At 74.0% G+C, this 56,586-nt stretch carries 53 protein-coding genes and 3 riboswitches (2 of these 56 cut by a window edge); of the genes, 21 read left to right on the forward strand and 32 right to left on the reverse strand.

Annotated features, from left to right (window positions below; translation table 11 throughout):
- On the reverse strand, positions 1–656 hold the 5' portion of the coding sequence (locus tag RY076_RS17595) for an ArsR/SmtB family transcription factor (protein WP_323100363.1). 334 nt of this gene lie to the left of the window's left edge; the window shows 656 of its 990 coding nt (coding positions 1–656); the start codon lies at positions 654–656; its stop codon lies beyond the left edge, outside the window.
- A gap of 68 nt (positions 657–724) precedes the next feature.
- On the opposite strand from RY076_RS17595, the gene RY076_RS17600 reads away from it, so the two are divergent.
- Complete coding sequence (locus RY076_RS17600; RefSeq protein ID WP_323100365.1) at positions 725–1,954, forward strand: MFS transporter; 1,230 nt, start codon at positions 725–727, stop codon at positions 1,952–1,954.
- Here the strand turns inward: RY076_RS17600 and RY076_RS17605 are convergent.
- On the reverse strand, positions 1,905–2,351 hold the full coding sequence (locus RY076_RS17605; protein WP_323100366.1) for a MarR family winged helix-turn-helix transcriptional regulator: 447 nt from the start codon (positions 2,349–2,351) through the stop codon (positions 1,905–1,907). The genes RY076_RS17600 and RY076_RS17605 overlap by 50 nt on opposite strands.
- A 23-nt stretch (positions 2,352–2,374) precedes the next feature.
- Here RY076_RS17605 and RY076_RS17610 point away from each other — a divergent pair, with 23 nt between their 5' ends.
- Positions 2,375–4,240: an MFS transporter gene (locus tag RY076_RS17610; RefSeq protein WP_323100367.1), complete on the forward strand. Its 1,866-nt coding sequence runs from the start codon at positions 2,375–2,377 to the stop codon at positions 4,238–4,240.
- 11 nt (positions 4,241–4,251) lie between these two features.
- Here RY076_RS17610 and RY076_RS17615 read toward each other — a convergent pair whose 3' ends face one another.
- From RY076_RS17615 to RY076_RS17625, 3 genes are all read right to left on the reverse strand, one after another.
- Entirely contained in the window at positions 4,252–7,218 is a 2,967-nt protein-coding gene (locus tag RY076_RS17615) for a helix-turn-helix transcriptional regulator (protein WP_323100368.1), read from the reverse strand.
- Positions 7,219–7,367: 149 nt separating this feature from the next.
- On the reverse strand, positions 7,368–7,529 hold the full coding sequence (locus RY076_RS17620; protein WP_323100370.1) for a hypothetical protein: 162 nt from the start codon (positions 7,527–7,529) through the stop codon (positions 7,368–7,370).
- Between the two features lie 154 nt (positions 7,530–7,683).
- The gene (locus RY076_RS17625; RefSeq protein ID WP_323100372.1) at positions 7,684–8,280 is read right to left on the reverse strand and encodes a LysE/ArgO family amino acid transporter; all 597 of its coding nucleotides are present in this window, start codon (positions 8,278–8,280) and stop codon (positions 7,684–7,686) included.
- Between the two features lie 69 nt (positions 8,281–8,349).
- Between RY076_RS17625 and RY076_RS17630 the strand changes: the two genes are divergently transcribed.
- The 4 genes from RY076_RS17630 (at position 8,350) to RY076_RS17645 (ending at position 12,980) form a co-directional block, all read left to right on the forward strand.
- Positions 8,350–9,249 (forward strand): LysR family transcriptional regulator ArgP, encoded by a 900-nt coding sequence (locus RY076_RS17630; protein WP_323100373.1) that lies wholly within the window; start codon positions 8,350–8,352, stop codon positions 9,247–9,249.
- Between the two features lie 169 nt (positions 9,250–9,418).
- The gene (locus tag RY076_RS17635; RefSeq protein ID WP_323100374.1) at positions 9,419–10,783 is read left to right on the forward strand and encodes a chloride channel protein; all 1,365 of its coding nucleotides are present in this window, start codon (positions 9,419–9,421) and stop codon (positions 10,781–10,783) included.
- 80 nt (positions 10,784–10,863) lie between these two features.
- Entirely contained in the window at positions 10,864–11,562 is a 699-nt protein-coding gene (locus tag RY076_RS17640) for a hypothetical protein (RefSeq protein WP_323100375.1), read from the forward strand.
- Between the two features lie 44 nt (positions 11,563–11,606).
- On the forward strand, positions 11,607–12,980 hold the full coding sequence (locus tag RY076_RS17645; protein WP_323100377.1) for a glutamate decarboxylase: 1,374 nt from the start codon (positions 11,607–11,609) through the stop codon (positions 12,978–12,980).
- Positions 12,981–12,986: 6 nt separating this feature from the next.
- Here the strand turns inward: RY076_RS17645 and RY076_RS17650 are convergent, their stop codons facing one another.
- Both RY076_RS17650 and RY076_RS17655 read right to left on the reverse strand, forming a co-directional pair.
- A complete protein-coding gene (locus tag RY076_RS17650; protein WP_323100378.1) occupies positions 12,987–13,370 on the reverse strand; it encodes a rhodanese-like domain-containing protein in 384 nt (127 codons plus the stop codon).
- On the reverse strand, positions 13,367–13,864 hold the full coding sequence (locus RY076_RS17655; protein ID WP_323100379.1) for a cysteine dioxygenase: 498 nt from the start codon (positions 13,862–13,864) through the stop codon (positions 13,367–13,369). Before RY076_RS17655 ends, RY076_RS17650 begins: the two co-directional genes overlap by 4 nt.
- Positions 13,865–14,121: 257 nt before the next feature.
- Between RY076_RS17655 and RY076_RS17660 the strand changes: the two genes are divergently transcribed.
- On the forward strand, positions 14,122–15,096 hold the full coding sequence (locus RY076_RS17660) for a DMT family transporter (RefSeq protein ID WP_323100380.1): 975 nt from the start codon (positions 14,122–14,124) through the stop codon (positions 15,094–15,096).
- A 175-nt stretch (positions 15,097–15,271) separates the two neighbouring features.
- Positions 15,272–16,807, forward strand: coding sequence for an HNH endonuclease signature motif containing protein (locus RY076_RS17665; RefSeq protein ID WP_323100382.1), 1,536 nt, complete (start codon positions 15,272–15,274; stop codon positions 16,805–16,807).
- Positions 16,808–17,125: 318 nt separating this feature from the next.
- Here the strand turns inward: RY076_RS17665 and RY076_RS17670 are convergent, their stop codons facing one another.
- A complete protein-coding gene (locus RY076_RS17670; protein ID WP_323100384.1) occupies positions 17,126–17,287 on the reverse strand; it encodes a hypothetical protein in 162 nt (53 codons plus the stop codon).
- 93 nt (positions 17,288–17,380) lie between these two features.
- Here RY076_RS17670 and RY076_RS17675 point away from each other — a divergent pair, with 93 nt between their 5' ends.
- Positions 17,381–18,337, forward strand: coding sequence for a GlxA family transcriptional regulator (locus RY076_RS17675; RefSeq protein ID WP_323100386.1), 957 nt, complete (start codon positions 17,381–17,383; stop codon positions 18,335–18,337).
- On the opposite strand, the gene RY076_RS17680 is transcribed toward RY076_RS17675, so the two are convergent.
- Entirely contained in the window at positions 18,334–18,918 is a 585-nt protein-coding gene (locus RY076_RS17680) for a maleylpyruvate isomerase N-terminal domain-containing protein (RefSeq protein ID WP_323100388.1), read from the reverse strand. The two genes, RY076_RS17675 and RY076_RS17680, sit on opposite strands and share 4 nt — an antisense overlap.
- A 178-nt stretch (positions 18,919–19,096) precedes the next feature.
- Between RY076_RS17680 and RY076_RS17685 the strand changes: the two genes are divergently transcribed.
- Positions 19,097–20,344, forward strand: coding sequence for a lipase family protein (locus tag RY076_RS17685; protein WP_323100390.1), 1,248 nt, complete (start codon positions 19,097–19,099; stop codon positions 20,342–20,344).
- 20 nt (positions 20,345–20,364) lie between these two features.
- Here RY076_RS17685 and RY076_RS17690 read toward each other — a convergent pair whose 3' ends face one another.
- The 6 genes from RY076_RS17690 to RY076_RS17715 are packed head-to-tail and all read right to left on the reverse strand — an operon-like array spanning position 20,365 to position 27,213.
- On the reverse strand, positions 20,365–21,768 hold the full coding sequence (locus RY076_RS17690; RefSeq protein WP_323100392.1) for a tryptophan-rich sensory protein: 1,404 nt from the start codon (positions 21,766–21,768) through the stop codon (positions 20,365–20,367).
- A 4-nt stretch (positions 21,769–21,772) separates the two neighbouring features.
- Positions 21,773–22,492 (reverse strand): CPBP family glutamic-type intramembrane protease, encoded by a 720-nt coding sequence (locus RY076_RS17695; RefSeq protein ID WP_323100394.1) that lies wholly within the window; start codon positions 22,490–22,492, stop codon positions 21,773–21,775.
- Positions 22,493–22,506: 14 nt separating this feature from the next.
- Positions 22,507–23,877 (reverse strand): cryptochrome/photolyase family protein, encoded by a 1,371-nt coding sequence (locus tag RY076_RS17700; RefSeq protein WP_323100395.1) that lies wholly within the window; start codon positions 23,875–23,877, stop codon positions 22,507–22,509.
- Between the two features lie 11 nt (positions 23,878–23,888).
- The gene (locus tag RY076_RS17705; RefSeq protein WP_323100397.1) at positions 23,889–25,169 is read right to left on the reverse strand and encodes a cyclopropane-fatty-acyl-phospholipid synthase family protein; all 1,281 of its coding nucleotides are present in this window, start codon (positions 25,167–25,169) and stop codon (positions 23,889–23,891) included.
- Entirely contained in the window at positions 25,166–25,921 is a 756-nt protein-coding gene (locus RY076_RS17710; protein ID WP_323100399.1) for a DUF1365 domain-containing protein, read from the reverse strand. Before RY076_RS17710 ends, RY076_RS17705 begins: the two co-directional genes overlap by 4 nt.
- Positions 25,918–27,213, reverse strand: coding sequence for an NAD(P)/FAD-dependent oxidoreductase (locus RY076_RS17715; RefSeq protein ID WP_323100401.1), 1,296 nt, complete (start codon positions 27,211–27,213; stop codon positions 25,918–25,920). The genes RY076_RS17710 and RY076_RS17715 overlap by 4 nt, the downstream gene beginning before the upstream one ends.
- A 161-nt stretch (positions 27,214–27,374) precedes the next feature.
- On the opposite strand from RY076_RS17715, the gene RY076_RS17720 reads away from it, so the two are divergent.
- From RY076_RS17720 to RY076_RS17735, 4 genes are read left to right on the forward strand one after another with little or no spacing between them, the layout of a single operon-like run.
- On the forward strand, positions 27,375–27,806 hold the full coding sequence (locus RY076_RS17720) for an SRPBCC family protein (protein WP_323100402.1): 432 nt from the start codon (positions 27,375–27,377) through the stop codon (positions 27,804–27,806).
- Between the two features lie 6 nt (positions 27,807–27,812).
- Positions 27,813–28,733: a MerR family transcriptional regulator gene (locus RY076_RS17725; RefSeq protein ID WP_323100404.1), complete on the forward strand. Its 921-nt coding sequence runs from the start codon at positions 27,813–27,815 to the stop codon at positions 28,731–28,733.
- Positions 28,733–29,479, forward strand: a complete 747-nt coding sequence (locus RY076_RS17730) for a cobalt-precorrin-6A reductase (RefSeq protein ID WP_323100405.1) — start codon at positions 28,733–28,735, stop codon at positions 29,477–29,479. Before RY076_RS17725 ends, RY076_RS17730 begins: the two co-directional genes overlap by 1 nt.
- Before the next feature lie 34 nt (positions 29,480–29,513).
- Positions 29,514–31,313: a SulP family inorganic anion transporter gene (locus RY076_RS17735; RefSeq protein WP_323100407.1), complete on the forward strand. Its 1,800-nt coding sequence runs from the start codon at positions 29,514–29,516 to the stop codon at positions 31,311–31,313.
- Here RY076_RS17735 and RY076_RS17740 read toward each other — a convergent pair.
- The 7 genes from RY076_RS17740 to RY076_RS17770 form a co-directional block, all read right to left on the reverse strand.
- Positions 31,280–32,245, reverse strand: a complete 966-nt coding sequence (locus RY076_RS17740) for a cobalamin biosynthesis protein (protein WP_323100408.1) — start codon at positions 32,243–32,245, stop codon at positions 31,280–31,282. The two genes, RY076_RS17735 and RY076_RS17740, sit on opposite strands and share 34 nt — an antisense overlap.
- Positions 32,242–33,261 (reverse strand): uroporphyrinogen-III C-methyltransferase, encoded by a 1,020-nt coding sequence (cobA, locus tag RY076_RS17745; RefSeq protein WP_323100410.1) that lies wholly within the window; start codon positions 33,259–33,261, stop codon positions 32,242–32,244. Before cobA ends, RY076_RS17740 begins: the two co-directional genes overlap by 4 nt.
- Complete coding sequence (cobC, locus tag RY076_RS17750) at positions 33,251–34,309, reverse strand: Rv2231c family pyridoxal phosphate-dependent protein CobC (RefSeq protein WP_323100411.1); 1,059 nt, start codon at positions 34,307–34,309, stop codon at positions 33,251–33,253. The genes cobA and cobC overlap by 11 nt, the downstream gene beginning before the upstream one ends.
- Positions 34,306–35,790: a cobyrinate a,c-diamide synthase gene (locus tag RY076_RS17755; protein ID WP_323100413.1), complete on the reverse strand. Its 1,485-nt coding sequence runs from the start codon at positions 35,788–35,790 to the stop codon at positions 34,306–34,308. The genes cobC and RY076_RS17755 overlap by 4 nt, the downstream gene beginning before the upstream one ends.
- Positions 35,787–36,398: a cob(I)yrinic acid a,c-diamide adenosyltransferase gene (cobO, locus tag RY076_RS17760; protein ID WP_413785793.1), complete on the reverse strand. Its 612-nt coding sequence runs from the start codon at positions 36,396–36,398 to the stop codon at positions 35,787–35,789. The genes RY076_RS17755 and cobO overlap by 4 nt, the downstream gene beginning before the upstream one ends.
- Complete coding sequence (locus tag RY076_RS17765) at positions 36,398–38,500, reverse strand: VWA domain-containing protein (RefSeq protein ID WP_323100415.1); 2,103 nt, start codon at positions 38,498–38,500, stop codon at positions 36,398–36,400. Before RY076_RS17765 ends, cobO begins: the two co-directional genes overlap by 1 nt.
- 77 nt (positions 38,501–38,577) lie before the next feature.
- Positions 38,578–38,641, reverse strand: a riboswitch (cobalamin riboswitch).
- 70 nt (positions 38,642–38,711) lie between these two features.
- Positions 38,712–39,482: a hypothetical protein gene (locus RY076_RS17770; RefSeq protein ID WP_323100416.1), complete on the reverse strand. Its 771-nt coding sequence runs from the start codon at positions 39,480–39,482 to the stop codon at positions 38,712–38,714.
- 178 nt (positions 39,483–39,660) lie between these two features.
- On the opposite strand from RY076_RS17770, the gene cbiE reads away from it, so the two are divergent.
- From cbiE to RY076_RS17795, 5 genes are all read left to right on the forward strand, one after another.
- Complete coding sequence (gene cbiE / locus RY076_RS17775; protein ID WP_323100417.1) at positions 39,661–40,899, forward strand: precorrin-6y C5,15-methyltransferase (decarboxylating) subunit CbiE; 1,239 nt, start codon at positions 39,661–39,663, stop codon at positions 40,897–40,899.
- Complete coding sequence (cobM, locus tag RY076_RS17780; RefSeq protein WP_323100418.1) at positions 40,896–41,651, forward strand: precorrin-4 C(11)-methyltransferase; 756 nt, start codon at positions 40,896–40,898, stop codon at positions 41,649–41,651. The genes cbiE and cobM overlap by 4 nt, the downstream gene beginning before the upstream one ends.
- Positions 41,652–41,690: 39 nt before the next feature.
- Positions 41,691–41,876, forward strand: a riboswitch (cobalamin riboswitch).
- Between the two features lie 29 nt (positions 41,877–41,905).
- Positions 41,906–42,103: a CbtB domain-containing protein gene (locus RY076_RS17785; protein WP_323100419.1), complete on the forward strand. Its 198-nt coding sequence runs from the start codon at positions 41,906–41,908 to the stop codon at positions 42,101–42,103.
- Positions 42,104–42,110: 7 nt separating this feature from the next.
- Positions 42,111–42,881: a CbtA family protein gene (locus RY076_RS17790; protein ID WP_323100421.1), complete on the forward strand. Its 771-nt coding sequence runs from the start codon at positions 42,111–42,113 to the stop codon at positions 42,879–42,881.
- Positions 42,878–43,291, forward strand: a complete 414-nt coding sequence (locus RY076_RS17795; RefSeq protein WP_323100423.1) for a hypothetical protein — start codon at positions 42,878–42,880, stop codon at positions 43,289–43,291. Before RY076_RS17790 ends, RY076_RS17795 begins: the two co-directional genes overlap by 4 nt.
- Before the next feature lie 17 nt (positions 43,292–43,308).
- On the opposite strand, the gene RY076_RS17800 is transcribed toward RY076_RS17795, so the two are convergent.
- Positions 43,309–43,920 (reverse strand): GNAT family N-acetyltransferase, encoded by a 612-nt coding sequence (locus RY076_RS17800; protein ID WP_323100424.1) that lies wholly within the window; start codon positions 43,918–43,920, stop codon positions 43,309–43,311.
- Positions 43,907–44,569 carry a DUF4241 domain-containing protein gene (locus RY076_RS17805; RefSeq protein ID WP_323100426.1) on the reverse strand — a complete coding sequence of 221 codons (663 nt, stop codon included), beginning with the start codon at positions 44,567–44,569 and terminating at the stop codon, positions 43,907–43,909. The genes RY076_RS17800 and RY076_RS17805 overlap by 14 nt, the downstream gene beginning before the upstream one ends.
- A gap of 86 nt (positions 44,570–44,655) precedes the next feature.
- Here RY076_RS17805 and RY076_RS17810 point away from each other — a divergent pair, with 86 nt between their 5' ends.
- The gene (locus RY076_RS17810; protein WP_076261227.1) at positions 44,656–45,216 is read left to right on the forward strand and encodes an NYN domain-containing protein; all 561 of its coding nucleotides are present in this window, start codon (positions 44,656–44,658) and stop codon (positions 45,214–45,216) included.
- Positions 45,217–45,241: 25 nt separating this feature from the next.
- Here the strand turns inward: RY076_RS17810 and RY076_RS17815 are convergent, their stop codons facing one another.
- Genes RY076_RS17815 through RY076_RS17830 form a run of 4 tightly spaced genes read right to left on the reverse strand, consistent with a single transcriptional unit; the run spans position 45,242 to position 48,953 of the window.
- Positions 45,242–46,780, reverse strand: coding sequence for a precorrin-2 C(20)-methyltransferase (locus RY076_RS17815; RefSeq protein ID WP_323100428.1), 1,539 nt, complete (start codon positions 46,778–46,780; stop codon positions 45,242–45,244).
- Positions 46,777–47,433, reverse strand: a complete 657-nt coding sequence (locus RY076_RS17820) for a precorrin-8X methylmutase (RefSeq protein WP_323100430.1) — start codon at positions 47,431–47,433, stop codon at positions 46,777–46,779. Before RY076_RS17820 ends, RY076_RS17815 begins: the two co-directional genes overlap by 4 nt.
- The gene (locus RY076_RS17825) at positions 47,430–48,581 is read right to left on the reverse strand and encodes a precorrin-3B synthase (RefSeq protein ID WP_323100431.1); all 1,152 of its coding nucleotides are present in this window, start codon (positions 48,579–48,581) and stop codon (positions 47,430–47,432) included. Before RY076_RS17825 ends, RY076_RS17820 begins: the two co-directional genes overlap by 4 nt.
- A gap of 39 nt (positions 48,582–48,620) precedes the next feature.
- Positions 48,621–48,953, reverse strand: a complete 333-nt coding sequence (locus tag RY076_RS17830) for a cupin domain-containing protein (protein ID WP_323100432.1) — start codon at positions 48,951–48,953, stop codon at positions 48,621–48,623.
- Between the two features lie 86 nt (positions 48,954–49,039).
- A riboswitch (cobalamin riboswitch) is annotated at positions 49,040–49,117 on the forward strand.
- A gap of 59 nt (positions 49,118–49,176) precedes the next feature.
- Between RY076_RS17830 and cobN the strand changes: the two genes are divergently transcribed.
- A complete protein-coding gene (gene cobN / locus RY076_RS17835) occupies positions 49,177–52,848 on the forward strand; it encodes a cobaltochelatase subunit CobN (protein WP_323100433.1) in 3,672 nt (1,223 codons plus the stop codon).
- A 45-nt stretch (positions 52,849–52,893) separates the two neighbouring features.
- Here the strand turns inward: cobN and RY076_RS17840 are convergent, their stop codons facing one another.
- The 4 genes from RY076_RS17840 to cobF form a co-directional block, all read right to left on the reverse strand.
- A complete protein-coding gene (locus RY076_RS17840; protein ID WP_323100434.1) occupies positions 52,894–54,777 on the reverse strand; it encodes a transthyretin-like family protein in 1,884 nt (627 codons plus the stop codon).
- 96 nt (positions 54,778–54,873) lie between these two features.
- Positions 54,874–55,311, reverse strand: coding sequence for a DUF2510 domain-containing protein (locus RY076_RS17845; protein WP_323100436.1), 438 nt, complete (start codon positions 55,309–55,311; stop codon positions 54,874–54,876).
- 95 nt (positions 55,312–55,406) lie between these two features.
- Positions 55,407–56,153, reverse strand: a complete 747-nt coding sequence (locus RY076_RS17850; protein ID WP_323100438.1) for a hypothetical protein — start codon at positions 56,151–56,153, stop codon at positions 55,407–55,409.
- A 23-nt stretch (positions 56,154–56,176) separates the two neighbouring features.
- Positions 56,177–56,586 carry the 3' portion of a precorrin-6A synthase (deacetylating) gene (gene cobF, locus RY076_RS17855; RefSeq protein WP_323100440.1) on the reverse strand. It continues 958 nt past the right edge of the window, so only the last 410 of its 1,368 coding nucleotides appear in the window; the start codon falls outside the window, past its right edge — the gene reads right to left on this strand; the stop codon is at positions 56,177–56,179.

Genomic DNA, 56,586 nt, shown 5'->3' on the forward strand with positions numbered 1-56,586 from the left:
CAGCGCGCCTTGTGGTTGACCGGGACGAAGAAGAGGTCGGCGTCGTCGGGCAGGACGCGCGAGGGCAGGTCGTAGTGGTTGATCCGCAGGTGCCCGTCGCCGATCCACTCGCGGTCGCGGCCGAGGTCGCGCACGACGGCGGCCCAGCCCTGGGTCGCGAGGCGCGAGGTCCGGGCGACGACGTCGGCACGCAGGATGCGCTCGCGGCGGGCCCAGTCGGTGGCGAGGACGTGCGTCCAGACCCACTCGAGCAGGTCTACGGCGTGGTCGGTGACGCCGTCGCGGAGCAGGACGTCGGGCAGCCGCCGCGTCGGCGAGCTCTCGGCGAGGCAGTCGCGCAGGTGTTGGTCGCCGAGCTCGCGCACGTCGTCGAGCTCGGCGGCGAAGGTGCGGGTGCCGGACGTCGGTGCGTGCGGCGGAAGGCAGAGCCAGTCGGAGATCCACTGCGGGCGCCAGCTGTGGTCGAGGACCGTCTGCCGAATCGGGTGATCGTCGAGCATGGCGCGAAAGGCCTCGCCGTGGGCCGTGGCCAGGGCCCGGCCCTGCGGGTCGGAGGGGCGGACGAGGTCGTTGAGGGCGCCGACCGTCTCGATGCGTGGCGAGACGACGAACCGGCTCCGCGCGAGCAGGTCGGCCGAGATCTGCCAGGTCCCCACGGTCCACCACCTTTCGACTCAGCCCGAAACATTAGCGTCGGGCCGCCGGTGTCGGGCACCGTGTGCCGGTGCAGACGTACCGACAGCTGTTCGCCGTGCGGGAGTTCCGCGTCCTCTTCCTCGTCCAGTGCCTCAACATCGGCTCGTACTCCGTCGCGTCGCTCGCGCTCGGGACCATCACCTACGCAGCCACCGGCTCGCCCGTCCTCACCGCGTTGTCGATGTTCGGCGCACCGCTCATGCGGATCGTCGGGCAGGCGCTCTTCGGCTCCGGGTCCGACCTCGTTCGCCCGCGCACCGCGCTCGTCCTCGTCACGGCGACGACGCTCGCCACCGACCTGCTCCAGGCGATCCCGGGCCTCCCGTGGGGCTGGCGCTTCGTGCTGCTGGCGGTCGGCCCGCTCATCACCTCGGCGCTCGGGGGCAGCATGATGGCGCTCGTCTCCGACATCCTGCCGCCCGACGGCTTCATCCTCGGCCGGGCGACGATGAACATCGCCGTCGGCGGCATGCAGATCGTCGGCTACGGCATCGCCGGCCTGCTCCTCATCCGCTTCACGACGACGCAGCTGTTCCTCGGGGCTGCGACGGCCCTGTTCGTCGCGGTGCTGCTGCTTCGCCTCGGGCTGTCCGACCACCCGCCGCGCCACGCCGGGGTCTCGGTCGTGAACCGCACCCGCGAGGTCAACCGGCGCCTCCTCGGCTCGCGGGTCGTCCGCCCGATCTACCTGACGCTCTGGGTGCCCAACGGTCTCATCGTCGGCTGCGAGGCGCTTTTCGTGCCGTTCGCGGGCGAGCGCGCCGGCTACCTCTTCGCCGTCACGGCCGCGGGCATGCTCATCGGCGACGTCGTCGTCGGCCGGTTCCTGTCGATCCCCGTGCGCGACAGGCTGATCGGGCCGCTGCGGCTGCTGCTCGCCGTGCCCTACCTCGCGTTCTTCGTCGTGCCGTCGCTGCCCCTCGCGGCCGCGCTCGCGTTCGTCGCGTCGGCCGGGTACTCGGCCAGCCTGCCGTTGCAGGAGCGCCTCGTCACGCACACCGACGCCGAGGCGCGCGGCCAGGTGTTCGGCCTGCAGGGCACCGGCCTCATGGTCGGCCAGGCCGTCGGCGCGCTGCTCGGTGGCGCAGTCGCCAGCGCCCTCGGCGTCGGGCCGGACGCCGCGGCCCGCGCCATGGGCGTCATGGCCGTGGCGTCGGTCGTCGTGTCGGTCGCGCTGACGCCCGGGCTGCGCCGGTCGAGCCCTGACCTCACTCCCGGGCGTCGGCCATCCGAAGGAGCAGCTCGCTCGCGCGCCTGAGCACCTCGCGGTCGGCGTCGTCGAGCGCGCCGAGGTGCGCCGAGATCCAGGCGTCGCGCCGACCCCGGGCCTCCACCGAGAGCTCGGCGCCCTCGTCGGTGGCGGCGATGAGGACGCGCCGGCCGTCGGCCGGGTCGCGGACCCGCTCGGCATAACCGCTCGAGGTGAGGCGGTTGACCGACTGGCTCATCGACGCCGGCGTGACGCGGTAGAAGTCGCTGAGCTCGGTGAGGGTGTTTGGCCCGTACTTCTCGACGCGCGCCAGCACCTCGAGCGCGCCGTCGCCGAGGTCGCCGGGCGGCCGCTCCGAGCGGGTCCGGGCGTAGAAGCGGCTCACCGCCCGTTTGACGGCGAGGACGAGCTCGGCATCCGACCCGGCACTTGATCTGCGCGTCACAAGTGCTTAGTGTACCTAAAGAAATGGTTAGGCTTACTAAAGATCTGTGGCGTCGCGGCGCCGAGCGCGACGCGTCGGGCTTCGACCGCCGGCTCGTCGCACCCATGGTGCTCGGGTCGGTCCTCAACCCCGTCAACAGCTCGATCATCGCCATCTCGCTCGTCCCGATCGGGCGCGACCTCGGCGCCGCGCCATCCCAGACGGCCTGGCTCATCTCCTCGCTCTACGTCGCCACCGCGATCGGGCAGCCCGTCGTGGGTCGGCTCGTCGACCGTTTCGGCCCCCGCGCGCCCTACCTCGTCGGCACGGCGATGGTCGGGGCGGCCGGCGTTCTCGGCATGCTGGCGCCGGGCCTCGGCTGGCTCGTCGTGGCCCGGGTCGTGCTCGGCCTCGGCACCTGCGCCGGCTACCCGGCCTCGATGCACCTGATCCGCCGCGAGGCCCAGCGCACCGGTCGCGACTCCCCGAACGGCATCCTCACGACGCTCGCCGTGGCCAACCAGACCGTGGCCGTCATCGGCCCGACCCTGGGTGGCCTGCTCATCGGCGTCGGGGGCTGGCGCGCGACGTTCGCCGTCAACCTCCCGCTGTCGGTGGCGTGCCTCGTGCTCGGCGCGACCCGCCTGCCGCGCGGCACCGGGGCGCTCAGCACGCCCCGACGCGAGTCGACGCTCCCGCGACCCGGTCGGCGCGACGTGCTCGGCCCGCTCGGCGTCGTGCGCGGCAACCGTCCCCTCGGGCTCACCTACGTGCGGATGCTGCTGACCGCCGTCGTCAGCTACTCCGTGCTCTACGGCTTCACCCAGTGGCTCGAGGAGGGCCGCGGCCTCGCGCCGTCGCAGGCCGGCCTGCTGCTCCTGCCGATGTTCGGCACGGCGATCATCGTGTCGACGCTGACCGGACGTCACGCCGCCGTGCGCGGCAAGCTCGTGGTCGGCGGGGTGCTCCAGGTGGTCGCCGCCGTGCTCATGCTGGCCCTCGGCGGGCACAGCGCCATCTGGCTGCTCGTCGTCCTCGTGCTGCTGCTCGGGGTGCCGCAGGGACTGCTCAACCTCGCCAACCAGAACGCCGTCTACCACCAGGCCGACCCCGACCGGCTCGGCGCGTCGGCCGGTCTGCTGCGCACCTTCATGTACCTCGGCGCCATCGCGGCCTCCGCCGCCACCGGGCATTTCCTCGGCGCGTCCGCCGACAGCGACGGGCTGCACGAGATCGCCGGGTTCGCCGCCGTGGCAGCCGCGCTCATGCTCGTCGTCACCCTCGCCGACCGGTCGCTGTCCGCGATCGGCCACCCCCGCAATGAAGGAGAACCTGTGCCGCTCAGCACCCTCGACGAGACCCCCGCCCTCGTCGTCATCGACCTCCAGAAGGGCATCCTCGCTAGCCCGGCCGCCCACGACCTCGACGACGTCGTGCGCCGCAGCGGCGACCTCGCCGCGGCCTTCCGCGCCCGCGGTCTGCCCGTCGTCCTCGTCAACGTGACCGGCGGTGCGCCGGGCCGCACCGACGCCCAGCAGGCGGGGGCGCCGCGTCCGGCCTTCAGTGCCGACTTCGCCGAGCTCGTCGCGGGGCTCGACGTGCAGCCCGAGGACGAGCTCGTGACGAAGCAGACGTGGGGAGCCTTCGCCGGCACCTCGCTCGAGTCCTACCTGCGCAGCCGCGGCGCCACCCAGGTGGTGCTCACGGGCGTCGCGACGAGCGCCGGGGTCGAGTCCACCGCGCGTTTCGCCCACGAGCTCGGCTTCAACGTCGTCCTGGTGTCCGACGCGATGAGCGACCGCAGTGCCGCCGCGCACGACCACTCCGTGTCGCACGTCTTCCCGCGCATCGGGGAGGTCACGACGACCGCCGAGCTGCTCGCCGCCCTGCCCGAGCCGGCCCGGCCCTGAGCCGCGCGCCCCTAGCCGACGAGCCCGCGGCGTCGGGCGATCGCGGCGGCCTCGGTGCGGCCGCTCGCCCCGAGCTTGGCCAGCAGGTTGGACACGTGCACGCTGACCGTCTTGGTGCTGATGAACAGCTGCTTGCCGATCTGCCCGTTGGTCAGGCCGCGGGCGAGCAGCTCGAGCACCTCCTGCTCGCGCGCCGTGAGGGCCACGGGTCCCGAGGCCCGTGAACCGGCGGCCGGGCGGACCGCGCGGTCCAGCTCGGCCAGGAGCGGGCGTGCCCCGAGGCGCGTCGCCACCTCGCGGGCTGCCGCCGCCTCGTCGCGGGCGGCGGCGTCGTCACCGACGGCGTGGAGCGCGGCAGCGAGCCGGGCCCGCGAACGGGCGGTCTCGTAGACGTGCCCGTAGCGCTCGAACGCGACGACGCTGGTGCGCCAGGCGGACACGAGGTCCTCGCCGGCCGGCGGGTCGTCGAGCTCGGTGGCCCGCCGCAGCCGCAGCGCCTCGGCCTCGGCCCGCGCGAGCCAGGCCCAGGTCTCGCGGCTCGTGCGCTCGAGGTCGCTCGTCTCCCACCGTTCGAACTTCGGCCGGCTGGCGCGCTCGACGGCCGGCTTGAGCCCGCCGATGCGCCTCGCCCGGACGAGCAGCCGCTCGGTGAGCGCGACCATGCGGTCGCGGACGGCGGGGTCGGCGGTCGGCGCCGCCGTGGCGGCCTGCCCGCCGACGAGCGCGGCGAGCCGCACCACGGCGTGGTACTCGCCCCAGGCCGCGTCGAGCCGGCCGATGGCGTCCTCCACGAGGTCGACGAGCTCGTCCCAGCGACCGGCGTCGCCGAGGAGGTCGATGCCGGGCATGACCGACAGCACCACCGCCAGGCCGTCATAGGGCCACCAGCGCCGCAGCCGCGCGAAGAGGTCGGGGTCGGCGGGCTCGCCGCGGCCGGCGTCGACGTGCAGCCTCGCCCCGGTGAAGATCGTGCCGCCCGGCTCGGGCGCGGGCGCCTCACCGAGGTCGAGACGCCGGAGCGCGCCGTCCCAGTCGCCGAGCTCGTAGGCGGTGAGCCCGCCGAGCATCCGGCACTCCTGGCCCCACGGCGCCCACTCGCGGTTCATCCGGCGGGCCAGCTCGGCCCCGGCGTCGTAGCGCTCGAGCGCGCCGGGGAGGTCGCCGCGCCGGTGGGCGAGGGAGGCGAGCTGGTGCTGGGCGCGGAGCCGCAGCGGGTCGTCGACGTCGAGCCCGGCGATGACGCCGCGCAGGTGCGTCTCGACGGCGTCGAGGTCTTCCTGCACCTCGAGGACGCGGGCCTGGATGGTGCGCACGACGGCGAGCTGGCCGGTGAGACCGAGCTTCTCGGCGAGCATCGACACCTCGTCGCCGACCCCTGACGCGTCGATCCACAGCCCGAGGTCGATGAGCGCCTGCAGCCGTGCCGACAGGACGCGGACGCGACGCTCGTCGGGCGTCGCCGGCTCGACGAGGGCCAGGGCCTCGTCGGTCAGGGCCAGGAAGTCGAGCTGCACGTCGAGGTTGCGACCCACGTGGACGAGCGCGGCGAGCAGGTCGGCGCGCAGCTCGGGGCGCTGGGCCCGGCCGGGGTGGGCGAGCCGGTCGCGGAGCAGGTCGACGGCCCGGACGGGGTCGCCGGCGACGGCCGCGGCTTCGGAGGCCCGGAGCGTCACCTCGTCGCGCTGCGGGTCGTCCTCGTCGAGCCACGTGAGCGCCCGCTCGAGGTGCAGGAGGGCGTCCTGGGGGCCGCCCATCGACATCGCCGACTCCGCGGCCCTGCGGCTCGCCGCGACCGCGGTGGTGAGGTCGCCGACGGCGGCGGCGTGCCGGGCCAGCTCGGAGGCCGGGGCCAGCCCGGGGTGCTCGGCGAGCACCGACGCGTACGCCCGGTGCAGCCTCAGCCGCTCGCCGGGCAGGAGAGAGTCGGCCACGGTCTCGCCGAGGAGTGCGTGACGGAAGGTGTACGCCGGGGGCCAGCGGGTCTCGAGGACGTGGTGCTCGACCGCGGCCGCGAGCGCCGCCTCCAGCTCGGCGTCGGGGAGGTCGACGACGCGGGCCAGCAGCTCGTGCCCGAGGTAGACGCCGCCCTTGAGGGCGATGGCGCGCAGGACGCGCTGGGCGGTGTCGTCGAGCTGCTCGACGCGGGCGCGCAGCACGCGGCTGAGGCCGCCGGTCAGTGCCTGCCCGGCGGCGGCGCTCGCGACGAGCTCCTCGGCGAAGAAGGGGTTGCCCTGGGCGCGGTGGGCGATCTCGTCGGCGGTGCCGCGGTCGGTGGGCGCGTCCTCGAGGTGGGCGACGATCTCGCGGACGGCGTCGTCGGGCAGCGGGGCGAGCTCGACGCGTTCGAGCCCGGCGATGCGGGCCCACACGGCGAGCGTCTCGTGGAGCGGGTGGCGTCGGTGCAGGTCGTCGGAACGGTAGGTGACGACGAGCGAGACGTCGGTGGAGAACCCGCGCGTCAGCAGCAGGGTCAGCAGGTCGCGGGAGGAGTGGTCGGCCCAGTGGGCGTCCTCGACGACGAGGAGCGACGGCGTGACCTCGCCCAGCGCCGTGAAGAGGGCGTGGACGCCCTCGGCGACCTGACCGGGATCGGTGCCCAGGGTCACCGGGGTGTCGGCTGCCGCGTCGGTGCGGGTGGGCAGGAGGCGGGCGAAGCCGGGGTGGGTCGCGACCACGTGCTCGACGACGTCGGGGTGGTGCGCGTCGATGGCACCGAGCAGCTCGACGAAGGGCAGGTAGGCGATGTTGCCGCCGGCGAGGCCGACGCAGTGGCCGACGGCGGTGAACCAGCCCGCGTCGGCGGCGTCGGCAGCCAGCGCCCCGAGCAGGCGCGACTTGCCGATGCCGGCGTCGCCGGACACGACGACGACGCCGGTCCGGGTGGGCGACGACGAGGCGTCCACGGGCAGACCGACGGCGTCGGAGAGGTGGTGCAGGTCGGCGTCCCTCCCGATGAGGGCGCCGGTGCTGAACGGCATGGTGGGAATCATCCCGTACCCCGGCGACAGTGGCGGGAGGGTCGCGCGCATGTCGCCGGGGCGGGGGGAGGTGGCGCCGGGGTCGGCGCCGGGAGGGAGGATCACAAGGGCCGGACGGAGGGGGATGGTGGTCGTGGTGGCCACCACCGTCACCGGGTCCGGGTGCCCTGCTGAACCTCGCGGTCGGTGCGGGAGTGCGCCCGCCGGATGACCTCGAGCGAGGAGAGCCGGCGCGAGACGTGGCCCCGCGGTGCGTAGCGGGCCTCGACGGCCGCACGGACGATGCTGTAGTCGTTGAGCGACGTGCTCATGATCGGTGTCCTTCGCTGCTGGTCCGGTGGTTCTGCTGACTGCTCCAGACTCGGCGGCTGAGGTAGGGCCGCACATCGGACGACCTTCGTATCCTTCGGGGCCCGGCTACCTCAGACGGGTGCCCCGGATACCTCAGGAGGGGCCGGACGCGCCTCAGGCGAGCACGAGCGTCGCCGCGACGGCGAACATGACGAGCGCGACGACGACGTCGAGCACGCGCCACGTCGCAGGGCGGGCGAACAGCGGGGCGAGCAGCCGCGCGCCGTAGCCGAGCCCGGTGAACCAGGCGACGCTCGCCGCCACGGCCCCGGCGACGAACCACCAGCGTCCGGTGGGCCCGTGCTGGTTGGCGAGCGAGCCGACGAGCAGGACGGTGTCGAGGTAGACGTGCGGGTTGAGCCATGTCAGCGCGAGGACGGTGGCGAGGACGCCGCGCCGCCCGGGGCCGTCGTCGCCGGCGCGCAGGGCCGCCGGGTGGCGCGCGCTCCACAGCGAGCGGAGGCCGAACGCGACGAGGTAGGCAGCGCCGAGCCAGCGCACCCACGTCAGCACCGTGGGGTGGTCGGTGACGACGCGTCCGACGCCGAGGACGCCCAGGACCACGAGCACGGCGTCGGACACCGCGCACACGGCCACGACGATGCCGACGTGCCGACGCGTCAGGCCGGTGCGCAGGACGTAGGCGTTCTGCGCACCGAGGGCGACGATGAGGCCAGCCATGGTGAGGAAGCCGGTGAGCGCGACGGTCATGGATCGACGGTAGGTGCCTCGGGACCAACAGTGAAGCGAAAGTTGCTTCACGATCCTTAGCATGGCTTCATGCGTCTGCAGCCCGACCAGCTCGCCGCCCTCCTCGCCATCGTCGAGACGGGAACCTTCGAGGCCGCCGCGCGGCAGCTGCACGTGACGGCGTCGGCCGTGAGCCAGCGGATTCGAGCGCTGGAGAACGAGATCGGCCAGGTCGTGCTCGTCCGGGCGACGCCGTGCCGGGCCACCCCGGCCGGGGAGTCGCTCGTGCGGCTCGCGCGCCAGCAGCGCCTCCTCGAGGACGAGGTGGCCCGTGAGCTGGCTCCGGCGTCAGGCGGTGTCGTCGAGCTGAGCGTCGCCGTCAACGCCGACTCGATGGCGACGTGGTTCGGGGGGGTGCTGCGTGAGGCGGCCACGTGGGACGGCGTCGTACTGCGCCTGCGCGTCGAGGACCAGGACCACTCGGCGTCGCTGCTGCGAGCCGGACACGTGCTCGCCGCCGTGACCTCGGATCCCGCTCCGGTGCAGGGGTGTTCGACTGAACCACTTGCGACGCTGCGGTATGTCCCGGCGGCGTCCCCACTGCTGGTCGAGCGCCACACGCGCGGCCGCGGCGTCGACTGGTCCGCGATGCCCGTCGTGCGGTTCAACGCCAAGGACGACCTCCAGCAGCGGGTGCTCGAACGCCACGGCGTCACGACCGTGCCGCCGACCCACGAGGTGCCCGACGGGACCGGCTTCGTCACCGCGGTGCGGTCCGGGCTCGGCTGGGGCGTGCTGCTCGAGTCGCAGCTCGAGCCTGCGGTGGCGGCCGGAGAGGTGGTCCGCCTCGGCCGCCGCGACCACGTCGACGTCGCCCTCTACTGGCAGCGGTGGCGCCTGGGATCGGGCCACCTCGACCGGCTCAGCGACGCGGTGCGTCGCGCGGCGGCGCGTGGCGGCATTCGTCCGGATCGCTCCGGGAGGAGCTGAGCCCCGGCGTCGGTGGTCTGCTCGCCCGGGCCGGCGCCGATGCTCGCCCGGGCCGGCGCCGATGCTCGCCGAAGCCCGGCGCCGGGCCCCGACCCGGGGCTACCTTGGGACGCGAGGACGCACGTACGTCCCGTCTCGAGCGGGACCTCGGGCGAGGAGGCACACCGAGGTGACTGACGCGGCCACGCCACCCGGGTCTCCGGGCGCGCTCGACCCGGCGCGCATCCTCCGGTCCCGCGCCTACCTGTCGGCCCTGGTGCTCGCGGCGCTCCTCGGCATCCCGATCTCGGCCGTCGCCTACGGGTTCCTGGCGCTCGCAGGTGCGCTCCAGACCTACCTCTTCGACGACCTCCCGTCCGGTCTCTTCGACACCGGCACCCCGGCGTGGTGGCCGGTGCCCTGGCTGGTGCTGTGCGGCCTGCTCGTCTCGCTGACGATCCGTCACCTGCCGGGCACAGCGGGTCACTCGCCCGCCCTGGGCTTCCACACCGGCGGCGGACCGGTCCTCGACCGTGACCTCCCCGGCGTCGTCCTCGCCGCCCTCACGACCCTCGGACTCGGGGCCGTGCTCGGACCTGAGGCGCCGCTCATCGCGATCGGCGGTGGCCTGGCGGCCCTCACCGTGCACCTGGCGAAGCGCGACGCGCCCCCCATGGCCGCGACGGTCATGGCCTCGGCCGGCAGCTTCGCCGCGGTCAGCACGCTGCTCGGTTCGCCGCTGCTCGGCGCGTTCCTCATCATGGAGGCGGCCGGCATCGCCGGGGCGACCCTCAGCCTCGTCGCGCTGCCCGGCCTGCTCGCGTCGGGCATCGGCGCGCTCGTCTTCGTCGGCCTCGACGCCTGGACCGGGCTCGGCACGTTCTCGCTCTCGCTGACGACGGTGCCGCAGGCGGTGGCGCCGACCATCGCGTCGTTGCTGTGGGCCCTGCCCGTCGGCGTGCTCGGGGCGCTGCTCGGCTGGACGATCCGGTGGGTCGCCCTGACGGTGCGCCCCCTGGTGCACCGCAACCGGGTCCCCGTCACCGTGGCCCTGGGCCTGCTCGTCGGACTGTGCGCCACGGCGTACCAGGTCTTCACGGGGCGCGCGTTCGGCGAGGTGCTGTTCTCGGGGCAGGACGCGCTTCCCGGCCTCGTCGCCGACGCGACGAGCTACTCGCTCGGCGTGCTCGTGCTGCTCGCCCTGTTCAAGGGCCTGGCCTACGGGCTGTCGCTCAGCGCCTTCCGGGGTGGGCCGGTGTTCCCGGCCATGTTCATCGGTGCGGTGCTCGGCATCGCGCTGAGCGGCCTGCCCGGCATGGAGCTCGCGGCCGCGATCGGCACGGGCATCGGCGCGATGTGCTGCGCGATGCTCCGGCTGCCGCTCACGTCGGTGCTCCTCGCGACCCTGCTCATGGGCAAGGACGGCCTCGCGGTCACCCCGCAGGTCGTCGTCGCCGTCGTCGTCGCGTACGTCCTCACGGCGGTGCTGCCCACGCCGGGGCCGACCCAGCCGGACCCCCCGGCCTCAACGGCCTCGCCGGCCGACCCGGCCTGAGTCATCCCGAGGGGGTGAGTCGTCACGACGATGGTCCGCCGATAGTGGATGACCGAGCCGTCGTCGAGAGCGAGCACCGGATGCATGTGCGACCAGACCACCTGAACACGACGATCGCCTGGCTCTTCATGGCCGGGTCGGCGTGCTTCGTGGTCGGATCGGTCCCGGCGTACGCATCGGCCACCGGGAGCCTGGCTGACGACGTCACCTACGTCGTCGGGTCGGTCTTCTTCACGTGCGCCTCCTACTGCCAGCTCGTCCAGGCGCAGAGCCCCGGCACGACCGTGGTCGACGAGGTCACGCAGCGCCGGCGGGTGCGGGCGCGTCTGGTCGGCTGGATGCCGCACGACCGTGCCTGGCTGGCCGCGGCCGCCCAGTTCCCCGGCACGCTGTTCTTCAACATCAGCACCACCGCCGCCCTGACCCACAACGCGACGGCCGCCGAGTCGGACCGGTACGTGTGGCGTCCCGACCTGTACGGGTCGGTGCTCTTCCTCGTGTCCAGCGCCTTCGCCGTGCTCGCGGTCTCGCGCCGCTTCCTCAGCGTGGAGCCCGAGTCCCTGCCGTGGCGGATCGCCTGGGTCAACATGCTGGGCTCGGTGCTCTTCATGGCCTCGGCGCTCGCGAGCTACGTCGTCCCGAGCACCGACGAGGTGCTCGACACCCGCCTCGCCGTCGCCGGCACCTTCTTCGGCGCCGCGTGCTTCCTCATCGGCGCGGCCCTCATGCTCCCGGCGTGGCGCCGCGCCCTGTCGGCTGCCGCGACGCCGACCCCCTGAGCGACCTGACACCTGAAGACCCTGACCGAGCGAAGGAGAAACACATGAGCACCCCGTCGGACCTCGAGGCCGCCGCCCTCTACGGCAACCGTTTCGCGACCCTGGAGGTGCCGAGCCGCGAGTTCCCCGCCACGGGGATGAGCGCGGTCGACGCCATGCGCCTCGTGGCCGAGGACCTCGCCCTCGAGGGAGACCCGGGCCGCAACCTCGCCACATTCGTGACGACGTGGATGGAACCGGAGGCGCAGCGGATCATCGCCGAGAACCTGCACCGCAACTTCATCGACCACGCGGAGTACCCCCGCACGGCCGAGATCGAGCAGCGCTGCATCCGCATGCTCGCCGACCTCTTCCACGCACCGGGCGAGACCACAGGCGCGCGCACCCAGGGCTCGTCGGAGGCGATCATGCTGGGCGGCCTGTCGCTCAAGTGGAACTGGCGCACCCGTCGGCAGGCCGAGGGCGGCTCCACGGAGCGGCCGAACCTCGTCTTCGGCGGCGACGTGCACGTCGTCTGGGAGAAGTTCTGCCGCTACTTCGACGTCGAGCCGCGCATCGTCCCGCTCCAGCCGGGGAAGTACACGATCGGGCCGGAGGACGTCGAGCCCCACGTGGACGAGAACACCATCGGGGTGGCAGCCGTCCTCGGCACGACCTTCACCGGCCACAAGGACGACGTCGTCGGCATCAACGACCTGCTCGTGCGGATCAAGCAGGAGCGCGGCCTCGACGTGCCGCTGCACATCGACGGGGCGAGCGGCGGCTTCGTGTGGCCGTTCCTCTACCCCGACTCGCCGTGGGACTTCCGGCTCGAGCAGGTGCGCTCGATCAACGTGTCGGGGCACAAGTTCGGCCTCGTCTACCCGGGCATCGGCTGGCTGGTCTTCCGCGAGGTCGCCGACCTGGCACCCGACCTCGTCTTCAAGGAGAACTACCTCGGCAAGACCGACTCGACCTTCACGCTGAACTTCTCGACCGGCTCGGCGATGGTGCTCGCGCAGTACTACAACCTCGTGCGCTACGGCCGCGAGGGATACACGTACATCATGCGCAACATGCAGGAGAACGCCAGGGCGCTCGCCGACCAGCTCGAGGCGATGGGGCGGTTCGAGCTGATCGGCCGCGACGAGGAGCAGCTGCCGCTCGTCGCCTTCCGGCTGTCCGGCGAGCACGACTACAACGAGTTCGACATCGCCTGGCAGCTGTCCGCCGAGCGCGGCTGGATGGTGCCGGCGTACACGATGCCGCCCGACGCCCAGGACGTCACGATCATGCGGGCCCTGGTCAAGGAGACGATGAGCCGCGAGCACGTCGACACCCTGTCCCGCGACATCGAGGCGGCCTGCGCGACGCTCGCCGCCAAGGGCGGGGCGCACGAGTCGGAGCGCGCAAAGATGGTCGTCGGCCCGGGCCACTGACCGTCGTCAGTCGGCCGGCTGTCCGGCGAGCCAGTCGCGCCACGCCGCATACCCGCCGATGACGTCGGTGGCCCGGTGGATGCCGAGGTCCTGCAGCGACGCCGCGGCCAGGCTCGAGGTGTAGCCCTCCTGGCACAGGACGACGACCTCGAGGTCGTGGCTCGCGATGGGGAGCGATGCGTCGCTGCTCGGGTCGAGGCGCCACTCGAGGACGTTGCGCTCGATGACGACGGCGAAGGGCAGCTCGCCGTTGGCCCGGCGCTGCGCCTCGGGGCGGATGTCGACGACGACGGCGCCGCGCTCACGGACCGCCGCGTCGGCCTCTTCGGGCGTCACGCGGTGCAGGTGCGAGCGGGCCTCTGCCAGGACCTCGTCGATGGTGCGGCTCACCAGTCCACTCCTGCTGCCTGCTCCTCCTCGACGACGAGCGCGCCGTCGATCTCACGATAGCTCGTCATGAGCGTCAGCTTCGGTGCGTAGACGTGGAGGCTGACCGCCGGGTCGGGACCGAGGTTGGTGACCCGGTGCAGGTGGCGGCGGCCGAAGGTGCGCTGGTCGCCCGGGGTGAGTCGGATGCCGGGGCCGGTGACGCGTCGGACGTCGTCGAGGTCGACGGCGCTGCGATAGCCGGCGACCTCCTCGGTGAGGACGCCCTGGAGCACGACGAACGAGCCGGAGCTGCCGCCGTGGTCGTGCCACGGCGTTCCCTGGCCGGGCAGCCACGTGAGCAGCCAGGCCTCGTGGTCGTCGTCGGCGTGGAGGCGCGCGTAGTAGCGGGTGACCGGGTCGAAGTCGACGAGCCGCGACCAGAGGGTGTGCTGGCGGGAGAGGCGTCGGGCCGTGTCGGCGAGCTGGACGGCGGTGCGCGGGGCGTGGCGGGACATGGTGTGGCCTTTCGTGGATGCGGTGGTGACGGCGCGGGCGCAGTGGGTCGGAGGTGAGGGATGGGGGTCGGCTCAACGAGCCGTGCGACATCGCTCCGGGGCGCTGGGCATCACATAACTGCACGTTTCCACGATTGCAACCATAACTTATGGAAGTGGATGAGTAGGAATTCGCGTCCGCCATGTGGCGAGATGCTGTGGGTGGCTGTCCGGAAAAGGGGCGGCGTGCTGTCGGTGCCGGGGCCTAGGTTTCTCGGGTGAGCCTCGAAGCGCAGCCCAGTCGCGACGCCCAGCAACGCCCTGCTGACGCGTCCTCGCCCGATGCCGCGCGCGCGGTTGCCGAGCCGGCGTCGAACCGATGGCTCGTGCTCGGGGCGATGAGCCTGACGCTCGTGCTGTGGGCGTCCGCCTTCGTCGCGATCCGCCACCTCGGCCACTCCGTGCCGGCCGGCGCGCTGTCGCTCGGCCGGCTCCTCGTGGCGTCGGTGGCGCTCGCGGTCCTCGTCTTCCGCCGGCCGCGCACGTGGCCGGCCCGGCGTGACTGGCCCCTCCTGCTGCTGTGCGGCATCGCGTGGTTCGGCATCTACAACCTGGCCCTCAACGAGGCCGAGCGACGCATCGACGCCGGCACCTCGGCGCTCATCGTCCAGATCGGCCCGATCATCGTCGCGCTGCTTGCCACGGTGTTCCTCGGTGAGGTCATGACGCGGTGGCTGCTCATCGGGATGGCGGTCGGTTTCGCCGGCGTCGTCGTCATCGCGCGCGGGTTCTCCACCGGCAGCTCGGGTGACCTCGTCGGCGTCTGGCTCGCGGTCCTCGCGGCGGTCACCTACGGCATCGGGGTACTCGCGCAGAAACCGCTCCTCGGGCGACTGCCCGGGCCCGAGGTCACGTGGATCGCGTGCGTCATCGGCACCGTGACCTGCCTGCCGTGGACCGGCCAGCTCGTCGACGTCGTGCGCACGGGCGACTCGTCGTCGCTGCTGTGGATCGCCTACCTCGGGGTCTTCCCGACCGCCATCGCCTTCACGACGTGGGCCTACGTGCTCGCGCGGGGGAACGCCGGCACGGTCACCCTGACGACGTTCCTCGTGCCGTTCATCGCGACCCTCATCGCCTGGGTGCTGCTCGACGAGGTGCCGCCGGCGCTGACCTTCCTCGGTGGCGCCCTCTGCATCGCAGGCGTTCTGCTGACCCGACGCAAGTCCCGGCCGAAGGTGCGTGCCTCCTAGCTGCTTCCGCGCTCCTCGCCAAGACGTCCGGGCTGCTTGCCCGTCGGTGTGCGCCTCCGAACCGGCCTGTGCGACAGGATCGGTCGTGCAATCGGGCATGGTGACAACTCTTTCATCTAACTCGAACATGTGTTCTAATTGACGGAAGAGACTACCTGGCGAGAGGAGGGCGGCGATGCCCTACCTCGACGCGCCGCCCGCGCCGGGCGTGCCCGGTCGTCTGGCTCGGGTCCGGCGCATCCTCGCCGCCGACCGGTTGTGCCGTGAGGGCGGGCCGGGTGCCGCTGGCGTGACCCGACCGGGCGGGTCGGGCGCGGTGGTCGTGCTCGAACCCGGCGTGCCGGTGCCGGTCCCGGGCTCACGGGTGGGCAGTCTCGTTGCTGCTGCTCCGGTCGGGTTCCGGGACGAGCGGCTCGACGCGTGGGGTGACCGGGTGCTGTCGCAGGTCGAGGCGCTGGAGCGGGCCAAGGCGCGGCTGGAGAGCAGGCTGCTGCAGGCGTATGCGGCGCTGCACACGATCCAGGCGCAGCAGCTGGCCCGCATGGTCACCGCCACGCCGGTGCCGCTGAGCACCGACCGGCTGGTCGCGGACGAGATCGCAAGCGCGACCGGGGTCGGCCAGGCGGAGGTGTCCCGGCGGCTCGAGCTGGCCCTCGCGGTGCGCCGGCACCGGGTCCTGCACGCGGGCCTGCGCCAGGGGACGGTGAGCCTGCACCGGGCGGTGACCGTCGTCGCCGAGACCCGTCACCTGCCTGACGCGGCCCTGCCCGCCCTGGAAGCCACCGTCCTGGCCCCGGCCCCCGACGGCACGGTCGCCTCGCAGCGGCTGTTCCGGACCCGGCTGCGGCGCGCCGTCACCGCCGCCGACCACCGCGGCACCGACGAACGCCGCACCGCCGCGACCCTGCGCCGGGGCGGGTTCGGGCGCCTGACCGAGGACGGCATGGGCGTCCTGACGCTGACCGCCACGGCCGAACGGGTCGTCGGCGTGCTGGACCGCGTCGACGCGCTCGCCCGGGCCGCCCGCGCCGCCGGCGACCAGCGCACTTTGGACCAGCTGCGCTCCGACCTGCTCACCGACCTCGCCCTCTTCGGCACCACCCCTGAAGGCCCGACCGCGAGCGCGCCGGCCGCGGTGGTGCGGATCGTCGTCCCGTTCGAGGTCGCCACCGGCACCGCGGACACGGCGTGCGAGCTGCCCGGGCACGGCTGGGTCACCGCCACCCATGCCCGAGCGATCATGACCGCCCCCGGGTCGATCTGGCAGCGCCTCGCCGTCGACGTCGACACCGGCACCGCGCTGCAGCTGTCCACCGACCGGTACACCCCGACCCGCGCCATGGTCGAACACGTCCGCGCCGTCGACGGCATCTGCCGCGCCCCCGGCTGCCAGGTCCCGGCCGACCGCTGCGACCTCGACCACATCACCCCCTGGCCCACCGGCCCCACCCGAGTCTCGAACCTGCAGGCCCTGTCCCGCGGCTGCCACCACCCCAAGACCGCCGGCGCCTGGACCGCCAGACGCGAAGACCCCGGCGGCGACACCACTCCTGGCGGGGGCGGCCCTATCCGATGGACCACCCTGGCCGGCCGCGACTACATCACCTTTCCCAAGAACTGGCGCGAAGCCCTCGCCGACCCCGGCGCTGGCATCGGAACCGGCCCGCCCCGGCCAGAACCCGATCCGGATCCCGAACCGCCACCCTTCTGACACAAAGCAGTACGTGACGTGCTGTCCGGCTGGGATGGCCAACGCCTACGGGGCGTCTGTCGACTTTGCGCGACTTGTCGCCTGCAGGCGGGTCGAGGGTGCTGTCGCGGACCGCGTCGCTAACGACGCGTTGGTCGCGGTGTCAGGCTCGTGCATGGTGCGCTCGACGGCTGCGCTTGTTGCCTGGGTGTTCCCTGTCCTCCCTGCCTGGCAGGGAGGTGTTTCGGGCGGCGGAACGAGGTTCCAAGCGGCCGACAGTCCGCAGCAACTAGGTCGGGCCAGGTCGTGCGGTCGGGTCGTCGGAGGGTGTGGGGCGGGTCAGCGCAGGAGGCTGAGGTCGTGCTGGGCTCGGGCGGTGTCGCGGTCGAGCTCGGCGTCGGCTCCGAACGGTGCGCGGGGCAGGCCGTGGGTCCGGCGGTGGGCCGGCTCGAGAGCGGCGGCCAGAAGGGCGATGAGGGCGATGACGATGATGATGTCCATGGCAGAAATCCTCCGCCGATCAAGATGCCGCCACGAGTGGCAGAACTGACGTACCCCATTCATTTCCTGCCAGTCTCGTGCGAGACTCGTCAGATGCTGCGCACCGTCGCCGTCGTCGTCCAGGAACCCGTCGCCGCCTTCGAGCTCGGCGTCCTCTGTGAGGTCTTCGGCATCGACCGGACCGACGACGGCGTCCCCGCGTTCGACTTCCGCGTCTGCTCCTCACGCCCAGGCGAGGTCCACCGGACGACGAGTGGCATCGGCGTCGTCCCGACCCACCCGCTCGAGGCTGCGCGCGACGCCGACCTCGTCGCCGTGCCCGCCGGCACCGTCGACGGACCCTTCGACCCCGCGGTCCTCGACGTGCTCCGCGACGCCGTCGACCGCGACGCCTGGGTCCTCTCGGTGTGCTCGGGGGCGTTCTCCCTCGCCGCGGCCGGCATCCTCGACGGCCGCGAGGTCGCAACCCACTGGCGCTACGCGGCGAAGCTCGCTGAGGTCTGCCCGAGCGCCACGGTCGACCTCGACGTCCTCTACGTCGAGGACGGACGCGTCATCACGAGTGCCGGCACCGCCGCGGGCATCGACGCGTGCCTGCACCTCGTGCGCACCGAGCTCGGCTCCGAGGTGGCCACCCGGATCGCCCGCCGCATGGTCGTGCCCCCGCACCGCGCGGGCGGCCAGCGCCAGTACGTCGAGACGCCGGTCCCCGAGCAGTCCTGCGACTCCCTCCAGGACGTTCTCGACTGGGTCCTCGAGCACCTCGACGAGGAGCACTCCGTGCCCTCCCTCGCCCGCCGGGCCGCCATGTCCGAGCGCACGTTCGCGCGGCGGTTCGCCGCCGAGGTCGGCACGTCACCGCACCAGTGGCTGACCGGCCAGCGGGTGCTGCGCGCCCGCTACCTGCTCGAGACGACCGACCTCGACGTCGAGCGGATCGCGCGCGAGTGCGGGTTCGGCACCGCCGCCATCCTGCGCCACCACTTCCAACGACGCATCGGCGTCCCGCCCATGTCGTATCGGCGGACCTTCACCCGCGAGCCGGCCTAGGCGCCGACGCGCACCGTCGAGTCCCACCGCCACTCGGTGAGGCGGGGCCGATCGCCGAGCGGGAGTCGTCCGGCGCAGTGCAGCAGCACCTGGGCAGGGCTGCCGGCGGGCGCGTCAGGGAAGAGCCGCGCGACCACCGGAGCGCAGAGCGCGTCGGGCGGCAGCCACTCGACGCCGAGCCCACGTGCGATGTCGTAGCCGTGGACGAGCGTCTCGAGGGCGCCCATCGCGGCGAACCCGTCAGGATCCGAGATTCCGCACGGGTGCCAGGCCCGGGCCTCGAGCGGCGCCGCGTCGACGGCAAGGCGCAGCAGGTCGCCGCACATGACGACGACGTCGAGCACCTCCGCGTTCGTGCCCCGCTCCTCGATGACGGCCTCGACCGGCAGGTAGCCCGCGACGGGTCGGGCCAGGACCTGCGAGGCGTAGGAGAAGAGGTCGTCGGCGATGTGTGCGGCCGTCCGCCGGCATGACCACTCCACATCTCCGGCCGCCACGGACCAGTCGGCCTCGGCGGCCGGCGTCAGCGCCCGCCGCAGCTCCTCGGTCGCCGTCCCCACGAGCTCGCTCATCGATGACATGTCCCGACCGTAGCCGCGCGCGCCGACGCCCGGCCGGGGTGACAGGACCTCGATGCCGCCGTCTTCGGTCGTATGTCTCCAGCACTAGAGAGCCGGATACGACGCCAGCGTAGCTTCGACAGGACAGCGGCGGTTACCCCCAGTAGGTTGGCTGCGGTCGAAGCGAAGGAGCCTCGCCGTGAGCCGTGCCGCCCGCCTCCTGCCGGTCCGCACCACTGCCGCCGTCCTCGTCCTCCTCGGGGGAGTGACCGGCGGTGCCGTACCGGCCTCGGCCGCACCCGATGCGACGCCGCCGCCACCCAGCGCGTCCTCCACCGCGGTGGGTGGCGGCTTCTACGACCCGCCCGCCACCGTCGTCGGGTCGCCCGGCACGGTCATCCGGTCCGAGGCGATGACCTTCTACCTCGACCCGCTCCGTGTCGTGCCCTCCACCGACCGTGCGACGCGCGTCATGTACGTCTCGCGCGACCGGGCCGGCCGGCCCGACGCCGTCACCGGGACCCTGCTCGTGCCGCCCGGCGCGTGGGTCGGCCCCGGCCGCCGCCCGGTCGTCGGCTACGCCGTGGGCACCCAGGGCATGGCCGACCGCTGCGCCCCGAGCCGGCAGCTCGCGGCCGGCTCCGAGTACGAGGGTGCCTTCGTCAGCGGGCTGCTCGCCCGCGGCTACGCGGTCGCCCTCACCGACTACGAGGGCCTCGGCACCCCAGGCACCCACACGTACATGACGCGCGTGTCCCAGGCCCACGCCGTGCTCGACATGGTGCGCGCCGCGCAGCGGCTCCCGGACTCGGGCCTGCCGGCCGACGGACCCGTGCTCCTCGCCGGGTACAGCCAGGGCGGCGGCGCCACCGCTGCCGCCGTCGAGCTCGCCCCGGCCTACGCCCCCGAGCTGCACGTCCGCGGCGCCGTCGCCGGGGCGGTCCCGGCCGACCTCGTCGCCGTCGCCGACCACCTCGACGGCGGGCTCTACGCCGCGTTCGCCCTCTACGCCGTCGCCGGCCTCGGTGCCGCCTACGACCTGCCCCTCGACGACTACCTCAACGCCCACGGGCGGGAGGTCGTGGCCGCCGTGAAGGGGGAGTGCGTCGCGGAGTCGATCGGGCTGCACGCGTTCACCCGCTCCTCCGACCTCACCGCCGACGGGCGAACACTGCACGACCTCGCCCAGGCCGAGCCGTTCCGCACGATCCTCGCCGAGCAGCGCCTCGGGCGGATCCGTCCTGCCGTCCCCGTGCTCGTGACCCACTCGCTCGCCGACGACGTCATCCCCTACGCCGTCGGCCGAGGCCTCGCCCACGACTGGTGCCGCCTCGGGGCGAACGTCTCCTTCTCGCCGAGCCTCACCCCGACCCACGTCGGCGGCGCGGTGCCGTCGTTCGCCACGGAGTTCGCCTTCCTCGAGGCGCGCGTGGCCGGGCTGCCCTAGCCCTCCGACTGCTGGTGGCTCTAGCGGCGCCGGTTGCGCCGGGCGATCGCGGCCGAGAGCACCGTCGCGAAGCCGCACCATGCCGCGTAGGGCAGCAGGGCCGCGCCGGCCGGGCGCTTGACCTGGGCCGAGCGACGCGCGAGGTCGAGACCGCTCGCCGTCAGCAGCGCCGACTCGACGGCGGCCAGGCCCGGCCGCCGAGCCGGCCAGAACACCCAGCTCCACCCGGCGTTGAGGGCGAGGTTGGTGCCGAACGCCTTGAGGTAGGCGGACCGGCCGGACGCGTCTCCCGCGCGGTCGAGAGCCGTCAGCGTCGAGGCCGCGCTGGCCGCGACGTCGGCGTAGAGCGCCGTCCACACGAGCGGGAACGCGAGCGGCGGCGGCTGCCACGACGGCTTGTCCAGCGACCGGTACCAGCGCGACTCGGGCTTCGTGGCCACCGACCCGGCCACGGCGCACGCCACGACGGCCGCGCCGGCGATGACGGCGTTGCGCACCGCGGTGTCGCGCGGCACCGTCCGCATCGCCGACCGCACGGCGTCGTCGAACGGCGTCGCGCCGCCGGGCAGCTCGACGTAGCCCTCGAGGTCGCGCTCCTTGGCCACGACCTCGTGCACGAGGCTGCCGACCAGCGGTTTCGCCAGCCCGGCCGAGATCGGCGTGACGAGCCCCACCCAGTGGCTCGCGAGCCGCGGCGTCAGCACCGGCACCGTCACGACGACCGGACGCCGCCGCCCCGTGACGTCGGAGAACCGTCCGATCATCTCCCTGTAGGTCAGCACGTCCGGACCGCCGATGTCGAAGGTCCGGTTCACCTCCGGCGGAAGGGAACCCGCGCCCGCTAGCAGCGTCACGACGTCGTCGATGGCGATCGGCTGGATCCGGTTGTCGAGCCACTTCGGCGCGACCATCGCCGGCAGCCGCGTCGTCAGGTAACGGAGCATGTCGAACGACGCCGACCCGTCGCCGATGACGACGGCCGCCTGCAGGACCGCCGTCGGCACGCCGGAGTCGAGCAGGATCCGCCCCACCTCGACCCGTGAGGCCAGGTGTGGCGAGAGCTCCTCATCGGACGGGTGCAGCCCGCCGAGGTAGACGATGCGCGAGACGCCCGTGGCCTCGGCGGCCTCCGCGAAGGTCGTCGCCGCGTCGCGGTCGCGCTGCTCGAAGTCGGGTCGGTCGTCCATCGAGTGCACGAGGTACCAGGCGGCGTCGACGCCCTCGAGCGCCGCGCGCATGTCGCGGGCCGAGGACACGTCGCCCTCGGCGACCTCGACACGGGAGTGCCACGGCCGGTCCTCGACGGACGAGGGGTGCCGGGTGAGGACGCGCACGGTCCATCCGGCGTCGAGCAGCCGGGGCACGAGGTGGCCGCCGATGTAGCCGGAGGCCCCCGTCACGAGGGCTGTTCGGGTGGACGTCATGGGATCACCTGGTCAGTTCGAGGGCGGGTGGGAGGAGCACGAGCATCCCGGTGGACCACACGACGTGCGTGATGATCGGACCGAGGAAGCCACCGGTGACGCGACGCTGCAAGCCGGTCACGAGGCCGAGCGCGGCTGCGGCGAGCACGAGGAGCGGCACGCCGCTGCCGACCGTGGTCAGGGCGTAGAGCAGCGTCGTCAGCGTCACCTGGTGGCGGGGGAGAGCGGCGTAGAGGGCGCCGCGGAAGTACAGCTCCTCGACGACGCCGTTGACGAAGGTGATGGCCAGCACGGCCGCGAACGCGCCGAACCGGGCGTGGTCGAGCAGCTGGTCCACGGGCTCGCGCAGCACCGGGATGCGCGCCACGACGAGGGCGCCGACGAGGAAGACGAGCAGCAGGAGCACGCCCAGGACGAGCGACTGCACGATCGGCCGCGCCGTCTCACCGCGTCGGGTGTGCCCCATCCCGGCGTGCAGCGGCCCGGACACCAGCGCGCCGACGAGCCACACGGCGGCCAGGGCCAACGTCGCGACGTAGAAGAGCGGGTCGCCCGGGGTGATCCGCAGGGCCCACGCGAGCACGGCGCTCCCGACGACGAACGTCACCGCGACGACGAACTGCCGGCGCCGGAAGACGTCGTCGGGGTCGCGGTGGTCCCTCTCCACCTTCTGGATGAGCGCGGCGTTGACGAAGGCGCGCAGCTCGGCGACCGGGCCTCGCATCTCTCGCCTCCTCGCTAGCGTCGGGCCCGCTCGTAGCGGGCCAGGGTCTCCTTGCGCTCATCGTCGTGGTCGACGATCGGTTCCGGATACCCCTGCGCATACCCGTCCTCGTGCTTCCAGGGTTCGTGCGCCGACGCCCCGGACATGTGACGCAGCTCGGGCACCCAGCGGCGCACGTACTCACCGTCGGGGTCGAACTTGCGCCCCTGCGTCACCGGGTTGAAGACGCGGAAGTACGGCGACGCGTCGGTGCCGGTGCCGGCGACCCACTGCCAGCCGTGGTTGTTCGAGGCGACGTCGCCGTCGACGAGGTGGTCGAGGAAGTGCTGGGCGCCCACCGGCCACCACACGTGCAGGTCCTTGGTGAGAAAGCTCGCGGTGATCATCCGCACCCGGTTGTGCATCCAGCCCTCCGCGAGCAGCTGGCGCATCCCGGCGTCGACGATGGGGTAGCCGGTGCGCCCCTCGCGCCAGGCATCGACGAGGCGGTCGGTCTCGGCGCCGGAGTCGTAGGGCAGCTTCGCGAGCTCGGGCCGCAGGTCGTGCCAGGAGGAGCGCGGGTGGTGCCAGAGCACGTCGGCGTAGAACTCCCGCCACGCCAGCTCGGTCGTGTAGGTGGCGGCGCCCGTCGACCGGCCGCTGCCGTGCGCGGCGATGTCGGCGAGCATCGTGCGCGGGTGGATCTCGCCGTACTTGAGCGGGGCCGACATCCGGCTCGTCGTGTCGAGGTCGGGCCGGTCGCGCTCGTCGGCGTACGCGTCGAGCCCCTCGTCGACGAACTCCTCCCACCGCTTGCGCGCGGCGGCCTCTCCGGCCTCGAGCCGGACGCCGTCCGGCAGGGCGGGCAGGTCGTCGGATGCGACGCGCGGGCGGGCCCACCGGATGCGTGCCGGGCGCTCGGCGGGATCGGGCCAGCCGTGCTGGCGCCACGCCTTGGAGAACGGGGTGAACACCTTGTACGGCGAGCCGGACCCGTTGACGACGATGCCGGGCCCGACGGCGTACGGCGTTCCCGTGGCGACGAGCTCACGGTCGTCCGCGGCGAGAGCAGCAGAGACGGCGTCGTCGCGGCGCCGGCCGTACGGCGTCGTCTCGCGGGTCACGTGCACCTGGGCGGCGCCGACCTGACGCGCGAGTCGGGGGATGACGTCGACGGGGTCGCCCGTGCGCAGCACGAGCGCGTCGCGGGTGTCGGTGGCGAGCGAGCGCAGTGACGCCACGAGCCGCTGCGAGCGCGGCACCGCGGTGTCGAGCAGCGTCGGGTCGAGGACGAACACCGGCAGCACCTCGTCGGCCGCCTCGAGCGCCGCGAGCAGGGCCGGGTGGTCGTGCAGCCGCAGGTCGCGACGAAACCAGAGGATCGCCGTCGTCCGCTCGCTCGCCATGCGTCGCCTCCTCAGGCCGGGGTCGTCGTGCCCGCCCGCTCGAACCGGATCTGTGCGACGTCGAGGTACCCGGTCGAGAAGCCGGCCTCGCAGTAGGCGAGGTAGAACTCCCACTTGCGCCGGAACGTCTCGTCGAAGCCGAGGGCCCGCACGTCGTCCCAGCGCGCGGTGAACCGCTCACGCCAGCGTCGCAGGGTCTCGGCGTAGTCGGTGCCGAACGCGTGGACGTCGGTGACGCGCAGCGAGGTGTTCTCGACCGTCGTCGAGCGGATCGCCTCGACGCTCGGGATGAGCCCGCCGGGGAAGATGTGCTTCTGGATCCAGCCGTAGCTGTGCTTCGTCGCGAGCAGCCGCTCGTGCGACATGAGGATGGACTGGACGGCGGCGACGCCACCGGGGGCGAGCCGCTCGTCGATGGTGCGGAAGTAGGTGGCCCAGTACTCCTCGCCGACGGCCTCGATCATCTCGACGCTGACGACGGCGTCGTAGCTGCCCTCGACCTCGCGGTAGTCCTGGATGCGCACGTCGACGCGGTCGGTGAGGCCGGCCGCCGCGATGCGCTCGCGGGCGAGGGTCGCCTGCTCCTTCGACAGCGTCACGGTGGTGACCTGCGCGCCGCGCTTCGCCGCCTGCAGGGCGAGCGTGCCCCAGCCCGTGCCGATCTCGAGGACACGGCTGCCCGCGGTGACGCGCGCGGCGTCGAGGATGGCGTCGACCTTGCGCAGCTGCGCCTCCTCGAGGCCCTGGTCGGGCAGCGGGGTCGGGGCGGCGTGGTCGAAGAGCGCCGAGGAGTAGGTCAGGGTGTCGTCGAGGAAGGTCTCGAACATCGCGTTGGACAGGTCGTAGTGCGCCTCGATGTTGCGCCGCGAGCCGAGCAGCGAGTTGCGCTGCATCGCCGGGATGCGACGGTCGACGAAGCCCCGCAGCCGCAGCCACCCCGCGGGCACGGCGGTCGTCATCCGCTCGGCGAACGGGCGCAGGACGTCGGCGAGGTCGGTGCCCTCGGCCGCCTTCCAGTCGCCGGCCATGTACGCCTCGCCGATGCCGATCTTCGGGTGGTGGGCCAGGCGCTCGAACACCGCGTTCGGCCGCACGATCTGCAGACCCGGCCGGGAGGCGTCGCGGGCCCCGCCGCCCAGGAGCGTGCCGTCGGGCAGCACGAGGTCGACCGGGACGCGTCCGGCCACCTGGGCCACGATGCTCCGGGCGAGCTTGCCGCGGACGCAGAACGGGCGCAGCACGGGGCGACGCAGGCAGATGGGCTGGCTGACGGGGGACGGCGCGGCGGTCATCGGACGGCCTCCTTCGGGTGGCGGGGGCGGGGCATCACGGGCAGGCGGCGCAGCCAGAGCCGGATGCCGTGGGCGCGGATCAGGGCCGTCACGCGCTGGGTCATCAGCCCGTGGCGGCGGACGAGTCGGAGCAGGGCGGTCGGGGTCGCCGGCTGTGGCGTACCCCGGGTCACGGCGGTGAGGACGGTCTCGCCGCCGCGGTCGAGCCTGACCGTCACGGCGACGTGGCCGGGGTCGAGCCGCAGCCGGATCGCGTACCGGCCGCTGACGTCGTTGAACGGCGAGACGTAGAACTCCTTGTCGACGCCGGTGGCTCCGGCCTCGTCGACGTCGAGCAGGTAGGCGTGGCGCTCGCCGTAGGTGTTGTGCACCTCGAAGACGACGGCGCGCACCGAGCCGTCGGGGCGCAGGCACCAGAAGACCGACAGCGGGTCGAAGACGTGCCCGAGGACGCGCGCGTTCGCGAGCATGAGCACGCGGTCGCTGGCGTCTAGCTCGACGCCGCGGTGGGCGAGGAAGCGCTCGACGTCGCCGCGAAGGCCGTCGCCGAGGCGGCCGCCGTCGAGGTGGTCCTCAGCTCGGAAGCCAGCGAACAGGCTTGCGGGCCAAGGGAACCGGGGAATCGCGTCGATGTCGACGAGCCACTGGTAGGCGCCGTGCGTGAAGGCGTGGTGCAGCGGGGTGCGCCGCGTGTGGCTGACGGTTCCGTCGACGAGGGCCGGTACCGGGGGTGGGGTGACGACCTGGGTCACCAGTGGGCCCCCAGGCGCTGGGCGGCCTCGACGCCGGAGCGGCAGCCGTCCTCGTGGAAGCCCCAGCCGAGGTGGGCGCCGGCGAAGGAGAGGCGGTCGCCGCCGCCCACCCGCAGCCGGGCCGCGGCCTCGACGGCCTCGTGCGTGAAGATCGGGTGCTCGTACTCCATCCGCGCCGTGACGACCGACGCGTCGACGTGCCCGCCCGGGTTGAGGGTCACGACGTGGTCGTCGCCGTCGTGCAGGTCGTGCAGCCGGTTCATCCAGTAGCTGACGAGCACCTCCGACGCCGGCGCCTCGCACGCACGCATCCGGTAGTTCCACGACGCGCGTGCCTGCTGGCGTCGGGGCAGGACCGAGGAATCGCGGTGCAGCCAGGTCTCGTTGCGGGAGTAGCGGATCGAGGCGAGGTCGCGCTTCTCGTCCGGCGTCGCGTCGGCGAGCAGGTCGAGGGCCTGGTCGGCGTGGGTCGCGACGACGGCGCGGTCGAAGGTCTGCACGTGGGCGCCGTCGACGACGACGTCGACACCGTCGTCGTGACGCGTCAGGGCCGTGACGCGGGCGGCGGTGCGGGCATCGCCCAGCCGGGCCACGAGCGCGTCGACGTACGTGCGCGACCCACCGGTGACGGTGCGCCACTGCGGAGATCCGGTGACGGTGAGCATCCCGTGGTGGTCGAGGAACTGGAACAGGTGCCGGGCCGGGTAGGAGGTTGCGTCGAGGTCGCCGCAGGACCACACGCAGGACACGAGCGGGATGGCGAAGTGGCGCACGAAGTACGGGGAGAAGCCGCTCGCGTCGAGGAACTCGCCCCAGGTCGGGTCGCCGCCGGCACCCTCGTCGGCGAGCAGGGCCCGGGCCGCGCTGTGGAAGCGGGGCACGTCGGCGAGCATCCGGACGAACCGCGGGTCGGCGACGCGCCACGGCTGGGCGAACATGCCCTTGGCGCCGCGCCCGCCCGCGTAGGACAGCCCGCACCCCTCGCACGTGATGCTCATGCTCATCTCGGTGGCCTGGGTCGGCACGTCGAGCTCGCGGAAGAGGCGCAGCAGGTGCGGGTAGGTGCGCTCGTTGTGGACGATGAAGCCGGAGTCAATGCGCAGCGGCCCGTCGGTGCCGCGGACGTCATGGGTGTGGGCGTGGCCGCCGAACCGGTCGGCGGACTCGAAGAGCGTGACGTCGTGGGTCGCGGACAGGACGTGGGCAGCGGTCAGTCCGGACACTCCCGCGCCGATGACGGCGGCGGTCGGGCGGGCCGATCCGTGGGGTGGTCCCTGGGGCGTGCGGGTCACCGAGGCCTCCTGCGTGAGTTGTGGTCCCGGATGGTTCGGCACGACGCTCCGACCGGATTGGAGGGTGGACACGGCACGACGAGTTTTGCCCGGTACGTTGTCCATCCTTCGCCCACACCGTAAGGTGGTTGTCGAAGGTGTGTCAAAGGTTTGGAGAGGGTATGGAGATCGAGCGATCGGTGACCGTGGATCGGCCGGTCGACGCCGTGTTCGCCTACCTCAGCGACTTCACGACGACGACCGAGTGGGACCCCGGGACCGTCAGCACCGAGCGTGTCTCGGGCGACGGTGACGTCGGGACCCGCTACCGCAACACGTCCTCGTTCCTCGGCCGGCAGACCCGGCTCGACTACCTCGTCATCGAGCGGGTCCCCGGGCAGCGTTTCGCGCTGCGCGGCGAGAACCCCACCGTCGTCGCGAACGACACGATGACCTTCGTCGGCCAGAACGGCCGCACGACGGTCACGTACCGGGCAGACTTCGAGTTCAAGGGCATCGCGCGCTTCGTCGCGCCGTTGCTGGCCCCCGCCCTGAAGAAGCTCGGCGACGACGCCGAGAAGGGCATGCGTGACGCCTTGGAGCGTCTGGAGTAGGTCGCCGTGTACACCATCAAACGAGCAGCGGAGCTGACCGGGATCAGCGTCGCGACCCTGCGCGCCTGGGAGCGCCGCTACAACGTCGTGTCGCCGAAGCGGTCCGACGGCGGGTACCGCCTCTACGGGCCCGAGGACGTCCGCGCCCTCGCCATCATGAACTCCCTCGTCACCGACGGCTGGTCGGCCCGCGAGGCCGCCGCCGAGACGCTGCGCCGCCTCACCGCGCCCGAGCCCGCCGGGCGGGCGGGCCGTGGGTCGCGCGTCTCGCCGATCCGGCCTCACGGCCCCTCGCGCGGCGGGCCGCAGTCCGAGGACGCCGAGGCCTTCCTGCGCGCCGCCGAGCGCCTCGACGCCGCCTCGGCCACCGCGGTCCTCGACGCCCGCTTCGCCCTCGGCACCTTCGAGCACGTCGTCGACGACTGGCTCATGCCGACCCTCCGGCTCGTCGGGGAGGCCTGGGCGCACGGCCGGCTCACCGTGGCGGGGGAGCACCTCGTGTCCTACGCGGTCCAGCGCCGGCTGGCCGCCGCCTACGAAGCCGCGTCCGGCCGCTCCGACGGCCCCGGGCTGCTCATCGGACTGCCGACGGGCGCCCGGCACGAGCTCGGGCTGCTCGCCTTCGCGGTCGCGGCCCGCCGCGCCGGGTTCGCCACCGCGTACGTCGGCGCCGACCTCCCGGCCGAGGAGTGGGTGCGCGCCGTCGAGCTGCGCCACGCCTTGGGCATCGTCATGGCCGTGCCGCGCACCGACGACATCAACGCCGCTCAGGCCATCGTCGACGCCGTCCACGCCCGTCACCCCGAGGTCGTCATCGGCCTCGGCGGCAGCGAGCAGGAGGCCGTCGAGGACGGCGTCGTGCACCTCGGGCACTCGATCACCGTCGCCGTCGGCGAGATGACGCGGCACCTTCGCATCTCCGCCTGATGCGGGTGCTGCTCCTCGGGGGCACGGGCGAGGCCCGTGCCCTCGCCGCCGTGCTCGTCGGTGCGGATGTCGACGTCGAGTCGAGCCTCGCCGGACGCGTGAGCCGCCCGGCGCTGCCCGTCGGGCCGGTGCGCACCGGTGGCTTCGGCGGCGTCGACGGCCTGGCCGGCCACCTCACCGACGGGGGTTTCGACGCCGTCGTCGACGCCACCCACCCCTTCGCCGCCGGCATCAGCGGCAACGCCGCGGCCGCGTGCCGCGCCACCGGCATCCCCCTCGTTCGGCTCCAGCGCGCCGGGTGGGACGAACGGCCAGGGGCCGAGGCGTACACGTGGGTCGACTCCGTCGAGGCCGCCCGCGTCGCCGCCGAGGCGATCGGCACGCGTCCGTTCGTCACGACCGGCCGCCAGCAGCTCGACGCGTACGCCCGGTGGGACGACCGCTACGTGCTGGCCCGCGTCGTCGACCCCCCGGAGTGGCCGGTGCCCGCCTCGTGGGAGGTGCTGCTGACCCGCGGGCCCTTCACGCTCGCGGCGGAGACGGCTCTGCTCACGTCGCGGCGCGTCGACGTCCTCCTGACGAAGGACTCCGGTGGCCCGCTCACCGAGGCCAAGCTCGACGCCGCCGACGCGTTGGGCGTGCCCGTCGTCGTCGTGCGCCGCCCACCGGTGCCGGACGGCGTCGAGGTCGTCGAGGACGTCGAGGCGGCGGCGCGCTGGGTGGCAGGCGCGTCCTCGCGGACCTGACCCGCAGGCGGCTGCGCGCCGGTACGTTCGAAAGGTGACGTCGGGCCAGCGGCGGGAGCAGGCCACGTGGGAGCGGGTGCTCCCCGGTGTCGCCGTGCTGCGCCGCTACCAGCGCGCCTGGCTCCGAGGCGACGTCCTCGGCGGCATCACCGTCGCCGCCTACCTCGTGCCGCAGGTGCTCGCCTATGCCGAAGTGGCCGGACTGCCGGCGGTCACCGGGCTGTGGGCCGTGGGTCCGGGCCTGCTCGTCTACGCGGTGCTCGGCTCGTCCCGGCAGCTGTCCGTCGGGCCCGAGTCGACGACGGCCCTCATGACGGCGGCCGGGGTCGGCGCCCTCGTCACGGCCGCGGGCGGCGTCCTCGCCCGGGAGAACGCCGCGGCGCTCATGGCGGTGGCGGTCGGCATCATCTGCGTCATCGGCTTTGTGGCCCGGCTCGGGTTCCTCGCCGACCTGCTCTCCAAGCCGGTCCTCGTCGGCTACATGGCCGGCATCGCCGCGCTCATGGTCGTCAGCCAGATGGAGAAGGTGACCGGCCTGCAGGTCGAGGGCGCCTCGTTCGTCCAGGAGGTCGGCTACGTGCTGACCCACCTCGGCGACATCCACCTGCCGACGCTGCTGCTGTCGCTCGGCGTGCTGGCCACGCTGCTGCTCCTGCGGTGGTGGCGGCCGCTGTGGCCCGGCCCGCTCATCGCGATGCTCGGGGCCACCGTGCTCGTCTGGGCCTTCGGGTGGTCCGACCGGTTCGGCATCAAGGTCGTCGGGCCCATCCCGCAGGGGCTGCCCGGGTTCAAGCTCCCCTCACTCACCGACATCGACGTGTGGGCGCTGCTGCCGGCCGCCCTCGGCGTCGCCGTCGTCGCCTACTCCGACAACGTCCTCACGGGCCGGGCGTTCGCGGCCCGGCACCGCGAGGTGATCGACAGCAACCAGGAGTTCCTCGCTCTCGGCGGCGCCAACGTCGCCACCGGTCTGCTGCAGGGCTTCCCGATCAGCTCGAGCGGCAGCCGCACCGTCATCGCCGACGCGATGGGCGCGCGCACGCAGCTGCACTCGCTCGTGTCGCTCGTGCTCGTCATCGCGACGCTGCTCTTCCTCGGGCCGGTCATCGCGGCCTTCCCGCTCGCGGCTCTCGGCGGTGTCGTCGTCTACGCGGCGATCCGGCTCGTCGACGTCGCCGAGCTGCGGCGCATCGCCCGGTTCCGCCACAGCGAGCTGGTGCTCGCGCTGTCGACGACCGTCGCCGTGCTGCTGTTCGGCGTCCTGCCGGGCATCGGTGCCGCGGTGGCGCTGTCGGTGCTCGACCTGGTGCGCCGGATCGTCCACCCGCACGACGGCGTCCTCGGCTACGTGCCGAACTACGCCGGGATGCACGACATCGACGACCATCCCGGCGCCGTCCAGGTGCCGGGGCTCGTCGTGTATCGCTACGACTCACCGCTCTTCTTCGCCAACTCCGACGACTTCGTCAAGCGGGCGCTCGCGGTCGTCACGGAGGCGCAGTCGCGGGGGCGCGTCGAGTGGTTCCTGCTCAACGCCGAGGCCAACACCGAGATCGACCTGACCGCCGTCGACGCCCTCGACTTCCTGCGGTTGCGCCTGGAGGACAAGCGGATCCGGTTCGTCATGGCCCGCGTCAAGGAGGACCTCCGGTCCTCGCTCGCCGCGGCCGGGTTCGTCGAGCGTCTCGGTCAGGACGCCATCTACCCGACCCTGCCGACGGCCGTCGCCGCGTACGTCGACGCGTACGCGGCCGAGCACGGGGCGCCGCCGGCCGGCCTGCGCATCCCCCCGGTGCCGGCTCAGCCCGACCCGGCCGCCCCGGAGCCCGACTGACGCGATCGTTCGCGGCCCAGCGCCAGCAGCGCGGCCACGGCCAGCGCGCCCGCGGCCACGCGTCCGGCCAGGCGCACGGCGGGGGCGATGTCGGCGACCGACGCCGCCGGGCCGGTGCCGAGCGTGCCGCGGTCCTCGACGCGTCCGTCGTAGGTGTTGGACCCACCGAGCCGCACGCCGAGGGCGCCGGCGAAGGCGGCCTCCACGACGCCGCCGTTCGGGCTCGGGTGGGCCGGTGCGTCCCGCTTGACGGCCTCCCACCCGGCGCGCACGCGGGCCGGCGTGGCCGCCGATGCGAGGGTCAGTGCTCCGGCAACCCGAGCCGGCACCCAGTTGGCGACGTCGTCGAGCCGCGCTGCGGCCCAGCCGAACTCGCGGTACCGCTCGGACCGGTGCCCGACCATCGCGTCGAGGGTGTTGACGGCCCGGTAGCCGAGCAGGCCCGGCACGCCGAACAGCCCACCCCACAGCAGGGGCGCCACGACGGCGTCCGACGTGTTCTCGGCGAGCGACTCGACGCAGGCGCGGGCGACGCCATCCGGGTCGAGGGTGGAGGGGTCGCGCCCGACGAGGTTGCGCACCTGGACGCGGGCGGCGGGCAGGTCGCCGGCACGCAGCTGCTGTTCGATCGTCGTCGCCTCCCGTGCCAGGGAGCGACCGCCGAGGACGGCCCACGTCGCGGCGGCCGTGGCCACCGTTCGGGCAACCCGGTGGCGCCGGGTGGCTGCCTCTACGGCCGCGCCGGCCGCCACGGTCACGCCGACGAGCACCGCCACGTGCGCGGCGCCACGGCGGCGGCTGCGGGCGTAGGTGCGTCTCTCGAGCGCGACTGCGACGGAGCCGAACCCGGCCACGGGGTGCCACCGGCGCGGGTCGCCGACAGCCTGGTCGGCGAGCCAGCCGAGGGTGAGCCCGAGCGCCCGCGCGCTCACCGCGGTGCGAGCACGTCGAGCCCGGCCACCGCGCCGATGACCGCGACCGCGGGGGCACCGAGGCCGGCCGCCCGCGCCGCGGCGTCGATGCCTGACAGGGGTGCCCGCACGGAGCGCATGCTCGGCAGGCCTGCGTCGGCGACGACGGCAGCGGGGGTGTCGGCGGGAAGCCCCTCGCGCACCAGGGTGTCGGCGATGGCCCCGAGCGTCGCGACGCCCATGAGCACGACCAGCGTCGTGTTGCTCCGCGCCACCGCCCCCCAGTCGAGGGTGCTGCGCGGGTCGCCCGGTGGCACGTGGCCGCTGACGACGGTGAACCCCTGCACGAGCGCCCGGTGCGTCACGGGGATGCCGGCGAGGGCCGGGGCCGCGATGCTCGAGGACACCCCGGGCACGACGACGACCGGCACGCCCGCGGCGACGCACGCCTCCGCCTCCTCGCCGCCACGGCCGAAGACGAAGTTGTCGCCGCCCTTGAGGCGCGCGACGTCCCGCCCCTCGAGGGCGTGCTCGACGATCACCCCGTTGATCTGCTCCTGCGGGGTGAAGGCACCTCGCGGGATCTTGCCGACGTCGACGAGGATCGCGTCGGGGCGGGCATGGCGCAGCGCGTCGATCGGTGCGAGCCGGTCGTGGACGATCACGTCTGCGGTGCGCACGGCGTCGAGACCCGCCACCGTGAGCAGCCCGGGGTCGCCGAGGCCACCCCCCACCAGGGTCACCGTGCCGACGCGTCGGTCCTCGGGCGTCGTCCGAGGCGACGCTTGCGCGTGTTGGGGTGCCCGCACCGGCCGGGCGCGGATGACCACGTCGAACTCGGCCGGGTCGGCCGCTGGGTCCCGGGTGACGAGGCCCCGCTCGACGAGGTCGCGGAGCGTGGTCCCCAGGGCGTCGTCGGGTGCGTCGACGGTCACCGTGGCGCCCTCGCGCAGCAGTGTGGACACTGTTGCGGCCGTGGACGGCTCGACGCCGACGATCAGGACCCGGCGACCGCGGAACATCGACTCAGGCGACACGACGACTCCTCAGTTCGGACAGGGCGGACACGAACGCGTGCGACGTCGCGGCGTCGCGGACGGCGACGCGGATCCATGCCGGACCGAGCCCCGGGAACGTCTCGCCGCGGCGCACGGCGAACCCGCGCGCCGCGAGGTCCTCACGGACGGACGCGGGGCCCAGCGGCGACGTGTCGACGAGGACGAACGGCGTGGCGGGTTGTCCGGCGACCGCGAAGCCCGCGGCGTCGAGGGCGGCCAGGAGCACGGCCCGGTCGCGGCCGAAGGCGAGGGCAGCGGCCTCCGCCTCGGCCCTCGCGCGGTCGGACGTGCAGGCGACGGTGGCGGCGAGGGCGGGAGTCGACACCGACCACGGCGGTTGCACGGCGCGGAGCCGGGCGACGAGGTCGGGGTCGCCGACGACGTAGCCGGCCCGCAGCCCGGCCAGCCCCCACGTCTTCGTCAGCGAGCGGAGCACGAGGACACCGTCGAGGTCGTCGCCGTGCCCCAGCAGCGACTCCGGCTCGCCGGGTACGGCGTCCATGAACGCCTCGTCGACGACGACCACGCGGCCGGGGGCCCGGAGCGCGAGCACGTCGGCGCGCGGGTGCAGGACGCCCGTCGGGTTCGTCGGGTTGCCGACGACGACGAGGTCGGCCTCGGCGCCGGCGCCGCCCGCGCGGTAGGCGGACGGGTCGAGGCGGAAGCCGTCGTCGGCGCCGAGGACGTGCCGGTGCACGTCGTGACCGGCGGCCCGGAGCGCGGCCTCCGGCTCGGTGAACTGCGGGTGCACGACCGACGGGCGACGCACCTCGATGGCTCGCGCGACGAGCGTGAACGCCTCGGCCCCGCCGGCGGTCGGCAGCACGGCTTCGACGGGGACGCCGTGCCGGGCGGCGATCGCCTCGGAGGCGGCCGTCGCGTCGGGGTAGCGGCCGAGGTCGGCGAGCGACCGGGCCACGACGTCGGCGAGCCACGGCGGCGGCGCGGGCAGGCGCACGTTGACGGCGAGGTCGACGAGGCCGGGGGCGACGTCGCGGTCGCCGTGGTGGTGCAGGTCGACGCTCACCGTCGGCTCCCGGCGGCGGCCGGTACGTGGCGTTCGGCGTACGCGTGGATCGACGACGCGAACTGCGCTGCGAGGAAAGGATGCCCGGCCCAGTGGGTGTGCAGGTACGACGCGTGCAGCGTCGCGCGCCCGGTGCCGGCGGGGTCGAGGGCGAACCCCTCGGGCTGCCCGTCGAGGAGCCAGGCCGCCTCGCCGGCGGCCACGTCGCCCGCGTCGGTCGTCACCACCGTGCGGTGGAACTCGTGCCCCGTCACGCGTCGGCCCGGCTCGGCGACGACCGACGCCGCCGGCGCCACGGCCGACCGGTAGCCCATCGTCAGGCGCGGCCCCATCGAGGCGACGGCGGGAAGGACCCCGGCCATCCGGTCGCCGTCGAGGCTCTCGCACAGGTAGAGCAGACCGGCGCACTCGGCCACGGTCGGCAGCCCGCCGAGCACGGCGTCGCGGACCTCGCCGAGCAGCGAGGAGTTGGCGGCGAGCGCCTCGGCGTGCACCTCGGGGAAGCCGCCACCGAGGTAGAGCCCGGCCGTGCCCGGGGGGAGCGACGCGTCGCGCGTCGGGTCGACGACGACCGGCTCGAGCCCCGCGGCGCGCAGCAGCTCGTCGGTCTCGGTGTAGCGGAAGGTGAAGGCGGGGCCGCCGGCGACGGCGACGACGGGGCGGTCCGCGTCCTCAACGGGGTGCCCGAGCTCGGCCGCGGCGTCCCACGGCGTCCCGGTGAGGTCCGGGGCGGACCGGGCGATCGAGAGGACCGCGTCGAGGTCGACGTGCGAGGCGACCCGCTCGCCGAGCCGCCCGACCGCGGCGGCCGCCTCGTCGCGCTCGGCCGCGGGCACGAGGCCGAGGTGGCGCGACGGCGCCTCGATGCCGACGTCGCGCGGCAGCACACCGAGCACCGGGACACCCGAGGTCTCGACGGCCGACCACACCTCGCGCAGGTGCCGGCCCGACGCCGCCTTGTTGAGCACGACGCCCGCCACCCGGATGCGCGGGTCGAAGGTCGCGAGGCCGTGGACGATCGCCGCCGCGGTGCGCGTCGTGTTCGACACGTCGACGGTGAGCACGACGGGCGAGCTCGTCAGCGCCGCCACGTGCGCCGTCGAGGCGAACCCGTCGGTGCCGAGCCGGCCGTCGAACAGGCCCATGACGCCCTCGACCACGGCGACGTCGGCCCCGCGGCCGGCGTGGAGCAGCAGCGGCTCGATGCGGTGCTCGCCGCAGAGGAACGGGTCGAGGTTGCGGCCGGGGCGACCGGTGGCGACCGCGTGGTATCCCGGGTCGATGTAGTCGGGGCCGACCTTGAGTCCGGCGACGTCGAGGCCCCGGCCGCGCAGCGCCGCCATGAGCCCGGTCGCGACGGTCGTCTTGCCGTGGCCCGAGCCCGGGGCGGCGACGACGAGCCGTGGCAGCCGCGTCGTGGAGGGCGGGGGCGTCGGGTCGGGAGTCTGGAGCCGGCCGAGCGCGGTGTCGAGGGCGCTCACCACTCGATCCCCCGCTGGCCCTTCTGGCCATCGTCGAACGGGTGCTTGACCTTCGTCATCTCGGTGACGAGGTCGGCGAGGTCGACGAGCGCCTCCGGGCAGCGCCGGCCGGTGATGACGACGTGCTGGTGGCCCGGCCGGTCGCGCAGGGTGGTGACGACGTCGTCGACGTCGACCCAGCCCCACGCCATCGGGTAGGTGAACTCGTCGAGCACGTAGAGCCCGTGGGCCTCGGCGGCGAGCCGGCGCTTGATCTCGGCCCAGCCCTCACGGGCCGCCTCGGCATGGTCCTCGTCGGTGCCCTCCTTGCGGGTCCACGACCAGCCGCTGCCCATCTTGTGCCACTCCATCGGGCCGCCGACGCCGGCGTCGCGGTGCAGCTGCCCGAGGGTCTCGACGGCGGTCTGCTCGCCGATGCGCCACTTGGCGCTCTTGACGAACTGGAACACCCCGACCGACCAGCCCTGGTTCCACCCCCGCAGCGCGAGGCCGAACGCGGCCGTCGACTTGCCCTTGCCGTCGCCGGTGTGGACGACGACGAGCGGGCGGTTGCGGCGCTGGCGGGTGGTCAGTCCGTCGGCGGGGACGGTCGTCGGCTGTCCGCGCATCAGGCGGCCCTCCTGCTCGTGGTGGCGGTCGCCGTGCCGGTGCGCGCGGCGTCGAGGATCGTCTGCGCCGCGACCTCGCCGACGGGCACGTGCTCCGCCCCGAGGTCGACGGCGAGGCGGGCGGCCAGGCCGAGCCGCATCCGGCCCGACTCGCAGTCGACGACGACGGCGTCGACGCCCTCGTGGTGCAGCTGCCGGGCGACGCGCGTGGCGCGGGCCACGGCGTCGGGCCCCGCGGTGGCGCGTCCGTCGGTGACAACGACGAGCAGAGGGCGCCGGCTCGGGTCGCGCAGCCGCTCGACGCGCAGCGTCTCGCGTGCGGTCAGCAGGCCCTCGGCGAGCGGCGTCCGGCCGCCGAAGGGCAGGTCGCGCAGGCGGGCTGCGGCGACGTCGACCGAGCCGGTGGGCGGCAGGACGAGCACGGCGCCGGTGTCGCGGAAGGTGACGAGGCCGACCTTGTCGCGCCGCTGGTAGGCGTCGAGGAGCAGCGACAGGACGGCGGAGGTGACGGCCTCGAGGCGGCGTCGCGCGGCCATCGAGCCGGACGCGTCGACGCAGAGGAGCACGAGGTTGGACTCGCGGCCCTGGAGCACGGCCCGGCGCAGGTGGCTCGGGTGCACGTGGAGACGTGTGGCGGTGCCGGGGGAGTCGTTCCTCCGGTCGGCCGCCGCGGCGCGGACCGTCGCCGGCAGGTGGAGCGGGCCGGTGGGCGCGGTGGTCTCGCGGACGCGTCGGCCGGTCGTCGTGACGGCGGCCGAGCGGCGTCCGGCGGCGCCGTGGCCGAGGCCGCGTGCGCTGAGCAGCCGGGCGCGGGGTGCCTGGTCGGGCACCGGCGCGGACCGCGCGGGCGCGCTGCCGCCCCCGGCCGGGCGTCCCTCGGTGTCCTCGGGCTCGCCGGGCTCGCCGGGCTGGCCAGGCTCGCCGAGCTCGGACGCGTCACCGTCCGGCGCGTCCCCCTCCGGCTGCGCCTCCGGGGGTCCGCCGTCGTTTCCAGGGCCGCCGCCGCCGTCGTCGTCCCCTGGGTCCTCCGGGTCGTCGTCGCCGAGGAGCTGGTCGAGGAGGTCCTCGTCGAGGCCGGGAGCGTCGAAGGGGTTGCGCCGGCGGCGGTGCGGCAGGGCGAGGCGCGCGGCGGCCCGGACGTCGTCGCGGGTCACGACGGTGCGCCCGCTCCACGCCGCGTGGGCGACGGCGGCGCGGGCCGTGACGATGTCGGCGCGCAGGCCGTCCACCTCGAACCCGGCGCACACCTCGGCGATCCGCGCGAGCACCGCGTCGGGCAGCACGACGTCGCGGACCCGCTGACGGGCGTCGGTGATGCGCTCCCGCAGCGCGTCCTGCTCGGCCTCCCACCGGCGGGTGAACCCGGCCGGGTCGGCGTCGAAGGCCATCCGGCGGCGGACGACCTCGGCGCGCAGGGCCGGCTCGCGCGGGGCGGCCACCTCGACGGTGAGCCCGAACCGGTCGAGCAGCTGCGGCCGCAGCTCGCCCTCCTCCGGGTTCATCGTGCCGACGAGGACGATCCGGGCGGCGTGCGACACCGAGACGCCGTCGCGCTCGACCGTGCTACGCCCCATGGCGGCGGCGTCGAGCAGGAGGTCGACGAGGTGGTCGTGCAGCAGGTTGACCTCGTCGACATAGAGGATGCCGCGGTGGGCGGCGGCGAGCAGGCCCGGCTGGTAGGCGGTCTCGCCGCGTCCGAGCGCGCGCTCGAGGTCGAGGGAACCGACGACGCGGTCCTCGGTGGCGCCGATCGGCAGCTCGACGAGCCGGGCCGGCCGGGTGTCGGATCCGGCGCCGGCGCCGGCGTCGTGCGGACCGTCGGGGCACGACGCGTCCGGGAGGGCGGGGTCGCAGCCGAAGCGGCAGCCAGGCACCACCGCGAGCGAGGGCAGCACCGCGGCCAGGCCGCGGACCGCCGTCGACTTGGCGGTGCCCTTCTCGCCGCGCACGAGGACGCCGCCGACCTCCGGCGAGACCGCCGTGAGGACGAGCGCCAGGGCGAGGTCGTCGGAGCCGACGACGGCCGAGAACGGGAACGTCGGCGTCAGCGTGGGTGCCGCACCTCGTGAGGGGGTGGCGGGGTCGGTTGAACCGTCGCGCATGCGTGGCCTCCTGCGGGTGCCTCGCCCGCGTGGTCGTCCAGGACCGGCCCGGACGGGCGCGGTCGGCGACGAGGGACGTCCTGGCTCCCCCGCAGGCGGGGATCACAGTGGCGGGACCGCTCCGGACTCTCACCGGATTCCTCTCCCGTCGCCACCGGGCAGTCTGCCAGAACCCTGCGCGGCCCGACGGGCCGAGCCCGCGGGGCAGGCGTCAGGCGGTGCGGGGCAGGAGGTCGAGACCGACGTCGGTCGGCAGGGCGCCGACGATGGAGCGCCACACCTGGCCGGCCGAGGTGCCGGCGAGGAACGGACCGTCGGCGTCGGCGTCGATGCGCAGCAGCCCCGCCGGGGTGTCGAGCCAGGCGACGCGTCGGGTGACGGTCGTCGGCCCGACGGCGTGGGCGACGTCGATGCCGCACACCTGCCACCGGCCCGAGCGCAGCGACGCGGCGACGACGGGCCAGGCGGACGCGGCGCCGGCCAGCTCCTCGGCGGCGTCCTCACGGGTGAAGGGGTCGCACGACAGGAGCGCGTCGAGGACGTCGGCGTGGACGCGCCCACCGCGGCCCTCGAGGCGCGGCCGCGACTGGAGGTCGGTCACGCGAACGAGCGTCACGGCGAGGAACTCGGCGTCGACCTCCAGGAAGTCGTGCGTGCCGTCGCCCCGGTCGAGCAGCAGCGCCGACACGCGGTCGAGCCAGCCCTCGTGCAGCCGAGTGCCGCACGGCGTCGACACCTCGACCTCGAGGCGGGCGCACGGCTCCTCGACCGTGCCGAGCCCGGCCCGGACCGACGGGTGCGCGCGCCCCTCGACCGCGACGCCCGATGCCGCGAACGACACCTCGGCGAAGGGGTCGCCCGAGCGTCCGACGTGGTCGACGAGAGCGAAGAACGTGTCGGCATCGGTGCGCAGCCGCGCGGTCGAGGCGTCGAACTCGAGCGTGCCGATGGGCCCTGCTGCCTGGTGGTCGTCCGTGTGCATGCTGCTGCCTACCCTTGTTCCCCCTGGGGCCGGGCCCCGTGCGATGTACTCGCCCCCGCGAGTGCCGTGCGAAGCAATGATGGGGCAAATCCTCCTCAAATGGACGGTTACGACCGTCGAATCTGCGCCGGGCGACCGATTCCGTGGGACGACCGTGGTCGGCGCTAGGGTCACCCGCGTGGTCGAGGTGATCGTCGAGGTGGTCGGGGTGGGTGCCTCCGGGCTGTCGTCGCTCGGCGCGGACGCGCGTCGGGTCGTCGACGCCGCGGACGTGCTCGTCGGCGGGACGCGGCACCTGGAGCTGGCCGCGGACCTCGTTCCGAGTGCCGAGCGGATGCCCTGGCCCTCGCCGTTGCTGCCGGGGCTGCGCGAGCTGCTCGGACGCGTCGCTGGGCGTCGCGTCGTCGTCCTGGCCAGCGGCGACCCCCTCGTCTCCGGGATCGGCTCGACCCTCGTGTCGGCGCTCGGTCCCGACGCCGTCCGGATCCACCCCGGCGTCTCGTCCGTCGCGCTCGCCCGCGCCCGGATGCGGTGGTCGGCGGAGGAGTCCGACGCCGTGACGCTCGTCGGCCGCGACGTCGACCGGCTCCGCCGCGAGCTCGCCCCGGGCCGGCGCCTCGTCGTGCTGACGAGCGGGCCCGACGCCCCCGACCGCGTCTGCGGGGTGCTCACCGAGGAGGGGTACGCGTCGAGCCGCGTGACGGTGCTCGGCCACCTCGGCGCCGACGACGAGACGCGCACCGACGGAGTCGCTGCCACGTGGCCCGGTGGGCCTGCCCCGACGCTGCACCTCGTCTGCGTCGAGTGCGTGCCCGACGCCGGTGCCCGCCCGCTCTCGCTCTCGCCCGGCCTGCCCGACGACGCCTTCGACCACGACGGCCAGCTGACCAAACGCGTCGTGCGGGCCGCCGCCCTCGCGCACCTCGCACCGCAGCCCGGCGACGTCCTCTGGGACCTCGGCGCCGGAGCCGGCTCGGTCGGCATCGAGTTCGCCCGCCAGCACCCGCGCAACCACGTCATGGCGGTCGAGCGCGACCCGGTCCGCGCCGAGCGGGTGCGCGCCAACGCCCGACGCCTCGGGGTGCCCGGCCTCGAGGTCGTCGAGGCGCGGTCGGCCGACGTCGTCGACGACCTGCCCGCGCCCGACGCCGTGTTCGTCGGCGGTGGGGCGAGTGCCGACCTGCTCGACCGGGCCTGGGCTGCACTGCTGCCCGGCGGCCGGATCGTCGTCCACGGCGTCACCGTCGAGACCGAGCTGCTGCTCCACGACGCGCGCGCACGCCTCGGCGGTGCGCTCACCCGCATCGCCGTCGAGGACCTCGAACCGCTCGGCTCGCTCACGGGCTGGAAGCCCGCCCGAGCCGTCGTCCAGTGGTCCGCGACGAAACCGCACCCCGCCACCGAGGAGCCCGCGTGACCGTCCACTTCATCGGTGCCGGGCCCGGCGCGGCCGACCTGCTCACCCTCCGGGCCACGCGTCTGATGGCCGCGTCGCCCGTCTGCCTCTACGCCGGCACGTACATTGGCGCCGAGGTGCTGGCGCACTGCCCCGACGGTGCGACCCTCGTCGACACCCAGGACCTGTCGCTCGACGAGATCGTCGCGCGCTGCGTCGAGGCCCACGAGGCCGGGCACGACGTCGCGCGGCTCTGCTCCGGCGACCCGTCGATCTACTCCGCCGTCGCCGAGCAGACCCGACGCCTCGACCGGGCCGGCGTGCCCTGGGACGTGACGCCCGGCGTCCCCGCCTACGCCGCGGCCGCCGCGCTCGTCGGCCGCGAGCTGACCGTGCCCGAGGTCACCCAGTCGGTGGTGCTGACCCGCGCGCACCGCGACTCGACGGCGATGCCGCCCACCGAGGCGCTCGCGAACTTCGCCCGCACCCGAGCGACGCTCGTGCTGCACCTCGCGATCCGCCACGTGCGCCGCCTCGCCGCCGAGCTCGTCGACGACTACGGCTCCGACTGCCCCGTCGTCGTCGTCGCGAACGCCGAGCAGCCCGACCAGCTCGTCCTGCGCGGCACACTCACCGACATCGCGGACGCGGTGGAGCAGGCCGGCCTGCGGCAGGCCGCGGTCATCCTCGTCGGACACGCTCTCGGCGCCCGCGAGACCGACGACTTCGTCGAGTCGCACCTGTACGGAACGCGAATCACCAACCGGCAGTGAGTGTTTGGGTGTCCTGATGGCATCGGGGCGCGTCGTGTGTCAGGATGCGACTGCCGCAGTGCACGGGAAGTCGGTGTGATTCCGACGTGGTCCTCGCCACTGTGACCAGGGAGCAAGTCCCCACCACCGCCACTGACGACCGCAGGTTCGCGCCGGGTCGTCGGGAAGGCCGGGGAGGAGCGTCGATCTGGAAGCCAGGAGACCGGCTGCGGCGTGATCTGTCCACGAGGCATGGAAGAAAGGGTCCATCCACCATGGCCACTGCCGCTGTCGCAACCCCCACCACCCGCGTCCACGTTCCCGTCTGGGCATGGGCGCTGCTCGCGTTCGCCGTCTTCGCGCTGTACGTCCTCGCGCAGGAGAACGGCGCGCTGCTCAGCGCGCCTGCCGCGCAGATGCTCCACGAGCTGACGCACGACGCGCGCCACGCCCTCGGCGTGCCCTGCCACTGAGGTGGGGGTGAGCTTCGGCTCCGTGCTGCGGCGCGGGGCCCTCTCCGGCGTGCTCGCGGGCCTCGCGTCCGCCGCCGTCATCTGGCTCGTCGTCGAGCCGGTCATCCGTCGGGCGCTCGCGATCGAGGACGCACGGAGCGAGCACGCCCACGGCGGAGGGCAGTCCGGCCTCGGGCTGCCCGCGTCGCTGCTCGCGCACGGCGGTGACGAGCCGCTCGTGTCGCGCACGGCCCAGGTCGTCGCCGGCGGCGTCACCGCCGTCCTCGTCGGCCTCGCCGTCGGCGTCGTCTTCGCGGTCGTCTTCGCGCGGATGCGCGACCGGCTGCCCGGGCGCGGCGACCTCGGTCGCGCGCTCGTGCTCACCGCCGTCGGGTTCGCCGCCGTCAGCCTGCTTCCCGGGCTGAAGATGCCGGCCAACCCACCGGCGGTGGGTGATCCCGACACCGTCGGGCAGCGGACGACGCTCTACGTCCTCGTCCTCCTGCTCGGGGTGGCGCTCGCGCTCGCGGTGCCGACGCTCGACCGCGCGCTCGCTGGACGCGTCGAGGCCCCGACGCGCTGGGCGCTCGACGTGCTCGCGGTCGTCGTCGGCGTCGCGCTCGTCTTCGCCCTCGTACCGGGCACCCCCGACGTCGTGCCGGTGGACGTACCGGCCGACCTGCTCTGGGACTTCCGCCTCGCGTCGCTGGCCCAGCTCGCGACGATGTGGCTCGCCCTCGGGGTGTCGTTCGGGCTGCTGATGGAGCGTGCTCACCAACGTGAGCGGGTCGCCGCGTGAACCGCACCGGTGAGCGACTGTGCATCGTGCGCGCCTGCCGTGACTGCTGCTGCGGCACCGAGGCCAAGCACCCGGGCGTCGACCACGACGGGCTCCTCGCCCGCCTCGAGGCCGGCACGCGGGGGCGCGCCCGCGTGCTGCGCAGCGCGTGCCTGCTCGCCTGCGACGAGTCGAACGTCGTCGTCGTGACGCCCTCGCCGATCGGGCGCAGCCAGGGCGGGCGCCCGGCCTGGCTGCGCCGGGTGCTCGACGACGCCACGGTCGACGCCGTGGCACTGTGGGTTCGTCGTGGCGGACCGGGCGTCGTGCCGCCGCCGGCCGAGCTCGCCGGGTCGCTGTTCGCGCCGAACGCCCTGTCGGTGAGCTACGCCCCGGCCGATGCGGTGGAGGCGGTCGGCTCGGGCGTGTGACGCCCGGCGTCGACGGGTCACCGCCGCAGCGTCAGCCAGCGTTCGTCGACGACGAACCCGAGCGCCTCGTTGGCGGCGAGGATCGCGGAGTTGTCGTCCGAGCCACCGGTGCGCACCGACGCGACACCGTCGGCGGCGAGCCCCAGCAGCGACGCTGCCTTGACCCCGGTGGCCAGGCCCCGGCCGCGCCAGGCCGCGGCCACGACCGTGACGTCGACCTCGGCGCGGGAGCCGTCGACGTCGACCCAGGTCATCGCCACGAGCGCGTCGTCGGGATGGAGTGCGCCGAACGCGCGTCGACCCGGCGTCGGCGTGGCGGACTCGGCCGTGAGCGGGTGGTGCGCGGTGGCGACGTCGCCCGGGTAGTCCGCGACGGTGGCGTCGTCGAGGGCCAGCGCGGCGTCGGTGTCGGCCGGTCCGAGCTCGCGCACCGTGAGCGGCTGCTCGACGCGTCCGGCGGCCGCGCGGAGCACCGCATGGTCGGTCGCGGTCAGGTCGATCTCGGCGGCCCACGACCGCGCGCTCACCGACCAGCGCTCCGCCAGGAGCGTCGCCACGCGAGGGTCGTCCGCACGCAGCACGACCGCCGCGGCCGGGCCGGGCGTCGGCACCGGGTCAGTCCTCGTCAACGGCCGGCGCCTCGTCGACGAGAAGGTCGAGGTGGACGCCGAGGAGGCGGCCGTCCGCGTCGTAGGTGCCGACGACGGGGTAGTAGCCGTCGCCCCAGCCGGAGTGGCACAGGACGACGTTCTCCCCGGCTGCCGCCGCGGGCATGATGATGTTGGCGCACCCGCCCCGGAGGTGGGACTCGTCGTCCATGCGGTCGAACCAGGCATCCGGGCGGCCGTTGTCGAACACCGTCTCGTACCAGTTGCCCTCGGGCATGCAGCGCGCGATCGCATCGGCGTCGGCGAAGCCGACGGTGCCGGCGTCGACACCGACGCCGTAGAACTCGCCGTCGGATGCGGGCTCCCGTCCCTCGGGCGTCAGCGTCTCGCTGCGGACCGCGACGCCGTCGGCGAGGACGACGCTGAGGTAGGCCTCACGCAGGTGCGTCCCGTCCTGCCCTTCGCTGACGTCGGCGACCGTGACGCGGACGGGGTGGTCGCCCGGCGGCACCGCGACCACGAGGCCCTCGCCGAGCGTGACGAAGGGGTCGCTGGCCTCGAGGCGGCCACTCGGCACTCGCACGGTGCCGAGGTCGTGGACCTCGTGGGCGTAGCGCGTGCCGTCCACGCGTCCGGAGGTCAGCGGCAGGAACGTGTTCGGCGGCGTCATGCGGCGAGACTAGGGGTAGTGACCGACGGTGCGGGGCGCTGCCGTGGCAGGCGACCGGTACCCGTCACGAGCCTTAGGGTGAGGCCATGACGGACGCCTCCCGCACCACGTACGTGCTCGTCGACGGCGAGAACATCGACGCCACGCTCGGCACCTCCATCCTCGGGCGGCGTCCGCGCCCGGAGGAGCGGCCGCGGTGGGAGCGCCTGCTCCAGTTCGCCGAGGAGGAGTGGGGCCAGCCCGCGCAGGGCCTGTTCTTCCTCGCGGCGAACACCGAGCTGCCGATGGCCTTCGTGCAGGCCCTGCTGGCGATCGGGTACCGACCCGTGCCGCTGTCCGGGGCGCCGGGCCAGAAGGTCGTCGACATAGCCATCCAGCGCACCCTCGTCGAGCTGCGTAGCCGCGAGTCCGACGTCGTCCTCGTCAGCAACGACGGCGACTTCCTCGAGCAGCTCGGCGACGTCCTCGACGGGCGCCGGGCCGGGGTCGTCGGCTTCACCGAGTTCCGCAACAAGGGCTTCGACGCGCTGACCGACCGCGGTCTCCAGCTGTTCGACCTCGAGTACGACGTGCTGGCCTTCAACACGCACCTGCCGCGGGTCCGGATCATCCCGATCGACGAGTTCGACCCGACCCAGTTCCTCTGAGCTGCAGACGGGTTCGCCCCGCTCGTCAGTCGACGAAGCGGGGCGTCCACACCTGCCCGGACGGCGTGACCCGGGTGCGCGTCGCGCCGACCATGACGAGGCACTTCATGTCGATCGACGCCGGGTCGAGCTCGCCGAGCGTCGTGACGGTCAGCGACTCCTCGGCCCGGCCGACGTCGCGCCCGACGACCACCACCTGGTCGGCGCCGCGGACCTCGAGCAGTAGCTCTCGGGCCAGGGCCACCTGCTCGGTGCGGCTGCGCGAGGCCGGGTTGTAGATCGCGATGGCGAGGTCGGCCTCGGCGGCGGCGTGCAGGCGCGCGGCGACGACGTCCCACGGCTTGAGCCGGTCGGACAGGGAGATGACGGCGAAGTCCCCGCCCAGGGGCGCGCCGGCCCGGGCGGCGACGGCCTGCGCGGCGGTGACGCCGGGGACGACGCGGATCGCGACGTCGCCGTAGCCGTGGGCCTCGGCGGCCTCGAAGACGGCCGAGGCCATGCCGAACACGCCCGCGTCGCCACCGGACACGACGGCGACCCGCTCACCCTTGCGGGCCAGCTCGAGGGCGTCTCGGGCGCGGTCGACCTCGACGGTGTTGCCCGACGCGTGTCGCGTCAGCCCCTCCCGCTGCGGTACCCGCGCCACGTACGGCGCGTACCCGACGACGTGCCCGACGCCGGCCAGCTCGGCCGACGCCTCGGGGGTGAGCCATCGCTCGGGGCCCGGTCCGAGTCCGACGACGACCACCTCACCGACGCCGGTGTCCGCGGAGGGCGTGACCGAAGTGCTCTGCGCCGCAGCGGTGTTCGCCATCGACGAGGCGGCGCGACCGGCGGCATCCGCGCGCAGGTCGCGCCCCGGCACGACGACCATGGACATGTACGGCACGGTCGACGCGTCGACGTCGGCGACGGGAAGCACGCGCTCGGCGTCGCTGCTCGCCCGTTCCACGTACCGTGCCTCGTCGAGGCGGCCGGCCTGGCGCAGCGCCTCACGGACGTTCTCGAAGGTGCGGCCGAGCTTCATGACGACGGCGGCCTCGGTGTCGGCCAGTCGCCTGGCGAGCTCTGGCACCGGCAGGGTCCCGGGCAGGATCGTCAGGACGTCCTCGTGCCGGCACAGTCCGGTGGCGACCGCCGCCGCGGACCCGCTGACCGACGTCACGCCGGGCACGACGGCCGTGTCGTAGCGGTCGGCGAGCCGGTCGTGCAGGTACATGAACGTGCCGTAGAAGAGTGGGTCGCCCTCGGCGAGGACGACGACGTTGCGGCCCGAGTCCAAATGCGCCGCAAGGCGATCCGCCGACGCGTCGTAGAAGTCGGCCATGAGGCCGTGGTAGCCGAGGGGGTGGTCGGTGGTGCCCGTCGTCACCGGGTAGGCGAGCAGCTCCTCGAGCACGCCCTCGCGGACGTACGGCGCGGCGATGCGTCTCGCGATCGAGTCGCCGCGCGGCCCGCTGTGGTAGGCGACGACGTCGGCGTCGCCGATGAGCCGGGCCGCCTTGACGGTGACGAGCTCGGGGTCGCCGGGGCCGACGCCGACACCGCGCAGCCGGCCGCTCACAGCTCCTCCTCACGGGCCAGGGCGTTGACGGCCGACGCGGCGAGGGCGGACCCGCCGCGCCGCCCGTGGACGACGAGCCACGGGATTCCGTAGGGGTTCTCGGCCAGGGCCACCTTCGACTCGGCCGAGCCGATGAACCCGACCGGGATGCCGACGATCGCCGCCGGGCGGGGGCCGCCGTCGGCGACGAGCTCGAGGAGGTGGAACAGCGCGGTGGGTGCGTTGCCGATCGCGACGACCGCACCTTCGAGCCGCTCGCCCCAGAGGGACACCGCCGCGGCGGACCGCGTCGTGCCCCACTCGCGGGCGAGTGCCGGGACCCGTTCGTCGCGCAGCGTGCAGACGACCTCGTTGTCGTGCGGCAGTCGCGCGCGGGTGATGCCCGAGGCGATCATGTGGGCGTCGGTGAGGATGGGCGCCCCCGCGCCCAGCGCAGCCCGGGCGGAGCGCACGAGGTCGGCGTGCACGGCGATGTGCTCGGTGAGGTCGACGTCGCCGCTCGCGTGGACCATCCGCACCGCGACGACGCGGGCGTCCTCGGGCAGGTGGTCGAGCCGGGCCTCCGAACGGATCGTCGCGAAGGACCGGCGGTAGATCTCCTGCCCGTCGTCGACGTACGCGTACCGCCGCGTGGGGCGGGTCAGGGTGGTCATCGGTCCTCCGAGGGGTGGGGCGAGGGGGATGTCGTACGGGTGACTGTGGCGACGGCGTCCGCGAGCGAGCGCGGTGCGAGCACGTCGACGAAGCAGGATGACGGTGTGCCGCAGCGTCGTTCGCAGCCGCTGACGTGGACCGGGAGGGTGCCCGGCGGAAGGGCCGGGGCGAGCGCGCGGGCGAGGCCACGGGTGTCGACGTCGGTGCGCTGGCAGCCCGGGGCGCCGGTGCAGGCGTGGAGTCGCAGCCACGGCGACCCCGGCTCGACCACGAAGCCTGCCTCCTCGAGACGGCCCAGCCCGGTGGCCGCACCCGGCACGACGAGGGACCGCCACGGGGTCACGACGACCTCGTCCGCCAGCCGGGACAGGCTGTCCACGTGCTGGCGCGTCAGGAGCCCGAGCGGTACCGCGACGACGGCGTGGTCGCCGACGGCGCCGACGGGTCGAGCCTGCTCCCGGGGGAGCGGGAGGTCGATCGCCGACACCTCGAGGTGGTCGACGATCTCGCGGACGTGCCAGGCTCCGGGCGCCACGGTGGTACGCACGTCGAGGAACCGCCGCGCCACCCCGACCATCGCCTCCGCCGCGCCGTCGAGGTCGACGACGAACCCTCGGTCGGGCGAGCCGACGAGGACGGCCGCGCGTCGCGCGTCGAGCGCGAGCAGGCCGACGTCGAAGGACTCGCGGACGACGTCACCACGCCCGTCGTCGACGACGAACAGGAAGCGTCCGGGCAGGCGGGCGAGCCCGGCGTCGGCGCACAGTGCGGCGTCCAGAGTGCGGACCACGGGTCTCAGATCGCCGTGCCCGAATCTGTCCAGGCCCGACAGCGGCGAGGCGACGACGTTGCGGACCAGCTCGTGGGCTGCCGACGGTACGAGGCCGGTCGCCGTGATCGCACGGCGCACGTCCGATGGCAACGGGTCCTGCAGCCCGCGCAGCTGCAGGGCGGCGCGCGACGTCAGCTGCAGCGTCGGATCCGGTTGTGCTGCAACGATGTCGAGCAGTCCAGCGAGTGCGTCGACGGGAACCGGTCGGCCCCCCGGGCGCACCCTGACGATGGCACCGTCGGCCGCGGCGAAGGGTCGCGAGACGCCCGGGCAGGCGTCTGCTGCCGTTCGGTCGCGGGTCCCCGGGGCGGTCACGCGGCACATCGTAGGCCCGCCCCGTCGGAGGGCAAGCGGTCAGGGAATCTCGAGCTCTCCCTCGACGACGAGCGCCGTCAGACCGCCCGAGCTGCGGGTCTCGTGGCTCTCGCCGGGCTCCCACAGCGCCGCGCGACCGGGGCCGAGCACGACGACCTCGCCGTTACCACCCGACACGTCGGCGTCACCGGCCAGCACGACGAGCAGCTGGCGGCCCACAGCGTCGTGGCGCCCGATGACCCCGCCCGGCTCGAGCGTCAGGACGACGTGGTGGGTGTCGCCGCCGCGGCCGACGGGCGACACGGCGAACCCGACGCTGCCGAAGTCGGCGACCGGGCGTCGGGGCAGGTCGGTGAGGTCGAGGACGCGCATGGTCCTGAGGCTAGGGGCTACCCGCCCGCCGGGCGTCCTGCGCGCGGCGACGACGCTGCGGCTAGGGTGGCCCCAGCGTCGTCGACCAGGAACCCGGTGAGAGTCCGGGACGGTCCCGCCACTGTGAGCCCGCCACTGCGAAGCGGAGGGTGAGTCAGGAACTGCCGGCAGCGCTTCGTTTCCTTTCGACCGCGGGGCGTGGACACCCCGCCGAGGAGTTCCAGTGACGCGCATCGCGCTGCTCTCGACGTCTGACACCGACCTGCTCTGCGCCCGCGGCAGCGGGGCCGACTACGTCGTGGCCAACCCGTCCCGGCCCGGCCACACCTCGATGGCCGAGGCGATCGAGGGCGCCGACGTCGTCGTCGCCCGCATCCTCGGCGGCCCGCAGGACCTCTGCGACGGCTTCCGTCGGATCGCCGCCACCGGCGTCCCGCTCGTCGTGCTCGGCGGCGAGCAGACGCCGAACGCCGCGCTGATGGAGCTGTCGACCGTCGCGCCGGGCATCGTCGCCGACGCGCACCGGTACCTCGCCGAGGGCGGCGCGGACAACCTCCGCGAGCTGCACGCCTTCCTCGGCGACACGCTCCTGCTGACCGGCGAGGCCTTCGAGCCGCCGCGGACGCTGCCGACGTGGGGAGTCCTCGACCGGCGGGAGATCGCGCCGAGCACGGACGCCGCGACCCCGGCCCCACGCGTCGGGATCCTCTTCTACCGGGCCCAGCACGCCGCCGAGAACACCGCCTACGTCCACGCCCTCGCCGACGCGGTCGACGCGGCGGGCGGCGTCGGCGTCCCGCTGTTCGTGTCGTCGCTGCGCGACGCGTCCGAGGACCTCCTCGAGCACCTGCGCAAGTACGACGCGCTCGTCACGACGGTCCTCGCCGCGGGCGGCACGCGTCCGGCGACCGCGAGCGCGGGCGAGGACGACGACGCGTGGGACGTGCAGGCCCTCGCCGCGCTCGACGTGCCGATCGTCCAGGGCCTGTGCCTGACGTGGAGCCGCGCCGACTGGGAGGCCTCCGACGACGGCATGAGCCCGCTCGACGTCGCGACGCAGGTGGCGGTGCCCGAGTTCGACGGCCGGATCATCGGGGGAGTGTTCTCCTTCAAGGAGACCGACGCCGACGGGCTCCCGCACTACGTGCCCGACCTCGAGCGATGCGGCCGCCTCGCCGCGCTGGTCGTCAACCATGCCCGGCTGCGCCACGTGCCGCCCGCCGAGCGGCGCGTCGCCGTCGTCCTGTCGGCCTACCCGAGCAAGCACTCGCGGCTCGGCAACGCCGTCGGCCTCGACACCCCCGTCTCGGTCATCCGGCTGCTGCGAGCGATGCGCGAGGTCGGCTACGACCTCGGCGCGCCCGGCGAGATCCCCGGCACCGGCCCGCTCGACCCCGTCGACGGCGAGGAGCCCGACACCACCGCGGGCAACGCCCTCATCCACGCGCTCATCGCCGCCGGCGGGCAGGACGAGGACTGGCTCACCCAGGAGCAGCTGAGCGGGCAGCCGGTGCGCATCCCCGCCGCTCGGTACCGCGAGTGGTTCGCCGAGCTGCCGGCCGAGCTGCGCGACGCCGTCACCGAGCACTGGGGTGACGCGCCGGGCGAGGTCTTCGTCGACCGGCACACCGACGCCGACGGCGAGCTCGTCGCCGCGAGCCTCCGCGCCGGCAACCTCGTCGTCCTCGTCCAGCCACCGCGCGGCTTCGGCGAGAACCCCATCGCGATCTACCACGACCCCGACCTCCCGCCCACACACCACTACCTCGCCGTGTACGGCTGGCTCGCAAGGGAGTTCGGCGCCCACGCCATCGTCCACATGGGCAAGCACGGCAACCTCGAGTGGCTGCCTGGCAAGAACCTCGCCCTCTCCGCGGCGTGCGGCCCGGACGCGGCGATCGGCTCGATCCCGCTCGTCTACCCGTTCCTCGTCAACGACCCCGGCGAGGGCGCCCAGGCCAAGCGCCGCGCCCACGCGACGATCGTCGACCACCTCGTGCCGCCGATGGCCCGGGCCGAGAGCTACGGCGACATCGCCCGGCTCGAGCAGCTGCTCGACGAGTACGGCAACGTCTCGGTCATGGACCCGGCCAAGGCGCCGGCCCTGCGCGCCGAGATCTGGTCGCTCATCAAGGCCGCCGAGATGCACCACGACCTCGGGCTCGCCGACCGGCCCGAGGACGACGACTTCGACGAGTTCGTCATGCACGTCGACGGTTGGCTCTGCGAGGTCAAGGACGTCCAGATCAGGGACGGCCTCCACGTTCTCGGCCAGGCCCCCGCGGGGGCGGGCCTGGCCGACCTCACCCTCGCGATCCTCCGCGCGAACCAGGTGTTCGCCGGGGCGACGGGGGCGGTCCCAGGTCTGCGGACGGCGCTCGGCCTGGGTGAGGGGCAGTCCGAGCGCCGGGCCGTGGACCGGGTGGAGGCGCAGGCCTCCGCCCTCGTCCACGCGCTCGCCGACGCCGGTTGGGACCCAGGCGCGGTGCCCGCGGTCATCGCGGCCACGCTCGACGCATCCGACCCAGGCGCGTCGGAGGTCCCCGATCTCGACGGCGTCCGCCGGTCGCTCGAGTTCGCCTGCCGCGAGGTGGTGCCGCGCCTGCTCGCCACCCGCGGGGAGATCGACGCCGTGCTCCACGCACTCGACGGTGGCTACACGCCGGCCGGGCCGTCGGGCTCACCGCTGCGTGGTCTCGTCAACGTGCTGCCGACCGGCCGCAACTTCTACTCCGTCGACCCCAAGGCCATCCCGAGCCGGCTCGCGTGGGACACCGGCCAGGCCCTCGCCGACGCCCTCCTCGAGCGGCACCGCGCCGACACCGGCGAGTGGCCGCGCTCGGTCGGCCTGTCGGTGTGGGGCACGTCGGCGATGCGCACGTCGGGCGACGACGTCGCCGAGGTCCTCGCCCTGCTCGGCGTCCGGCCGCGGTGGGACGAGATGTCGCGACGTGTCGTCGGCCTCGACCCGATCCCGCTCGCCGAGCTGGGTCGTCCCCGCATCGACGTCACCGTCCGCATCTCCGGCTTCTTCCGCGACGCGTTCCCGCATGTCATCGCGATGCTCGACGACGCCGTGCGCCTCGTCGCAGGCCTCGAGGAGCCCGACGCCGACAACTACATCCGCGCCCACGCGTCGGCCGACCTCGCCGAGCACGGCGACGACCGTCGGGCCACGACCCGCATCTTCGGCAGCAAGCCCGGCTCGTACGGCGCCGGCATCCTGCCGCTTATCGAGGCGGGCAGCTGGCGTACGGACGCCGACCTCGCCGAGGTGTACGCGACGTGGGGCGGGTTCGCCTACGGCCGTGACCTCGACGGCACCCCGGCCCGCGGCGACATGGAGCGCTCGTACCGGCGCATGGACGTGGCCGCCAAGAACGTCGACACACGAGAGCACGACATCGCCGACAGCGACGACTACTTCCAGTACCACGGCGGCATGGTCGCGACGGTCCGCGCGCTGACCGGCCGGGCACCCCGCGCCTACGTCGGCGACTCCACGACGCCCGACGCCGTCCGCACCCGCAGCCTCACCGAGGAGACGGCGCGCGTCTTCCGGGCCCGCGTCGTCAACCCGCGATGGATCGCCGCGATGCGTCGGCACGGCTACAAGGGCGCCTTCGAGCTGGCCGCCACCGTCGACTACCTCTTCGGGTTCGATGCGACGGCCGGCGTCGTCACCGACTGGATGTACGAGCAGCTCGCGCAGACCTACGTGCTCGACAAGGAGAACCAGGACTTCCTCCGGCACGCGAACCCGTGGGCGCTGCACGGCATGGTCGAGCGGCTCCACGAGGCCGTCGACCGCGGCCTGTGGGAGTCGCCCGACCCGCAGCTGCTCGCCGACCTCCAGCAGGTGTACCTCGACGTCGAGGGCGACCTCGAGGCGTGAGGTCGCCCTCGGGCGTCGGCGCGCGCTGCGTCGGCGCGTCCGGAGTCAGTGGCAGTAGAGCACCTGCGTCGAGTGGCCGGTCTCGTTCCACCGACGCGTCGACCACGAGAGGTTGACGGCGTACGCGCAGGCCGGGTCGGCGCTGACGTCGACGGGCTGCCCGCCGGTGCTCGTGCCGTTGTGCGGGCCGGTGTGGTGGCCGCGGAACCACGGCATCGCCATGCCTGGGGTGTACGCGCCGGCCGGCGTCGCCTTCGCGCCGGGTGACGCGTCCGAGTGGACCGTGCCGGCGTTGCTCGAGATCGTCACCGCGTAGTCACGCAGCATCGGGTGGTCGACCGTCGCGAGCAGGTGGATGGTGCTGACGCTCGAGAGCGGGTTGCAGGCGTTGGCATGCAGCTCCTCGAGGTCGAGGGCGACCTGCACCGGCGAGTTGTCGAAGACGACGGCCGCCAGGTGGTCCGACCACAGGACGGGCCCCGGGGTGCCGCCGTTCTCGCGCACCTCGAAGGCGAGGGCGTACCGGCGCACCGGCTCGCGCTCGGCGGGCGTCAGTGCGCGGCCGGCGTCGGCCTTGGTCAGCGCCGTGCTGAGCTTCGGCGGGTGCAGCGCCGTGATGGCCGCGGTGTTGACGACGGCGAGGTCGAAGGTGCGCAGGAAGGTCGACGGGCTCACCGTGACGACGGTCGAGCCGCCGGGCGGGTTCACGAGCGGCACGGTGACCGCGTGTCCGTCGAGCGTGAGCCAGCCGTCCGGGTCGGCGTCGGCCGCGGTGAGGACGACCGGGTGGGAGGTCGTCGTGCCGGTGCCGTCGTCGTAGAAGACGTAGCCGACATGGACGCTGCCCAGCTGGGAGGTCATCGGCTGCATCGACGCCGGGGCGACGCTCGGCAGCACCGACGCGTCCTCCGGGCCAGGCCAGGTCCACTCGCCCCAGAGGAACCGGTACTGCAGCGACGTGCCCGACACCGGGTGGCGCAGGGGGCAGTTGCCGTGCAGCGTCACCGAGCCACCGAAGAAGTAGTGCCCCGACGCGGTGTCGCCGTCGGTCGTGAAGGCCGCGCCCGCGGAGCCCGGCGCAGGGTGGATGTCGAAGACCTCGACCTGCTGCCAGTGCGGCTCGCTCTCGGGCCCGCCGCCGTGCACCTGGTCGGTGCAGAGGCTGACGCAGAAGCACGGGCCGATGTTCTGGCGCCCGCGGCGTCGGCCGTCGGACTGGGTCTCGGTGAGGATCGGCGTCGAGCCCAGGGTGGCGGTGAAGTACACGTCCGGACCGCCGACGAGCTCGACGTTCAGCCACGGCGACCACGGCGTCCGCTTGAAGTCGGCCGCGACGTAGCTGATGAGGAAGTGCCCGGTGCCGTCGGTCGTGGCGCTGCCGAGCGCGTCGTCCTGGAGCCAGTCGGCGTCGAAGGCCGACACGGTCGCGCCGGGCACCGCGACGCCACCGTCGCACGTCGTGAGCCGGCCGCAGATCGTCCACACGCCGAAGAGCGACAGGATGTGGCACCAGAACCGGTGCGGCACGACGTGCGACCACTCGGCCACGAGTCCCTTCTCGGTCTGTCGCCACTGCGGCTGGACGGTCGTCACGGCGACCTGCACCGGCTCGTGCGCACCGGCCTTGGGCCTGGCCACCGTGTCGAGGCGGACGTGCACCTCGACCGGGCCGCCGTCGTAGCCCTCGCGGCGGAACGCCACGGCGTACGCGCCGTCAGCGCCGACGGTCCCGGTGCCGAGCGGGGAGTCGCTGCGCGCATCGTCGGGACCGACGATGCGGTAGGTGTCCTTCGGCGCGGCTGCGGCAGCCTCCGTGACGTGCTCGCCCTTCGCGGCGTACACGAGCACCGCCCCGCCCGTGAGTGGTTCGCGGCAGTCGCCGTCGCACAGGGCGCCGAACACGGTGCCCCGGATCTCGTGGTGGTCCATCTCTCGTCCCCAGGCCCGGTGGCCCCGTCCCCGTGACGCGGCCCTCGGCAGGTCAGAGATCAGGACGAAGCGGCCTGATACGTGACGAGTCGGGCGCTAGCTGTAGATCCCGTGCTGGGCGTTCCACCGGCGGGCGCCCTGGTAGCCGTCGACCATGCCCCAGACCCAGAAGCCGAAGACACCGACGAACCCGACGAGGACGATGACGAACAGCCAGCTGACGAAGTAGCCGATGAGGATGCCGACGCCCTTGCCCACGTCGCCGTTGATCATGCTGCCGAGTCCCGGGAGGAAGAACGACGCGAGCAGGGACACCGCCGGGTTCTTCGGGGCGACCTGGGTGAAGTGGACGGGAGCGCCGGGCGCGGCCCACTGAGTCGGCCCCGCTCCCTGGTGCGGCAGCCCGTAGGCGTCCGTCGGCACCGGGGGTGCCATCGCCGGACGCGTGTGCGGCGTCCAGGCCTGCCCGTCCCAGTACCGCTCACCCTCGCCCGCCGGGTACCAACCCGCAGGCGCCGCAGGTCGCTCGTTCATGCGTGACTCCTCGTGCTTCGCCAAGGGCACGAGAGTAAGTCGGCGCGAGGGCCGACCTCGGCGTTTCGCCGGAACGGCTCGCCGTGTCCGCTGGCCTACGGGGCGACCGGGACGCAGGGAGGGCTGCCGGCGAGGCGGGCGGTGGTCTCGGCGTCGGCGGCCCGGGCCACACGGGTGATCCGCACGACGACCGTCGCCCACAGCGCGAACCCGACGACCGCCGACGCAAGCCGCCACCAGGCACTGACGACGATGCCCGGCTGCCAGTCCACCAACGGCACCAACGGGCTGACGTCGTCGCTGGTGAGGCGAGGCTGCCAGAGCGCGTAGCTGCACGTGGGCACCCAGCAGACCGCCCACGCGTACACCGCCCACGACGCGTGCCGCGTACCGTGCAGGACCCGGTCGAATCCCGCCAGGCGTCGCGCCGGGAGCACGAGGTTGCCGAGGGGGACGGCCCACATGATCCAGAGGCCACTGTCGGGGTGGTAGACGTCGACGAGGTCGGCGCGCACGAGGATGCGCTGCACCCGCACGAGCCAGATGCACGCGAGGACGCCCGCGAGGAGGAACGCGGCCGTGCCGAGGTTGGTCGTCACGTGTTCCACGGTCAGGACCGGGCTCGGGCCCGGGTCCTGACCGGCAACGGTCGCGTCCCACGCGGCCTGGAGTCCGAGCGCGTTGCCGGCGCGCACGGCCACCGGCAGCAGCGACAGGGCGCCGATCGCGAGGGCGGCAGCAGCCGGACGGGCGAGCTCGCGCGACTTCGTCGCGAAGGGCAGGGTGTCGGCGTACCCGTCGACCGCCCGCACTCCTGTCGTGGCGTCCCCCGTCGCGTCCATGGGCGAAGGGTACGCACCGCGGGTCAGCTGGGGCGGACCTTCGCCCAGTAGTACTCGTCGGAACGGGTGCCGTCGGGGTTGACGAGGCGCGCCGCGTGCAGGCCCTCGCGGGTGAACCCCGCCTTCTCGGCTGCACGGCCGGAGGCGACGTTGCCGACCTTGTGGCCGAGCTCGAGACGGGCGATCCCCGTCTGGGCGAAGACCCACTCCGTCACGAGCACGAGCGCGCGGGTCGTGTACCCGCGGCCGCGAAACTCCGGCAGCACGCCGTAGCCGATGAGCGCGACCCCGGGAGGTCCGAGCGAGAGCACGCCGATGAGCCCGGCGCCCTCGCCCGTGGCGGCGTCGACCATGACGAACCGGGCGCCCCGTCCCCGCCGCCAGTCGCGCGGCGCCTGGGCCGCGCTGCGTCGGGCGTCGGCCTCGGTCAGCC

It is taken from the genome of Intrasporangium zincisolvens, from assembly GCF_034724055.1.
Classification (GTDB): Bacteria; Actinomycetota; Actinomycetes; order Actinomycetales; family Dermatophilaceae; genus Monashia; species Monashia zincisolvens.

Bases quoted from the DNA above. Each gene is read 5' to 3' on its own strand.
- RY076_RS17610 (WP_323100367.1), top strand. From the start codon at position 2,375: ATGGTTAGGCTTACTAAAGATCTGTGGCGTCGCGGCGCCGAGCGCGAC.
- RY076_RS17615 (WP_323100368.1), bottom strand. From the start codon at position 7,218: ATGCCGTTCAGCACCGGCGCCCTCATCGGGAGGGACGCCGACCTGCAC.
- RY076_RS17620 (WP_323100370.1), bottom strand. From the start codon at position 7,529: ATGAGCACGTCGCTCAACGACTACAGCATCGTCCGTGCGGCCGTCGAG.
- RY076_RS17625 (WP_323100372.1), bottom strand. From the start codon at position 8,280: ATGACCGTCGCGCTCACCGGCTTCCTCACCATGGCTGGCCTCATCGTC.
- RY076_RS17630 (WP_323100373.1), top strand. From the start codon at position 8,350: ATGCGTCTGCAGCCCGACCAGCTCGCCGCCCTCCTCGCCATCGTCGAG.
- RY076_RS17640 (WP_323100375.1), top strand. From the start codon at position 10,864: ATGCATGTGCGACCAGACCACCTGAACACGACGATCGCCTGGCTCTTC.
- RY076_RS17645 (WP_323100377.1), top strand. From the start codon at position 11,607: ATGAGCACCCCGTCGGACCTCGAGGCCGCCGCCCTCTACGGCAACCGT.
- RY076_RS17655 (WP_323100379.1), bottom strand. From the start codon at position 13,864: ATGTCCCGCCACGCCCCGCGCACCGCCGTCCAGCTCGCCGACACGGCC.
- RY076_RS17665 (WP_323100382.1), top strand. From the start codon at position 15,272: ATGCCCTACCTCGACGCGCCGCCCGCGCCGGGCGTGCCCGGTCGTCTG.
- RY076_RS17670 (WP_323100384.1), bottom strand. From the start codon at position 17,287: ATGGACATCATCATCGTCATCGCCCTCATCGCCCTTCTGGCCGCCGCT.
- RY076_RS17675 (WP_323100386.1), top strand. From the start codon at position 17,381: ATGCTGCGCACCGTCGCCGTCGTCGTCCAGGAACCCGTCGCCGCCTTC.
- RY076_RS17680 (WP_323100388.1), bottom strand. From the start codon at position 18,918: ATGTCATCGATGAGCGAGCTCGTGGGGACGGCGACCGAGGAGCTGCGG.
- RY076_RS17690 (WP_323100392.1), bottom strand. From the start codon at position 21,768: ATGACGTCCACCCGAACAGCCCTCGTGACGGGGGCCTCCGGCTACATC.
- RY076_RS17695 (WP_323100394.1), bottom strand. From the start codon at position 22,492: ATGCGAGGCCCGGTCGCCGAGCTGCGCGCCTTCGTCAACGCCGCGCTC.
- RY076_RS17700 (WP_323100395.1), bottom strand. From the start codon at position 23,877: ATGGCGAGCGAGCGGACGACGGCGATCCTCTGGTTTCGTCGCGACCTG.
- RY076_RS17705 (WP_323100397.1), bottom strand. From the start codon at position 25,169: ATGACCGCCGCGCCGTCCCCCGTCAGCCAGCCCATCTGCCTGCGTCGC.
- RY076_RS17720 (WP_323100402.1), top strand. From the start codon at position 27,375: ATGGAGATCGAGCGATCGGTGACCGTGGATCGGCCGGTCGACGCCGTG.
- RY076_RS17730 (WP_323100405.1), top strand. From the start codon at position 28,733: ATGCGGGTGCTGCTCCTCGGGGGCACGGGCGAGGCCCGTGCCCTCGCC.
- cobO (WP_413785793.1), bottom strand. From the start codon at position 36,398: ATGCGCGGACAGCCGACGACCGTCCCCGCCGACGGACTGACCACCCGC.
- RY076_RS17765 (WP_323100415.1), bottom strand. From the start codon at position 38,500: ATGCGCGACGGTTCAACCGACCCCGCCACCCCCTCACGAGGTGCGGCA.
- RY076_RS17770 (WP_323100416.1), bottom strand. From the start codon at position 39,482: ATGCACACGGACGACCACCAGGCAGCAGGGCCCATCGGCACGCTCGAG.
- RY076_RS17785 (WP_323100419.1), top strand. From the start codon at position 41,906: ATGGCCACTGCCGCTGTCGCAACCCCCACCACCCGCGTCCACGTTCCC.
- RY076_RS17805 (WP_323100426.1), bottom strand. From the start codon at position 44,569: ATGACGCCGCCGAACACGTTCCTGCCGCTGACCTCCGGACGCGTGGAC.
- RY076_RS17810 (WP_076261227.1), top strand. From the start codon at position 44,656: ATGACGGACGCCTCCCGCACCACGTACGTGCTCGTCGACGGCGAGAAC.
- RY076_RS17820 (WP_323100430.1), bottom strand. From the start codon at position 47,433: ATGACCACCCTGACCCGCCCCACGCGGCGGTACGCGTACGTCGACGAC.
- RY076_RS17830 (WP_323100432.1), bottom strand. From the start codon at position 48,953: ATGCGCGTCCTCGACCTCACCGACCTGCCCCGACGCCCGGTCGCCGAC.
- RY076_RS17840 (WP_323100434.1), bottom strand. From the start codon at position 54,777: ATGGACCACCACGAGATCCGGGGCACCGTGTTCGGCGCCCTGTGCGAC.
- RY076_RS17845 (WP_323100436.1), bottom strand. From the start codon at position 55,311: ATGAACGAGCGACCTGCGGCGCCTGCGGGTTGGTACCCGGCGGGCGAG.
- RY076_RS17850 (WP_323100438.1), bottom strand. From the start codon at position 56,153: ATGGACGCGACGGGGGACGCCACGACAGGAGTGCGGGCGGTCGACGGG.